Annotated in this window: 47 protein-coding genes, 1 tRNA gene and 2 pseudogenes (2 of these 50 running past the window's edge); 29 read left to right on the top strand and 21 right to left on the bottom strand. The window is 53.0% G+C overall.

The genetic code is table 11. From position 1 onward, the window contains the following. Positions 1 to 658, top strand: partial view of a formate transporter FocA gene (gene focA, locus NA197_RS17575; RefSeq protein ID WP_064043287.1) — the 3' portion only. 200 nt of this gene lie to the left of the window's left edge; the window shows 658 of its 858 coding nt (coding positions 201-858); its start codon lies beyond the left edge, outside the window; it ends in the stop codon at positions 656 to 658. Between the two features lie 59 nt (positions 659 to 717). After that, a complete protein-coding gene (gene pflB / locus NA197_RS17570) occupies positions 718 to 3,000 on the top strand; it encodes a formate C-acetyltransferase (protein ID WP_001292799.1) in 2,283 nt (760 codons plus the stop codon). A 75-nt stretch (positions 3,001 to 3,075) separates the two neighbouring features. On the opposite strand, the gene sopD2 is transcribed toward pflB, so the two are convergent. Further along, the gene (sopD2, locus tag NA197_RS17565) at positions 3,076 to 4,035 is read right to left on the bottom strand and encodes a type III secretion system effector SopD2 (protein ID WP_023234489.1); all 960 of its coding nucleotides are present in this window, start codon (positions 4,033 to 4,035) and stop codon (positions 3,076 to 3,078) included. A gap of 130 nt (positions 4,036 to 4,165) precedes the next feature. On the opposite strand from sopD2, the pseudogene NA197_RS17560 reads away from it, so the two are divergent. Further along, positions 4,166 to 4,503 (top strand): annotated as a pseudogene (locus NA197_RS17560) (cytoplasmic protein). Between the two features lie 118 nt (positions 4,504 to 4,621). Then, complete coding sequence (pflA, locus tag NA197_RS17555; protein WP_000067928.1) at positions 4,622 to 5,419, top strand: pyruvate formate lyase 1-activating protein; 798 nt, start codon at positions 4,622 to 4,624, stop codon at positions 5,417 to 5,419. Between the two features lie 291 nt (positions 5,420 to 5,710). Here pflA and NA197_RS17550 read toward each other — a convergent pair whose 3' ends face one another. From NA197_RS17550 to lrp, 10 genes are all read right to left on the bottom strand, one after another. Further along, positions 5,711 to 7,132, bottom strand: a complete 1,422-nt coding sequence (locus NA197_RS17550; protein WP_064043286.1) for an APC family permease — start codon at positions 7,130 to 7,132, stop codon at positions 5,711 to 5,713. A 217-nt stretch (positions 7,133 to 7,349) separates the two neighbouring features. Further along, entirely contained in the window at positions 7,350 to 8,498 is a 1,149-nt protein-coding gene (locus tag NA197_RS17545) for an MFS transporter (protein WP_000109271.1), read from the bottom strand. A 349-nt stretch (positions 8,499 to 8,847) separates the two neighbouring features. After that, positions 8,848 to 9,711: a dimethyl sulfoxide reductase anchor subunit family protein gene (locus tag NA197_RS17540; RefSeq protein WP_079849416.1), complete on the bottom strand. Its 864-nt coding sequence runs from the start codon at positions 9,709 to 9,711 to the stop codon at positions 8,848 to 8,850. A gap of 1 nt (position 9,712) precedes the next feature. Next, positions 9,713 to 10,330 carry a dimethylsulfoxide reductase iron-sulfur subunit DmsB gene (dmsB, locus tag NA197_RS17535; protein ID WP_000213069.1) on the bottom strand — a complete coding sequence of 206 codons (618 nt, stop codon included), beginning with the start codon at positions 10,328 to 10,330 and terminating at the stop codon, positions 9,713 to 9,715. A 10-nt stretch (positions 10,331 to 10,340) separates the two neighbouring features. Beyond that, entirely contained in the window at positions 10,341 to 12,785 is a 2,445-nt protein-coding gene (gene dmsA / locus NA197_RS17530) for a dimethylsulfoxide reductase subunit A (protein ID WP_064043620.1), read from the bottom strand. 237 nt (positions 12,786 to 13,022) lie between these two features. After that, positions 13,023 to 14,315, bottom strand: a complete 1,293-nt coding sequence (gene serS, locus NA197_RS17525; RefSeq protein WP_000886697.1) for a serine--tRNA ligase — start codon at positions 14,313 to 14,315, stop codon at positions 13,023 to 13,025. A gap of 258 nt (positions 14,316 to 14,573) precedes the next feature. Continuing rightward, complete coding sequence (rarA, locus tag NA197_RS17520; protein ID WP_000067785.1) at positions 14,574 to 15,917, bottom strand: replication-associated recombination protein RarA; 1,344 nt, start codon at positions 15,915 to 15,917, stop codon at positions 14,574 to 14,576. A gap of 9 nt (positions 15,918 to 15,926) precedes the next feature. Further along, positions 15,927 to 16,538, bottom strand: coding sequence for an outer membrane lipoprotein chaperone LolA (lolA, locus tag NA197_RS17515; protein WP_001519746.1), 612 nt, complete (start codon positions 16,536 to 16,538; stop codon positions 15,927 to 15,929). A gap of 142 nt (positions 16,539 to 16,680) precedes the next feature. Further along, positions 16,681 to 20,787 carry a DNA translocase FtsK gene (gene ftsK, locus NA197_RS17510; protein WP_219560786.1) on the bottom strand — a complete coding sequence of 1,369 codons (4,107 nt, stop codon included), beginning with the start codon at positions 20,785 to 20,787 and terminating at the stop codon, positions 16,681 to 16,683. A 134-nt stretch (positions 20,788 to 20,921) separates the two neighbouring features. Then, positions 20,922 to 21,416, bottom strand: coding sequence for a leucine-responsive transcriptional regulator Lrp (gene lrp / locus NA197_RS17505; RefSeq protein WP_000228469.1), 495 nt, complete (start codon positions 21,414 to 21,416; stop codon positions 20,922 to 20,924). A gap of 546 nt (positions 21,417 to 21,962) precedes the next feature. Here lrp and trxB point away from each other — a divergent pair. The 5 genes from trxB to infA all read left to right on the top strand — a co-directional run bounded on the left by trxB (position 21,963) and on the right by infA (position 27,812). Beyond that, positions 21,963 to 22,931: a thioredoxin-disulfide reductase gene (gene trxB / locus NA197_RS17500; protein ID WP_000537407.1), complete on the top strand. Its 969-nt coding sequence runs from the start codon at positions 21,963 to 21,965 to the stop codon at positions 22,929 to 22,931. Positions 22,932 to 23,044: 113 nt separating this feature from the next. Further along, on the top strand, positions 23,045 to 24,811 hold the full coding sequence (gene cydD, locus NA197_RS17495) for a heme ABC transporter permease/ATP-binding protein CydD (protein WP_017465599.1): 1,767 nt from the start codon (positions 23,045 to 23,047) through the stop codon (positions 24,809 to 24,811). Continuing rightward, positions 24,812 to 26,533, top strand: a complete 1,722-nt coding sequence (cydC, locus tag NA197_RS17490; RefSeq protein ID WP_064043421.1) for a heme ABC transporter ATP-binding protein/permease CydC — start codon at positions 24,812 to 24,814, stop codon at positions 26,531 to 26,533. A 44-nt stretch (positions 26,534 to 26,577) separates the two neighbouring features. Continuing rightward, positions 26,578 to 27,282, top strand: a complete 705-nt coding sequence (aat, locus tag NA197_RS17485; RefSeq protein ID WP_061382937.1) for a leucyl/phenylalanyl-tRNA--protein transferase — start codon at positions 26,578 to 26,580, stop codon at positions 27,280 to 27,282. Between the two features lie 311 nt (positions 27,283 to 27,593). Continuing rightward, positions 27,594 to 27,812 (top strand): translation initiation factor IF-1, encoded by a 219-nt coding sequence (gene infA / locus NA197_RS17480; protein WP_001040187.1) that lies wholly within the window; start codon positions 27,594 to 27,596, stop codon positions 27,810 to 27,812. A 90-nt stretch (positions 27,813 to 27,902) separates the two neighbouring features. On the opposite strand, the gene NA197_RS17475 is transcribed toward infA, so the two are convergent. After that, positions 27,903 to 28,814: a LysR family transcriptional regulator gene (locus NA197_RS17475; protein WP_000597928.1), complete on the bottom strand. Its 912-nt coding sequence runs from the start codon at positions 28,812 to 28,814 to the stop codon at positions 27,903 to 27,905. Between the two features lie 108 nt (positions 28,815 to 28,922). Here NA197_RS17475 and NA197_RS17470 point away from each other — a divergent pair, with 108 nt between their 5' ends. From NA197_RS17470 to NA197_RS17450, 5 genes and pseudogenes are all read left to right on the top strand, one after another. Next, on the top strand, positions 28,923 to 29,783 hold the full coding sequence (locus tag NA197_RS17470; protein WP_064043420.1) for a pirin family protein: 861 nt from the start codon (positions 28,923 to 28,925) through the stop codon (positions 29,781 to 29,783). Between the two features lie 19 nt (positions 29,784 to 29,802). Continuing rightward, the gene (locus tag NA197_RS17465; protein ID WP_000097893.1) at positions 29,803 to 30,480 is read left to right on the top strand and encodes a hydrolase; all 678 of its coding nucleotides are present in this window, start codon (positions 29,803 to 29,805) and stop codon (positions 30,478 to 30,480) included. 148 nt (positions 30,481 to 30,628) lie between these two features. After that, a tRNA-Ser gene (locus tag NA197_RS17460) sits at positions 30,629 to 30,716 on the top strand. A 640-nt stretch (positions 30,717 to 31,356) separates the two neighbouring features. Continuing rightward, a pseudogene (locus tag NA197_RS17455) lies at positions 31,357 to 31,710 on the top strand (tyrosine-type recombinase/integrase); the annotation flags it as partial. Positions 31,711 to 31,871: 161 nt separating this feature from the next. Then, positions 31,872 to 32,069 (top strand): hypothetical protein, encoded by a 198-nt coding sequence (locus NA197_RS17450; protein WP_001117984.1) that lies wholly within the window; start codon positions 31,872 to 31,874, stop codon positions 32,067 to 32,069. Between the two features lie 210 nt (positions 32,070 to 32,279). Here the strand turns inward: NA197_RS17450 and clpA are convergent, their stop codons facing one another. The 3 genes from clpA to NA197_RS17435 all read right to left on the bottom strand — a co-directional run bounded on the left by clpA (position 32,280) and on the right by NA197_RS17435 (position 35,080). After that, entirely contained in the window at positions 32,280 to 34,556 is a 2,277-nt protein-coding gene (gene clpA / locus NA197_RS17445; RefSeq protein ID WP_000934064.1) for an ATP-dependent Clp protease ATP-binding subunit ClpA, read from the bottom strand. A gap of 30 nt (positions 34,557 to 34,586) precedes the next feature. After that, positions 34,587 to 34,907, bottom strand: coding sequence for an ATP-dependent Clp protease adapter ClpS (clpS, locus tag NA197_RS17440; protein ID WP_000520789.1), 321 nt, complete (start codon positions 34,905 to 34,907; stop codon positions 34,587 to 34,589). 95 nt (positions 34,908 to 35,002) lie between these two features. Then, positions 35,003 to 35,080, bottom strand: a complete 78-nt coding sequence (locus NA197_RS17435; protein WP_212742690.1) for a hypothetical protein — start codon at positions 35,078 to 35,080, stop codon at positions 35,003 to 35,005. Between the two features lie 150 nt (positions 35,081 to 35,230). Between NA197_RS17435 and cspD the strand changes: the two genes are divergently transcribed. Then, positions 35,231 to 35,452: a cold shock-like protein CspD gene (cspD, locus tag NA197_RS17430; protein WP_000447499.1), complete on the top strand. Its 222-nt coding sequence runs from the start codon at positions 35,231 to 35,233 to the stop codon at positions 35,450 to 35,452. Positions 35,453 to 35,581: 129 nt separating this feature from the next. Here cspD and macB read toward each other — a convergent pair whose 3' ends face one another. After that, a complete protein-coding gene (gene macB / locus NA197_RS17425) occupies positions 35,582 to 37,528 on the bottom strand; it encodes a macrolide ABC transporter ATP-binding protein/permease MacB (RefSeq protein WP_000125877.1) in 1,947 nt (648 codons plus the stop codon). Continuing rightward, positions 37,525 to 38,643 (bottom strand): macrolide transporter subunit MacA, encoded by a 1,119-nt coding sequence (macA, locus tag NA197_RS17420; RefSeq protein ID WP_023227176.1) that lies wholly within the window; start codon positions 38,641 to 38,643, stop codon positions 37,525 to 37,527. Before macA ends, macB begins: the two co-directional genes overlap by 4 nt. A gap of 145 nt (positions 38,644 to 38,788) precedes the next feature. Between macA and NA197_RS17415 the strand changes: the two genes are divergently transcribed. Continuing rightward, on the top strand, positions 38,789 to 39,739 hold the full coding sequence (locus tag NA197_RS17415; protein ID WP_064043298.1) for a VirK/YbjX family protein: 951 nt from the start codon (positions 38,789 to 38,791) through the stop codon (positions 39,737 to 39,739). On the opposite strand, the gene NA197_RS17410 is transcribed toward NA197_RS17415, so the two are convergent. Further along, positions 39,736 to 41,394, bottom strand: a complete 1,659-nt coding sequence (locus tag NA197_RS17410; RefSeq protein WP_000599770.1) for an ATP-dependent endonuclease — start codon at positions 41,392 to 41,394, stop codon at positions 39,736 to 39,738. The genes NA197_RS17415 and NA197_RS17410 overlap by 4 nt on opposite strands. Before the next feature lie 200 nt (positions 41,395 to 41,594). Here NA197_RS17410 and NA197_RS17405 point away from each other — a divergent pair, with 200 nt between their 5' ends. The 7 genes from NA197_RS17405 to NA197_RS17375 all read left to right on the top strand — a co-directional run bounded on the left by NA197_RS17405 (position 41,595) and on the right by NA197_RS17375 (position 50,739). Then, entirely contained in the window at positions 41,595 to 42,494 is a 900-nt protein-coding gene (locus NA197_RS17405; protein WP_000491117.1) for a lysine exporter LysO family protein, read from the top strand. 143 nt (positions 42,495 to 42,637) lie between these two features. Next, positions 42,638 to 44,290 (top strand): hydroxylamine reductase, encoded by a 1,653-nt coding sequence (hcp, locus tag NA197_RS17400; RefSeq protein ID WP_000458785.1) that lies wholly within the window; start codon positions 42,638 to 42,640, stop codon positions 44,288 to 44,290. Positions 44,291 to 44,301: 11 nt separating this feature from the next. Continuing rightward, entirely contained in the window at positions 44,302 to 45,270 is a 969-nt protein-coding gene (gene hcr, locus NA197_RS17395; protein WP_001667939.1) for an NADH oxidoreductase, read from the top strand. A gap of 157 nt (positions 45,271 to 45,427) precedes the next feature. Further along, on the top strand, positions 45,428 to 47,146 hold the full coding sequence (gene poxB / locus NA197_RS17390) for a ubiquinone-dependent pyruvate dehydrogenase (protein ID WP_000815309.1): 1,719 nt from the start codon (positions 45,428 to 45,430) through the stop codon (positions 47,144 to 47,146). Between the two features lie 38 nt (positions 47,147 to 47,184). Then, entirely contained in the window at positions 47,185 to 48,186 is a 1,002-nt protein-coding gene (gene ltaE / locus NA197_RS17385; protein ID WP_000566347.1) for a low-specificity L-threonine aldolase, read from the top strand. Positions 48,187 to 48,196: 10 nt separating this feature from the next. Beyond that, complete coding sequence (locus NA197_RS17380; RefSeq protein ID WP_000079017.1) at positions 48,197 to 49,630, top strand: SDR family oxidoreductase; 1,434 nt, start codon at positions 48,197 to 48,199, stop codon at positions 49,628 to 49,630. Between the two features lie 95 nt (positions 49,631 to 49,725). Then, positions 49,726 to 50,739: an NAD-dependent epimerase/dehydratase family protein gene (locus tag NA197_RS17375; RefSeq protein WP_000866905.1), complete on the top strand. Its 1,014-nt coding sequence runs from the start codon at positions 49,726 to 49,728 to the stop codon at positions 50,737 to 50,739. Here NA197_RS17375 and NA197_RS17370 read toward each other — a convergent pair. Next, positions 50,736 to 51,566: an N-acetylmuramoyl-L-alanine amidase gene (locus tag NA197_RS17370; protein ID WP_001202283.1), complete on the bottom strand. Its 831-nt coding sequence runs from the start codon at positions 51,564 to 51,566 to the stop codon at positions 50,736 to 50,738. The two genes, NA197_RS17375 and NA197_RS17370, sit on opposite strands and share 4 nt — an antisense overlap. Beyond that, positions 51,563 to 51,886, bottom strand: a complete 324-nt coding sequence (locus NA197_RS17365) for a heavy metal-binding domain-containing protein (protein WP_001160725.1) — start codon at positions 51,884 to 51,886, stop codon at positions 51,563 to 51,565. Before NA197_RS17365 ends, NA197_RS17370 begins: the two co-directional genes overlap by 4 nt. A gap of 127 nt (positions 51,887 to 52,013) precedes the next feature. On the opposite strand from NA197_RS17365, the gene NA197_RS17360 reads away from it, so the two are divergent. From NA197_RS17360 to artJ, 6 genes are all read left to right on the top strand, one after another. Continuing rightward, positions 52,014 to 52,529, top strand: coding sequence for a lipoprotein (locus NA197_RS17360; RefSeq protein ID WP_001270724.1), 516 nt, complete (start codon positions 52,014 to 52,016; stop codon positions 52,527 to 52,529). A gap of 228 nt (positions 52,530 to 52,757) precedes the next feature. After that, positions 52,758 to 53,486, top strand: a complete 729-nt coding sequence (artP, locus tag NA197_RS17355) for an arginine ABC transporter ATP-binding protein ArtP (RefSeq protein WP_000027186.1) — start codon at positions 52,758 to 52,760, stop codon at positions 53,484 to 53,486. Between the two features lie 17 nt (positions 53,487 to 53,503). After that, positions 53,504 to 54,235, top strand: coding sequence for an arginine ABC transporter substrate-binding protein ArtI (gene artI, locus NA197_RS17350; RefSeq protein WP_000756587.1), 732 nt, complete (start codon positions 53,504 to 53,506; stop codon positions 54,233 to 54,235). 6 nt (positions 54,236 to 54,241) lie between these two features. Next, positions 54,242 to 54,958, top strand: coding sequence for an arginine ABC transporter permease ArtQ (artQ, locus tag NA197_RS17345; RefSeq protein WP_001001677.1), 717 nt, complete (start codon positions 54,242 to 54,244; stop codon positions 54,956 to 54,958). Continuing rightward, positions 54,958 to 55,626 (top strand): arginine ABC transporter permease ArtM, encoded by a 669-nt coding sequence (gene artM / locus NA197_RS17340; RefSeq protein WP_000895396.1) that lies wholly within the window; start codon positions 54,958 to 54,960, stop codon positions 55,624 to 55,626. Before artQ ends, artM begins: the two co-directional genes overlap by 1 nt. Positions 55,627 to 55,862: 236 nt before the next feature. Continuing rightward, positions 55,863 to 56,594 carry an arginine ABC transporter substrate-binding protein ArtJ gene (gene artJ / locus NA197_RS17335; RefSeq protein WP_000737538.1) on the top strand — a complete coding sequence of 244 codons (732 nt, stop codon included), beginning with the start codon at positions 55,863 to 55,865 and terminating at the stop codon, positions 56,592 to 56,594. Between the two features lie 218 nt (positions 56,595 to 56,812). On the opposite strand, the gene NA197_RS17330 is transcribed toward artJ, so the two are convergent. Beyond that, on the bottom strand, positions 56,813 to 57,671 hold the 3' portion of the coding sequence (locus NA197_RS17330; protein ID WP_064043258.1) for a sulfatase. It continues 629 nt past the right edge of the window; only the last 859 of its 1,488 coding nucleotides appear in the window; its start codon lies beyond the right edge, outside the window; the stop codon is at positions 56,813 to 56,815.

The following is a 57,671-nucleotide window of genomic DNA, read 5'->3' as shown; positions in this document are numbered from 1 at the left end:
GAAACTTATCGGGGGTATCTGTTTCTCTTTGGGACTGATTCTCTGTGTTATTTGCGGCGCTGATCTCTTCACCTCTACTGTTCTGATCGTTGTAGCTAAAGCTAGCGGTCGCATCACCTGGGGGCAACTGGCTAAAAACTGGTTAAACGTCTATTTTGGTAACCTGATTGGCGCTCTGCTTTTCGTGTTACTGATGTGGCTTTCCGGCGAGTATATGACTGCCAACGGTCAATGGGGACTTAACGTCCTGCAAACCGCCGACCACAAAATGCACCACACTTTTATTGAAGCTGTCTGCCTCGGTATTCTGGCGAACCTGATGGTTTGTCTGGCCGTGTGGATGAGCTACTCAGGTCGTAGCCTGATGGACAAAGCGTTCATCATGGTACTGCCCGTCGCCATGTTTGTCGCCAGCGGTTTTGAGCACAGTATCGCAAACATGTTTATGATTCCTATGGGTATTGTAATACGCGATTTCGCTACACCGGAGTTTTGGACCGCGGTTGGTTCGTCTCCGGAAAGTTTTTCTCGCCTGACCGTGATGAGCTTCATCACTGATAACCTGATTCCGGTCACGATCGGTAATATTATCGGCGGCGGTTTGTTGGTCGGGTTGACATACTGGGTCATTTACCTGCGTGGTAACGAGCATCATTAATCTGTTGATGCCCATTACACGCAGTAAATAAAAAATCCACTTAAGAAGGTAGGTGTTACATGTCCGAGCTTAATGAAAAGTTAGCCACAGCCTGGGAAGGTTTTACCAAAGGTGACTGGCAGAATGAAGTAAACGTCCGTGACTTCATTCAGAAAAACTACACTCCGTATGAGGGTGACGAGTCCTTCCTGGCTGGCGCTACTGACGCGACCACCAAGCTGTGGGACAGCGTAATGGAAGGCGTTAAACAGGAAAACCGCACTCACGCGCCTGTTGACTTTGACACCTCCGTTGCTTCCACCATCACTTCTCACGACGCTGGCTACATCAACAAAGCGCTTGAGAAAATTGTTGGTCTGCAGACTGAAGCTCCGCTGAAGCGTGCGATTATCCCGTTCGGCGGCATCAAAATGGTTGAAGGTTCCTGCAAAGCGTACAATCGCGAGCTGGACCCAATGATCAAAAAAATCTTCACCGAATACCGTAAGACCCACAACCAGGGCGTGTTCGACGTTTATACTCCGGACATCCTGCGTTGCCGTAAATCCGGCGTTCTGACCGGTCTGCCGGATGCGTATGGCCGTGGCCGTATCATCGGTGACTACCGTCGCGTAGCGCTGTACGGTATCGACTACCTGATGAAAGACAAATTCGCACAGTTTACGTCTCTGCAATCCGATCTGGAAAACGGCGTAAATCTGGAAGCGACTATCCGTCTGCGTGAAGAAATCGCTGAACAGCACCGCGCTCTGGGTCAGATCAAAGAAATGGCAGCTAAATACGGCTGCGATATCTCTGGTCCGGCGACTAACGCTCAGGAAGCAATCCAGTGGACTTACTTCGGTTACCTGGCTGCGGTTAAATCTCAGAACGGCGCAGCAATGTCCTTCGGTCGTGTATCCACCTTCCTGGATGCGTACATCGAACGTGACCTGAAAGCAGGCAAAATCACCGAGCAAGACGCACAGGAAATGATTGACCACCTGGTCATGAAACTGCGTATGGTTCGCTTCCTGCGTACTCCTGAATATGATGAACTGTTCTCCGGCGACCCGATTTGGGCAACCGAATCTATCGGCGGTATGGGCGTTGATGGCCGTACTCTGGTCACCAAAAACAGCTTCCGTTTCCTGAACACCCTGTACACCATGGGGCCGTCTCCGGAGCCGAACATCACCGTTCTGTGGTCTGAAAAACTGCCGCTGAACTTCAAGAAATTCGCCGCTAAAGTCTCCATCGACACTTCTTCTCTGCAGTACGAGAACGATGACCTGATGCGTCCGGACTTCAACAACGATGACTACGCTATCGCATGCTGCGTAAGCCCGATGATCGTTGGTAAACAAATGCAGTTCTTCGGCGCGCGTGCAAACCTGGCGAAAACCATGCTGTACGCTATCAACGGCGGCGTTGATGAAAAACTGAAAATGCAGGTTGGTCCGAAATCCGAACCGATCAAAGGCGATGTTCTGAACTTCGACGAAGTGATGGACCGCATGGATCACTTCATGGACTGGCTGGCTAAACAGTATGTCACCGCGCTGAACGTTATCCACTACATGCACGACAAGTACAGCTACGAAGCCTCTCTGATGGCGCTGCACGACCGTGACGTTATCCGCACCATGGCGTGTGGTATCGCAGGTCTCTCCGTTGCGGCTGACTCCCTGTCTGCCATCAAATATGCGAAAGTTAAACCGATTCGTGACGAAGATGGTCTGGCTATCGACTTCGAAATCGAAGGCGAATACCCGCAGTTTGGTAACAACGACGCTCGTGTAGATGACATGGCGGTTGACCTGGTAGAACGTTTCATGAAGAAAATTCAGAAACTGACCACCTACCGTGGCGCTATCCCGACGCAGTCTGTTCTGACCATCACTTCTAACGTTGTGTATGGTAAGAAAACCGGTAACACCCCGGATGGTCGTCGCGCTGGCGCGCCGTTCGGACCAGGTGCTAACCCGATGCACGGTCGTGACCAGAAAGGCGCTGTCGCTTCTCTGACCTCCGTTGCTAAACTGCCGTTTGCTTACGCGAAAGATGGTATTTCTTATACCTTCTCTATCGTTCCGAACGCACTGGGTAAAGACGACGAAGTTCGTAAAACTAACCTGGCAGGTCTGATGGATGGTTACTTCCACCACGAAGCGTCCATCGAAGGCGGTCAGCACCTGAACGTCAACGTCATGAACCGTGAAATGCTGCTGGACGCGATGGAACATCCGGAAAAATATCCGCAGTTGACCATCCGTGTATCTGGTTACGCAGTACGTTTTAACTCCCTGACGAAAGAACAGCAGCAGGACGTTATTACTCGTACCTTCACGCAGACCATGTAATGGGTTTGACTGAAATTACGCCATAAAAAGCGTACAAAAAAGGCTCCATATCAGTGGGGCCTTTTTAATGACTTTTTATATAAGCATATTGCGACAACTCGACTTTTCACTTATAAATAAAGTGTTATTATGTGATCTATATATTCTTCTCAGAATAGAATCAATTTCTCTTTTATTATTTTGATAATCATCATAATCCTTATTTAATACATCAGAAAACAGCATGGTATTAGTTTCTATTAAATCAGATGACAATGACGGTTTATATGCTTGTAGCAGATAGCTAAGTGTTGGATGAACCATATCAAACAGGACTTCCCCCTCTAATTCCCAGTAACCTATTTTAAAAAATTGGGTAGTAATATTAAAAGACCCCATTTGAAGACAGCGTAGTTTATTCTTCTCCTCTTCAGTAAGCGTACCATTCCATTCAACACATTCCCTTTTTCGATCTTCTCCAGATCGCATAAGCTTATAAACTTCATCCTTAACGTCATCATCCCCATTAACTGCATCTTTAAGTTGATTAGCAAAGCCTTCTAATAATTCTGGATAGCGAGCAATTTTTTCTCCATACTTAATACATACTTTAAAAAACAACTCTACTTCATCTTCTTCCATCACTTTAAAAATACAGTTTTCTGAAACGTTGAGGAGACGATGCAAATTACATTTATCAATAATCTGGCCATCAATCTCAAATACAACTTGTGTCTGACTCATATCAAAACGCATAACAAAGCGGTCTTGTTGGGATGGATCAGCATATTGTTTTAATTGTGTAAAGGCATGTATCTTCTCCATGCCGGTTATATTAACATTAAGTTCAGCTTGATTTTCACGTTCACACCCATGGATGAGTGTATATAATACCTCCAGCACCTCTTGTTTTTTGTGTGCTCTGAAGTAGTCCTTAAATCTATCCCATGGCCCCATATATAGCGCTTCTTCTTTATCAGGATTCATCAAACGGACTAGCCGCGAACGATTAATGTCATAGTGATGATGATTACCAAAACTTAACGTAACTGGCATAATAACTCCCTTGATTATTTACCGCGAAAGCAAAATCCAATCCGTTGCTCTCATTTTTTGATTAAAACCACACTCTATTTAAGAGATTGAATCAGTCCGGGTTTAGAAATAACATCAGATTTACACCTGATTGCACGTTGAATGCGACGCCAGGCGCTGGACAGCGCATAACGTTCTTTGGACACATCTGAATTATGTTGAGAATTATTTTCGTTCTGACCACAACAAAACGGCGCCAATCATTTGAAAAAAGAGGCGGATCATAAACAGCAAAACCAAGGCGCTATGGATGATACACTTGCAGTATGTATTGCGGTTTGAGCGTTAAACAGAGGTACCGGACTGATGAATGAGCCAGAATTTCTGGCGGTGCGAGTTATGGAGCATAGATTTGCCGTATATTTTATACTGAATAGAGGTAAAATAGCTCCATTGCAGCACATTCTGGAACAGCCACACATTCTGTAGTCCAAAATTTACGCTCGCAGTACCGCTTTTTTACAGGATGCAACCCCCTTACCAGGGTGCTCAACATGCCCGGAATGTGTCCATAAACCCCATGTTATTTAGAGCTAGCCGAAGCGATATGAGTAACTTAACCGATTGTATTACAAATGAAAGTGTTGCAGTAACTGCTGATAAAAAGCCGGTTATTGGTCGCATTCACTCCTTTGAATCCTGTGGCACCGTTGATGGCCCAGGCATCCGCTTTATTACCTTTTTCCAGGGCTGCCTGATGCGCTGCCTGTATTGCCATAACCGCGACACATGGGATACGCATGGCGGTAAAGAAATCACCGTTGAAGACTTAATGAAAGAGGTGGTGACCTATCGGCATTTTATGAATGCTTCTGGCGGCGGCGTGACGGCATCCGGCGGCGAGGCCATTTTGCAGGCAGAATTTGTACGCGACTGGTTTCGCGCCTGTAAAAAAGAAGGTATCCACACCTGTCTCGACACCAACGGCTTTGTGCGCCGTTATGACCCGGTGATTGATGAACTGCTGGACGTTACCGATCTGGTGATGCTCGATCTCAAGCAGATGAATGATGAGATCCACCAGAATCTGGTCGGTGTATCCAATCACCGGACGCTGGAATTCGCGCAGTATTTATCAAAGAAAAATGTGAAGGTCTGGATCCGTTACGTTGTCGTTCCCGGCTGGTCTGACGACGATGATTCCGCGCATCGCCTGGGTGAGTTTACCCGCGATATGGGTAATGTCGAAAAAATCGAACTGCTGCCCTATCATGAGCTGGGCAAACATAAATGGGTGGCAATGGGCGAAGAATATAAACTGGATGGCGTGAAACCGCCTAAAAAAGAGACCATGGAACGTGTAAAGGGTATTCTTGAGCAGTATGGTCATAAAGTGATGTATTAATCGCCTGCTATCTTACCCGCTTTTAAACGGCTACTCATGACGGTAGCCGTTTTGCTGTCTGGATAACGCTCTTACCGCTAAAATACCCGACCCTGCCGTCAGACAGGCCTGGTTAACAATATTGCGCTTACCAGGAATTAAATACAGGAGTCGCTTATCTGCTGCTGAGTTGAAGGTCTGACAACTATTGCTGCCCCGGCGCCTGTTAATACCGTTGTCTCGCCTGGAACCCAGGCACCTGTGACCTTAAAAGGCGCTCGCCTGGCAGGAGCGCCGTGGAAAAGAGCGTCGTTATGTGTTTCTACGCGCCAGCAGTGGGAAAATTAATCCCAACCCGACCAGGACAAAAGGCGTCACGATGTTCAACGTCAGCTGGAATGTCCACTCCGGCGTGAACGCCTCCATTTTGGGGAAAATACCGGTAAGGCAGGCAAACGCGGTGAAGGCAAAACACCATATTCCCACAGTTAACGCCAACGCCCTGTTGCGAATAAACACATATTCGGGTTTGTACTTTTGCGTCAGTCGAATGACGGCAATAAAGGCGACGAATACCCACAGATAGCGCAGCGGCATGACGACTGAGTTGAGATTAAGCAGCCATTTGTACAGGTTGTTCATATCGCCGATGCCAAGCGTTGGCAACATAATCAAGATAGCGACCAACACTAATGTCAGCAAATAACCATTAACTGGCGTACCTGAAGCGTTAGTACGACATAAGCGCTGCGGGATATATTTACTGTCTGCATCACCCAGTAATACTTTCAGTGGCGCATCAATAGAAAACACCAGCGCGGCGATTTGCCCCAGAGTATTGGCAATGGCATAAATCACCATCAATGAATTACCCATATGGTAATACTCACCCAATTTCTGGAATGCATAATATTGCCCATTGGTCATTAAATCGTCAGGTATATGCCGGGAATCAAACATCATTCCCATCGCCAACGAACCGAGGATAGCGCAGACCGCAACCATGACGGCTAAAAAGAGCATCCCCTTCGGAAATTCTTTTCCTGGATTCCGCGTCTGGTTGACATAAGGCGAGATCTTCTCTGCCCCACCAACCGCAAAGACCAACATAGAGATGGTGGTGATATAGGTAAAATCGATATGAGGAATAAATGACTGCCAGGTGATGTTAGTGGTCGCAATTTCAACGTTTGTAATTGCTGGCGCGGTCACTGCCATCACAACATATAAAATTGACATGATAAACATGGCAATTCCGGCCACAGACCCAACAACCTTTAGCGATTTCATCCCCCGGGAAGCAACCCACATAAAGAAAACAAACAATGCCAGCGTCAGCCCCTGCAAGGCAACGACGGTATATTCTTTTATCAACGAGCCGTCGCCTTTTAAAGCCCATCCCAATGCAATGAGTATCGCCTGCGGCTTTTGCGCCAGGTAGGGAATATGCACGACCCAATAAGTCCATGCCGCAAGGTAAGCCAACCCCGGCCCCATCGTATGCTTAATCCAGGTACTGACGCCCCCTTTTCCCTCTTTGAAGGTTGAGCCCAGTTGCCCCACGATTAAGGCATAAGGAATAAAATAGAGCGCAAAAATAAACACCCAGGAGAAGACAACCACTAACCCCTGGTTAGCATAGTTATTGACAACATTGCCGAATCCCCAAACGGTAATAAACGACATCAGGGCGATGTTGTACCATCGCAACTGTTTTTCCTGCACATTCGGCATAACGCGATCCTTCGTGAACACAATGCTATTACTATAAATGAAGCGGGGGATTATGCGCGGTAAAGACGAAGAGAGAAAATAGAGGAGCGCAAAATTATAACCTTCGGCACATTTTATTTTTCAGTAAAGCAAGAAAATTATGCAGGTCAATTATTTTACGTAAAACATAAACAAAGAGTATGCAAGACTCACGTCCTGCATACGATTCAGAGAACAGTCAGATGTGGGCGACAGGATTAGGCGTCTGGCCGGCGTTACGTAACAGCATCAGCAGATAAATAAACGATACGCTGGCGATCATAATAAACAGCAGATTATCTGAATAATTCTGCATTAACATCGCAGCAAAAGACGGCCCCAACAGGCTCCCTACCGTATAACTTAACAACAGCGCCTGGTTCATTGCCACAAGCTGGTGGTGTTCGACTTTTTCACAGGCCCAGGCCATTGCAACGGGATAAAGCGTAAAACCCGCCGCCCCCAGAATAAACAGAGCTGGCGCCATCGCCGCCTGGGTTAACATGGCAATACTGCCGAGTATGACAACGAATACCTGTACGCGTAACACCAGCAAGCGACCAAATTTGTCCGCCAGACGTCCCATTGGCCATTGCCCCAAAATACCGGCACTCACCAGCACCGCCATCCAGAAACCGATGCTGGCGTTAGCCATCCCCTGATGCTTCAGATATAACGGCATCAGACCATATAATGAACCAAGAACAATGCCGGAAATAATACAACCATTCACGCCAAGACGCGCCTGGCGTAGCTTCAGCATGGCGCTAATAGAAGAGGAATGACGTGCCTGCGTTTGCTGATTTACAATTCGGGTAAAGAGTAGCGGCAGAATTCCCGCCAGAATCATTCCGGTCACCCAGGGAAGGACGTGCAGCAATTCACCAGATACTTTACTGACCAATAATTGTCCAAGGAAGGTCCCCATGTAATAGACCATCATATAGGCAGCCAGCAGGCGTCCGCGATTATGCGAGGTTCCGCTGCACATCAACGCGCTTTCGACAACCACCCAAATCATGGCGCAGCCGATACCGGCAATAAAACGCCAGCTCATCCAGCTCCAGAACCCCACCATCACCCCCAACCCGACACAACCCGCGGCGAAGATCAGCGAGGCAAGATAATAGCTACGGTTAAACCCAATGCGTTTAATTAAATACCCGGTAAATAACGTCCCGACCAGATTGCCGGTAAAATAAGACGAGCTGACCATCCCCACCTGCCAGGTCGGAAGGTTTGCCTGAGCAAGCCACAGCGGCACAAGCGTATTCAGTACCGCAATGGCCAGGGTCAACAAAAGTAGCCCGCACAGCAAAAGCATGACGGGACGGGTATAGGTGGACATGAATAAAAACCGTGAGGAAGTTCAAATTTCATGCGCATCATGCCATCGCCAAAAACATTGTCAATCGGCTCCGCATGGGCGATCCGCAAGTTTTGAGACTATCGATTTGATTTACTTATTCTGCACGTGAATATATTGAAAGGCTAAAAATTCATCCCCTTGTTTTTATTGATCTAACCCGCAAAATAGGCGTTTTGTTCAGTCGAAAAATTTCATGGTTCCTTTAGCTTCGTTTTCTTCTCTATGGATTTATATGCGCCTTCTCCGCCCCGGTTATATTCCTTAGATTGATGGCGGCTAAAGGCGTAGTCGGCCTGCACGTTCTGCAGGCCGAATGCGCGTCAACGCGTTAGCTGGCTACCGCCATGCCAACGGTCATATGCAGCCCATAGAATACGCCGCGGCCAATCAATTCCCCCGCCAGCATCAGAATGAAGGCGGCAGAGAGCAACGGTACCGCAGGTTGATACCCTTTTAACTGTGGCACAATCCAGCAGCACAACGCCGCCGCAAGCAGCACCATACGCCAGGCCATCAGCGAGCCATAATCCGGCACCAGAGCAGACGCCTGCTGAATGGAACTGTGAATCGTCGCCAGTTCCGCGCCCTGCATGGCCACCATAATGGCAATAACCACCAGCGCCAGCACCGACACCGCAGGCAACAAACGCATCGCCCAACCGTTCACGCCTGCGATGCGCAGCAGCAGATAACCCAGTAGCGGCCCCCCCATAAAGAGCGTCAGGAAGAAGCCCAGCGGCGTCCAGACGCTATACCAGGTCGGTACTGTATCGATGCTGTTATAGACGCGTACCATCATCCAGACGAAGACGACGCCCAGTACCATCGTGATAATCAGCCAGAGTGTGCGCAGTGCCGGCGGCAGCTTTTTCAGCACCGCCAGCAGCCAGCCAATCCCGCCGACCGCAAAAAACACCGAGCCGCTGGCAATTTCATTGCTCAGTGCGGAAGCACCTACGCGGTTAAGCGAGTTAAACGCGCGCATCGGCGAGCCCAGATGCAGCATCGAGGCGATAAAGCCAATCCCCATCAGCACCCACAGACCAAACATACAGGCGATCACCCGCTGCTGCGTTTCCGCGCGCAGGTCGCCCTTCATCAGCGCCAGAGCCAGAACAATAAAACCACCGGCCACGCACTGACCAAAGACCGTGAAGATCATCAACGGCCATTCATGCCATCCACTTCCCATCTTATACCTCCTTCGGATTGGCCAGATAACCGGTAGTGTCCCCGGTCGGGCGGCTGTTGGCGTTGGGTTTAATCACAATATTCGGCTTCGTGAAATGCGCGCGCGGCAACGGCGCGACGGCAGCCAGCTCTCCGTGTTTTTTACGCAGTTCGTCTATCGGGCCAAAATCCAGCGCCCGCAGCGGGCAGGATTCGACGCAGATCGGTTTCTTGCCTTCCGCCACCCGGTCATAACAGCCGTCGCACTTAGTCATATGACCTTTGGCCGCGTTGTATTGCGGCGCGCCGTACGGGCAGGCCATGTGGCAGTAGCGGCAGCCGATACAGACCTCTTCGTTCACCACCACAAAACCGTCATCGCGCTTGTGCATCGCGCCGCTCGGGCAGACTTTGGTACAGGCCGGGTCTTCGCAGTGGTTACACGAAATGGAGAGGTAATAGGCAAAGACGTTCTGGTGCCAGACGCCGTTATCTTCCTGCCAGTCACCGCCTGCATACTCATAAATGCGGCGGAAGCTGACATCCGGGGTCAAATCTTTGTAGTCCTTGCAGGCCAGTTCGCAGGTTTTGCAACCGGTGCAACGGCTGGAATCAATAAAAAATCCATACTGGGTTGTCATCGGTTACTCCTTACGCCTTTTCAACCTGAACGAGGTTCGTATGTGACGGGTTCCCCTTCGCCAGCGGAGAAGAACGTTGGGTCGTCAGTACGTTAATACATCCGCCCTGATCCACGCGTTTTGCATCCGGGTCATACCATGCGCCTTCTCCCAGGGCGACCACGCCCGGCATCATGCGCGGCGTCACTTTAGCCTCGATGTGTACTTCGCCGCGATCGTTGAAGATGCGGACTTTATCACCATTGTTGATACCGCGTTTCTGCGCATCCATTGGGTTAATCCACATTTCCTGGCGACAGGCGGCTTTCAGTACGTCTACGTTGCCATAAGTGGAATGCACACGCGCTTTATAGTGGAAACCCGTCAACTGCAGCGGGAATTTATCCGTTAGCGGATCGTTATAGTTTTCAAAACCTGGCGTGTAGATCGGTAATGGATCGATCACGTCGCCTTCCGGCAGCTCCCAGGTGGCGGCGATATCCGCCAACGCCTGTGAATAGATTTCAATCTTGCCCGATGGCGTTGTAAGTGGATTCGCTTGCGGATCTTCGCGGAAGTCTTTATAGGCGACATGGTGGCCTTCGGGGTCACGCTGTTTGAAGATGCCTTGCTTACGGAACTCCTCAAAGGTGGGCAGGTTCGGAATGGATTTACGCGACTGTTCGTACAGATGACGCATCCACTCTTCTTGCGTCCGTCCTTCGGTAAACTGTTGTTCCACGCCAAGACGTTTCGCCAGTTCGCTGGTCATCTCATAAATCGTCTTACACTCGAAGCGCGGTTTAATCGCCTGGTCAGTGAAGATAACGTAAGACATGTTCCCGCAGGAGGCATCCAGCGCAAAGTCCATCTGCTCAGAAGCAGTGCAATCAGGCAACAGAATATCGGCGTATTTTGCCGACGAGGTCATATGACAGTCGATAACGACGATCATTTCGCATTTCTTATCATCCTGCAGGATTTCGTGGGTGCGGTTAATCTCAGAGTGCTGGTTAATCAAACAGTTGCCAGCATAGTTCCAGATCATTTTGATCGGCACGTCCAGCTTATCTTTCCCCCGCACGCCATCACGCAACGCTGTCATTTCCGGGCCGCGTTCAATGGCATCGGTCCACATAAACATGGAGATGCTGGTTTCAACCGGATTTTCCAACGTGGGCATACGTTCAAATGGCAGGGCATAAGACCCTTCGCGCGCGCCGCTGTTACCGCCGTTAATCCCAACATTACCCGTCAGGATCGCCAGCATTGAGATGGCGCGCGTGGCGATTTCTCCATTAGCATGACGTTGTGGTCCCCACCCCTGGCAAATATAGGCGGGTTTAGCGCTGCCGATTTCTCGCGCCAGTTTAATAATGCGATCTGCCGGAATACCGGTAATTTGCGCCGCCCACTCCGGCGTCTTTGCGATACCGTCTTTACCCTGGCCCAGAATATAGGCTTTGTAGTGACCGTTTTCCGGCGCGCTGGCAGGCAAGGTTTTTTCGTCATAACCGACGCAATATTTATCCAGGAACGGCTGATCGACCATGTTCTCGGTGATTAAGACATATGCCAGACCATTGACCAGCGCCGCATCGGTACCTGGACGAATCGGAATCCACTCATCTTCGCGACCGGCGCCGGTGTCGGTGTAACGAGGATCGATAATGATCATCCGCGCGTTTGATTTCTGCCGCGCCTGTTCAAGGTAATAGGTTACACCGCCCCCGCTCATGCGGGTTTCGCCAGGGTTATTACCAAACAACACCACCAGCTTACTGTTTTCAATGTCGGATGGACTATTGCCATCCGCCCAGCCGCCATAGGTGTAGTTCAGACCCGCTGCGATTTGCGCGGAAGAGTAATCACCGTAGTGGTTAAGATAACCGCCGCAGCAGTTCATCAGACGAGCGACCAGCGTTTTTCCTGGCGGCCATGAACGTGTCAAAGTGCCGCCCAGCGTACCCGTGCCATAGTTCAGATAAATGGACTCGTTGCCATACTCTTTGATAAGACGCTGCATATTGGTGGCAATGATATCGTAGGCTTCGTCCCAGCTAATACGCTCAAATTTACCTTCGCCGCGCGCGCCGACGCGCTTCATCGGATACTTGAGCCGATCCGGGTTATAGACGCGACGACGCATAGAACGACCGCGCAGGCAGGCGCGAACCTGATGCAAGCCATCGTAATCATCGTTTCCGGTATTATCCGTTTCTACATATTTGATTTCGCCATCCACAACATGCATACGTAGCGGACAACGGCTGCCACAGTTTACCGTACAGGCGCTCCAGACGACTTTCTCGTCGGTTTTCGTCGGGCTTATCGCCTCTGCGGCGTTAGCGATGCGGGTAAATGGCAGGGTAAATGCGCTACTGGCCATCGCCAGGCCGCCTATCGCGGTGGTTTTGACTAAACCACGACGGCTCACCTCGGCTGCCAGCACGGCATCAGGGATCTTAGTTTTCATAAGGGCTCACTCTGCTGCTCACAATAAAAAAAACAATAAAACGATGTATAGAATTTTATATAGCGATAGCATCGCTATAAAGTCTGATATATATCGAAAAAGTAGAAAAATAGTGTTAAAAACTGACCTTCATTCGAAATCAGTATTACCCCTAATAGGGTAGGGATTATTGTCCGGTATCAAACTGGCATAAAAAAAGCGCCCGAAGGCGCTTTTTAGAAGAGGAGAAAGCGAGGATTAGCCGATATATTCCAGTCCGTTCATGTACGGACGTAATACTTCCGGCACTTCAATGCGGCCATCAGCCTGCTGATAGTTTTCCATCACGGCCACCAGGGTACGACCTACCGCCAGACCAGAACCATTCAGGGTATGGACCAGACGGGTCTTTTTGTCGGACTTGCTGCGACAGCGTGCCTGCATACGACGCGCCTGGAAGTCCCAGACGTTAGAGCAGGAAGAGATCTCGCGGTAGGTATTCTGCGCCGGAACCCAGACTTCGAGGTCATAGGTTTTGCAGGCGCCGAAGCCCATATCGCCAGTGCACAGAATGATTTTACGGTACGGCAGTCCCAGTAGCTGGAGCACTTTTTCCGCGTGGCCGGTCATCTCTTCCAACGCAGCCATAGAATCTTCCGGGCGAACGATCTGCACCATCTCAACTTTGTCAAACTGATGCATACGAATCAGGCCACGGGTATCACGACCATAAGAACCTGCTTCAGAACGGAAACAAGGCGTATGCGCCGTCATTTTAATCGGCAGCTGATCTTCGTCGATGATTTCATCGCGTACCAGATTGGTCAGCGGAACCTCCGCCGTCGGGATCAAAGCATAGTTGCTGCTGTCTGCTTCTTCTTCCAGCGGACGGGTATGGAATAAGTCGCCTGCGAATTTCGGCAGTTGACCGGTGCCATACAGCGTGTCGTGGTTAACCAGATACGGCACGTAGTTTTCGCTATAGCCGTGCTGTTCCGTATGCAGATCCAACATGAACTGCGACAATGCGCGATGCATACGCGCAATCTGTCCTTTCATCACCACAAAACGGGAGCCGGTCAGCTTAACCGCGGCGGCAAAGTCGAGGCCGGAGTGCATTTCCCCTAAGGTGACGTGATCGCGGATTTCAAAATCAAATTCACGCGGGGTACCCCAGCGGCTGACTTCAACGTTGTCGTTTTCATCTTTACCTACCGGCACTTCATCCGCAGGCAGGTTTGGGATGGTCAGCGCGATATCGCGGATCTCCGCCAGCAAGGTATCCAGCTCGGCTTTCGCCGCATCCAGCTCTTCGCCCAGTTTATTCACTTCCAGGCGTAAAGGCTCGATATCTTCCCCGCGCGCTTTCGCCTGGCCGATGGATTTCGATCGAGAATTACGCTCCGCCTGCAGGTTTTCCGTGTTGACCTGCAAAACTTTACGACGCTCTTCAAGAGCGCGCAGCTTATCTACATCCAGCTTAAAGCCCCGGCGTGCCAGTTTTTCAGCGACTGCGTCTGGCTCATTACGCAGCAGATTGGGATCGAGCATGCTTATCCTGTGCTTATCGAATAATAAAAGGAAACGCGATCAATTGATGATCGCCTCTGATTGTATTGATGAACGTAAACCGCGTTTACGTAATAGCGACGTTTTCGCCTTACCTGACCGACGACAGCAACAACGCATCCATTGCGCTATACCCGCGGATCTCATAAGCAACGTGCTATCAGGCATAACGAGGTTCATCATCAACGCCATGATACCTGGAGCATCATATTTAGAGATAACCTTACCGCAACGTTTACACTAGCGGTAGCGTTTTGTGGGGCTATTTTGATCCTGTTCAGCCAGCCAGGCGAGCTTTTCGCCAATCTTACCTTCCAGACCACGATTTGTCGGATGATAATAGCGCGTTTGCGCGATTTCCGGCGGGAAGTACACTTCACCCGCAGCATAGGCATTGGGCTCATCGTGGGCATAGCGGTATTCCTGGCCATAGCCCATCTCTTTCATCAGTTTGGTTGGCGCATTACGCAGATGGACAGGAACGTCATAATCAGGACGTTCGCGCGCGTCGGCCAGCGCAGCCTTAAAGGCGGTATAGACGGCGTTGCTCTTCGGCGCGCAGGCGAGATAAACGATAGCCTGCGCGATCGCCCTTTCGCCTTCAGCCGGGCCGACGCGGGTGAAACAATCCCACGCGGCAATGGCGACCTGCATCGCGCGCGGATCGGCATTACCCACATCTTCCGAGGCAATCGCCAGGCAGCGACGCGCCACGTACAGCGGATCGCCTCCCGCGGTAATGATACGGGCATACCAATAGAGGGCGGCATCCGGCGCGCTGCCGCGCACTGATTTATGTAAGGCGGAAATAAGATCGTAGAAGCGATCGCCTTTGTTATCAAAACGCGCGCTGCGCTCGCCGGCGATCTCGGTCAACAAGGCGGGCAATAAAACGCGTTTGCCGCTGTCATCCGCCTCCGCCATATCAGCCATCATTTCCAGCGTATTTAAGGCGCGCCGCGCGTCGCCATTGACCAACTCAGCAATCGCTCGCCGTGTCTCATCCGGTAACACGATATCCTGATCGCCGTAACCACGCGTTTTGTCCTGCATCGCCTGGTCCAGTACTTGCTCAATATCGTCAGTGGTCAACGATTTCAGCAGATAGACCCGCGCTCGCGACAATAGCGCCGAGTTCAGCTCAAAAGAGGGATTTTCCGTGGTCGCGCCGATAAAGGTGATAGTGCCATCTTCGATATGCGGTAAAAAGGCGTCCTGCTGGCTTTTGTTAAAGCGATGCACTTCATCGACAAACAGGATGGTACGGCGACCGGCATTACGATTCTGGCGGGCGCGCTCGATAGCTTCGCGAATCTCTTTTACCCCAGAAGTGACGGCGGAAATACGCTCGACATCGGCGCTGGCGTAGCGGGCGATCACTTCAGCGAGCGTGGTTTTCCCAGTCCCTGGCGGCCCCCATAAAATCATGGAGTGCAGATGCCCGGCCTCAATAGCGCGAGGCAACGGCTTACCTGCGGCCAGCAAATGCTGCTGGCCGATATACTGCGCTAAATTTTCCGGCCGCATTCGCGCGGCCAGCGGTTGAAACGTATTATCAGAAAAATCGAGCGACAGATTGCTCACTCATCGCCTCTACTTACGTTGGTCGTCTATCGTTACCCCTTGCGGTGGAGTAAACGTAAATTTTGACGGATCAACAGCGCCGTTTTGCTGGGATTTTAGCTGATAGGCGCTACGCTGATCGTCTTGTTCTACGGCGCTAAACTGGTGGATAGTCCCGTCGCGCCCCACATTGATGGTGAACTGTTTCAGATTGCCGTTGCTGGCTTTCGGCGTCAGCACAAAATTATCGCCATCCTGCTTAATATTATATTGCTGCCAGTCGCTGGCCTGGTTGCGGGCAATCAGCATAAACGGTGTATTTCCGGTGGCATCTTTCAACCACGTGGCGGTAGCCTGTTCTACAAACGGGTTATAGAACCATAACGTTTTGCCGTCAGAAACCAGAATACTCTCGTCAGGTTGCGTCATATGCCAGTTGAATAGATTTGGCCGCTTAACCCATAAATCACCCTGTCCCTCCTGCACCGCAGCACCGCTGCCATCGGTGACTTTTTGAGTAAAGGTGGCATGAAAGCTGCTCACTTTATCCAGACGGCTTTTCAGAGAGCTGGCGGCGTCAGCCCATACGCTGCTGGCTACAACGCTTGAAAGTAATGCACAGGCGATTGCCATTTTTTTCATCATTATTCCTCAGGTTTCGACACTCCCGACCAGGAGCTCCTTTTGCTTTCTATTCCAGGCCAAAAATCAGCATGAGGAAAGAAGAAAATACTGAATTTTGTTGCCGGATGGCAGCCTGCACAGCGCCATCCGGCTTACAGGTTTACTCAAAAGGCGGCGGAGCCAGCACTTCACGATTACCGTTATGCCCCTGAGCGCTGACAATACCCTGCGCTTCCATCTGTTCGATAATACGCGCCGCACGGTTATAGCCGATGCGGAACTGACGCTGAACGCCGGAAATGGACGCTTTACGCTTCTGGGTGACGAAATTAACGGCCTGATCAAATAGCGCATCTAATTCTTCGCCGCCGTCAAAACCGCCACCGCCACCTTCGCTTTCGCTGTCGGAGGTAATGCCATCCACATATTGCGGACGACCGCGCGCTTTCCAGTCCTGCACCACCGCATGGACTTCCTGGTCACGCACAAACGCCCCATGGACACGTACCGGCATGGTGGAGTTTGGTCCGGAATAGAGCATGTCCCCCATTCCCAATAGCGACTCAGCGCCACCCTGATCAAGAATGGTGCGGGAGTCGATCTTACTGGATACGGTAAAAGCGATACGGGTTGGTATGTTGGCTTTAATTAAACCAGTAATCACATCGACCGACGGACGCTGCGTCGCCAGTACCAGGTGAATCCCCGCGGCGCGCGCTTTCTGCGCCAGACGCGCGATCAGCTCTTCAACTTTTTTACCGACGGTCATCATCAGGTCGGCAAATTCATCAACCAGTACCACGATATACGGCAGTTTTTCCAGAACCGGATGCTGAACATCCATACTGTCGCCCGGCTTCCAGTACGGGTCCGGAATCGGACGCCCCATGCGGGCCGCTTCGGCGATTTTCTCGTTATACCCAGCCAGATTACGCACGCCGAGCGCGGACATCAGCTTATAGCGACGCTCCATCTCATTGACGCTCCAGCGTAACGCGTTAGCCGCGTCTTTCATGTCGGTAACAACTTCTGTCAGCAGATGCGGTATACCTTCATAGACCGAGAGTTCTAACATTTTCGGGTCGATCATGATAAAGCGAACGTCTTCCGGCTGCGCTTTATACAGCATACTGAGGATCATGGCGTTAACCCCGACCGACTTACCGGAACCTGTCGTACCGGCCACCAGCAGGTGAGGCATTTTCGCCAGATCCGCCACTACCGGATCGCCCGCGATATCCTTACCTAACACCACGGTAAGCGGCGACGGATTCTCGCGGAATTTGGCGTTATCCAACACTTCGCGCAGATAAACGGTTTGCCGTTTCTTGTTCGGCAATTCCAACCCTACGTAAGGTTTGCCTGGAATGACTTCCACAACGCGTACGGCTACCGTTGACAATGAGCGCGCCAGATCCCGGGAAAGGTTGGAGATACGCGCTGCTTTAACGCCCGGGGCCAGATTCAGTTCAAAACGAGTAATGACCGGGCCTGGCGAATAGTTCACCACATCAGCTTTAATGCGGAAATCCGCCAGACGCGCTTCAACCAGACGCGCCATTTGTTCCAGCGCAAAGGTATCTACCGGTTCAACTTCGCTCGGCGGCGGCGTCAGAAGATCTAACGAAGGCAGCGGCGTCGTCGGACGCTGTAATGGACGACTGTCGCCGTTACGCATCAACAGCGGGTGGATCAGGCTGTCTTGCGGCGCTGTCGGCTGTTGCGGCTGCTGATACTGCGGCTGTGGCGCTACCGGCTGTTGCGGCTGCTGATACTGTGGCTGCGGCGCTACCGGCTGTTGCGGCTGCTGATACTGCCGCTGAGGCGCTACCGGCTGTTGCGGCTGCTGATACTGCGGCTGAGGCGCTACCGGCTGCTGCGGCTGCTGATACTGCGGCTGCGGTGCTACCGGCTGTTGCGGCTGCTGATACTGCGGCTGCGGTGCTACCGGCTGCTGCGGCTGCTGATACTGCGGCTGCGGTGCTACCGGCTGCTGATACTGCGGTTGCGGCGCTACCGGCTGTTGCGGCTGCTGGTACTGCGGCTGCGGCGCTACCGGCTGCTGGACAGGCGTTGACTCGGGCATGACACCCGGCGTGAACAGCGGTTCGTGCGGGCCTTCATCAACCAATACTTTCATTGGCGAGAAATCCAGATCGTCCAGTGAGAACGGCTGCGCGCCAGCGGGTTGCTCGCCGGAATAGCGCTGCTGTTGCGAAGCGGCAAACTGGCGGGCTAATTCAGCTTCCGCAGCGGTATCGTCATCTTCTGCCTGTTGAGTATCGTGCTGATACGCCTCACCATAACGATGCTGCTGCGACTGCGCAAACTGACGGGCTAACTCGTCCTGATGCATTGCATCTATTTCTTCATCGGTTAGCTGCGCGCCCGTCTCGTACTGATTGCGCTCCGCCTCGCGGGCTTTTTCTTCTGCAATCCTCTGTGACGGCAGCTTAATACCGTACGATGCCAGTTCCCGTCGGGTCGGCACGCGAACGCGGTTCGGACGCGGCAGTTGCGGACCAATCCCCTCTTTCACCTGCGGACGCGGCGCGCCGCCAGTAGCCAGACTAAAGGCAGGCGCAGCGGCCGCGGCGCCTGCTGCCAGGGCGCCACTCTTAATACCTGCGTCAAGCGACGCGGCGGCGGCTACCGCTTCCACTGGCGGTATCGACGGCGCGACAGATACCGTAGGTTTGACCGGCACGTTCTCTTTTACCGGCTCCGGAATCGGTTGATACCATGCCGCCAGTTGTTCGCGCTCACGGGCGCGTTTCTCTTCCACCTCTTCAAAATAGTAAAGCGGAGGACGGGCAGGTCTGGTCTCTTCTGTGTCAGGTTCAGGCTCGGTGGCAACCGGCTGTTCGATAACCGGCGGCGGCATGTGAGAAGGTTCAGCCGCTATCGGCTCCGGCTGATAAACCGGCGTCGGCTGATGAGTCGGCTCCGGCTGCCAGTGTTGTTCGGCATCCGGCGCCTGCCATTGCGGCTGTGTTTCCTGCGGCGCAAGAGAGTCATATTCTGCTGTGGTCGCTGGCGTCGCGGCGTATTGCGGCGCGGAAGCGACAGGCACAGGTTGCTGCCACGACGCACTTTGCGCCTCCTGCGGTTGAGCATATTGCGGATGAGGCTGATACCCCTCCGGCGCAGGCGCGATAACCGGTTCGCCGGTTTGCGGCCCCGGTACGGGCTGCCACTCCACGGTCGGTTGCGCGACAACCGGCTCAGCCCCCGGCATGGGCGGCGTTTGCATTATGGGATCGGCGGACGCTGCCCACGTCTGGGTGACGGCAGTTGCGGCCGCAGCGGCGGCGACCGGTTCGGTGACAGAATGGCCGTTTAACAGCGGATCATATTCATCATATTCCGGCTGCGTCGCACGGTTGCCCGAAAACAGAACGTCGTCGGGATCGGCAGCGACGCCGCGCGCGCTATACTGAATGTCCTCGTCATCATCCATCCGTTTGCCGGAAAAGAGCGCGGCATCGGTCTGACGGCCCCGTGGATTGCTGAATTTTTCAGCCAGTCGCTTACGACGCGCCAACGCGCCGCGCAAAATACGCGCCCGGCGAGATTCACGCTGCACGCCGTCGGTTTCTTCATCGTATTCGTCATCATACTCTTCGTCGTCAACCCACGTATCATCACGCCGGGTACGGTTGCTGGCGAAGGTCAGTATATTAAGCAGCCAGCCGCCTAATTTTTCGGCGATACTAACCCAGGACCAGCCGGTAAAGAGCGTCAGCCCGGCAGCCCAAATACAGAGAAGCATTATCGTTCCGCCGCTACTATGCAACAACGGCTGCAGCGTGGTGCTTAACAGGCTGCCAATTACGCCGCCGGAGGCGAAATACCAGATATCGTCGGCATTAATGGCCGCCAGACCGCAGGAAGTGAGAATCAGCGCCAGCACGCCGATAAGGCGTAGCGACACAGCAAAATAGTCGATGTAATCATCCGTAGACTGATGACGCCACGCAAACCAACACCCGCCGACAATAATGACAGGGATGGTGTAGGCCATTACGCCAAAAATAAAGAACAGTGTATCGGCCAGCCACGCGCCCGGCGCGCCGCCTAAATTATGGATGGGTTCATGCCAGGCGGTTTGCGACCAACTGGGGTCCGAAGGGTTAAAGCTCAACAAGGCCGCCATCAACCAGACGGCAAAAAGGGCAATAAGTATCAACAACGCTTCCAGAAGTCGGCGCCCGCTGCTTAACTTCGTCAATGTGACGTCTTTGTCTTCAGTATATTCCTGGCTCAAAAAAGGCTCTCCAGGTTCCAGGCTTTTCCCGCCCGATGCTAAAACGGACAACAGCACCGGGTTGCCCCGGCACTGTTGCTGTATGGATTAACAGGAGTGTAATCAAACTACAGCGATTTTGCACCTGTTCCGTGTTAGCGTGTCTTAATAACCAGACGATTACTCTGTTTTACCTCTTCCATCACTACGTAAGTTCGGGTGTCGTTCACACCTGGCAAGCGCAGTAACGTCTCTCCCAATAGTTTTCGATACGCTGACATATCCGGTACACGGGTTTTCAACAGGTAGTCGAAATCGCCGGAAACCAAATGACACTCCTGAATCTCTTCAAGCTTTTGCACGGCGGCATTAAACTGTTCAAACACATCCGGCGCGCCGCGATTTAAGGTAATCTCAACGAATACCAGAAGTGACGCATCCAGATAATGCGGGTTCAACAGCGCCGTATAGCCCTGGATAAACCCCTGTCGCTCCAGCCGACGCACACGCTCAAGGCAAGGTGTCGGCGAAAGTCCTACTCGTTTAGAAAGCTCGACGTTGGAAATACGCCCATCCTTTTGCAGTTCATTAAGAATGTTACGATCGATACGGTCGAGATCTTTGCCAGGGCGCTTCTTGCTATCTACCATTATTATTGTCTCTCTGTATTCCTTCCCTACTCCTGCCTGACTCTACTCACATCACTGTTCAGAGTCGCTGCCCATCACAATAGACCGAAACCCAGAGGGATTAACGGCGCGCAATGCCTGGTCTATGGTGAGAAGTCCGTTGCCTCACGGCAGCTATCGACATCACGAATGGCGTCTGTCCACGCCATGCGTAGATTTCACTAGCCCGGTAAACATGGTATTTACATGCATGATTATGCAGCACATACATAACACAGTTTTTTTCTTCCTCGAATGTTTTCGCAAAACAGCAGGTGATTGTCAAAGCAAAACATCGATTTTTAGTACAACATGCCAGTTATTCATTAGAGAGGGCGGTAAACTGTCATTTCGTCACCTTATAAGTTACCGATTTTAATTAAAGTTTGTGATGATAACGTCGCTGCCGCGGTCGTTCATCGGTTCATGCTATTACACATATTGTTAACAAAATCGTTATGCTCTTTTTTTACGTCTGTAAATTCCCTACAATTCTGCTCATTGTCTGCCAACAACTATGGGGATCTCATGGGCACGACCAAACACAGTAAGCTGCTTATTCTGGGCTCAGGACCGGCGGGATATACCGCAGCGGTGTATGCCGCGCGCGCAAATTTACAGCCCGTACTTATTACCGGTATGGAAAAAGGCGGTCAACTGACTACCACGACGGAAGTGGAAAACTGGCCCGGCGATCCAAACGATTTGACCGGCCCGCTGCTGATGGAACGCATGCATGAGCATGCGGCAAAATTTGAAACTGAGATAATCTTTGATCACATCAACAACGTGGATCTGCAAAATCGTCCGTTCCGTCTGACAGGTGACAGCGCAGAGTACACTTGTGATGCGTTGATCATTGCGACCGGCGCTTCCGCGCGCTATCTGGGGCTGCCATCGGAAGAAGCCTTTAAAGGGCGCGGCGTTTCCGCCTGCGCAACCTGCGACGGTTTCTTCTACCGCAATCAGAAAGTGGCGGTGATCGGCGGCGGCAACACCGCGGTTGAAGAAGCGCTTTATCTGTCCAACATCGCTTCGGAAGTGCACCTTATCCATCGCCGTGACGGTTTCCGCGCTGAAAAAATCCTCATTAAGCGCCTGATGGATAAAGTTGAAAATGGCAATATCATTCTGCACACCAACCGGACGCTGGAAGAAGTGACCGGCGATCAGATGGGCGTCACCGGTCTGCGCCTTCGCGACACGCAGCAGAGCGATAATATCGAGACGCTGGACATCGCCGGACTTTTCGTAGCCATCGGTCATAGCCCAAACACGGCGCTCTTCGAAGGCCAGCTTGAGCTGGAAAATGGTTATATCAAAGTTCAGTCCGGCACCCATGGCAACGCCACACAAACCAGCATCCCTGGCGTATTCGCGGCGGGTGACGTCATGGATCATATTTACCGTCAGGCGATCACCTCTGCAGGCACGGGTTGTATGGCGGCGCTGGATGCTGAACGCTATCTCGATGGTCTGGCCGACGCGAGTAAATAGTTTTTACAAATCAGTAACAAAAGTAAAAAAGGCGACTATAAGTCGCCTTTATTTTTGCGTCGTTGTAACATTGCCCTGCCTGAAATTCCAATAACTCACCTGCTAAGCGTGCAATGAATAAAACCCGTCAAAAAGAGCTGACCCGCTGGTTAAAACAGCAAAGCGTAATCTCCCAACGGTGGTTGAATATTTCCCGCCTGTTGGGGTTCATGAGTGGCGTATTAATTGTCGCTCAGGCCTGGATCATGGCGCGTATCCTGCAACATATGATCATGGAGAACATTCCACGGGAAGCGCTGTTGCTCCCTTTTATCCTGCTGATACTGATCTTTGTCCTCCGCGCCTGGGTGGTGTGGTTGCGCGAGCGCGTCGGTTTTCATGCCGGACAACATATTCGCTTTGAGATCCGCCGTCAGGTGTTGGATCGTCTGCAGCAAGCCGGCCCAGCCTGGATTCAGGGCAAGCCCGCCGGTAGCTGGGCGACGCTGGTGTTAGAACAGATTGACGATATGCATGACTATTATGCGCGCTATCTGCCGCAAATGGCGCTTGCCGTTTGCGTACCGCTCTTAATCGTGGCGGCGATTTTCCCGTCAAACTGGGCGGCGGCGCTGATTCTGCTGGGCACCGCCCCGCTCATTCCCCTATTTATGGCGATGGTGGGGATGGGCGCGGCTGACGCCAACCGCCGCAATTTCCTGGCGCTTGCCCGGCTAAGCGGCCATTTTCTTGACCGTCTGCGCGGGATGGAAACGCTGCGAATTTTCGGTCGTGGAGAAGCGGAAACCGAGAGCATTCGCGCAGCATCGCAGGATTTTCGTCAGCGCACGATGGAAGTGCTGCGCCTCGCCTTTTTATCTTCCGGCGTGCTGGAGTTTTTCACCTCGCTTTCTATTGCGCTGGTCGCCGTTTATTTTGGCTTCTCTTACCTGGGCGAGCTGAACTTTGGTCATTACGGTACCGGTGTGACGCTCGCCGCTGGGTTCCTCGCCTTGATCCTCGCGCCGGAGTTTTTCCAGCCATTACGCGACCTCGGCACGTTTTACCATGCTAAGGCGCAGGCGGTTGGCGCGGCGGATAGTCTGAAGACGTTTCTGGAAACACCCCTCGCCCACCCGGCGCGCGGCGAAGTTGAGCTGGCGGAAAACGAACCTGTAACCATTGACGCAGTCAATCTTATTATCACCTCGCCAGAAGGCAAAACGCTTGCCGGGCCGCTGAATTTCTCATTAGCGGCAGGAGAACGCGCCGTCCTGGTAGGACGCAGCGGTTCCGGTAAAAGCTCTCTGTTGAATGTATTATCCGGTTTTCTCTCCTATCAGGGCTCTTTGCGTATTAACGGTGTCGAGCTTCGCGATCTCTCGCCGGAATCCTGGCGCCAGCATCTCTCCTGGGTCGGACAAAACCCGCAATTACCTGCAGCGACGCTACGCGAAAATGTATTACTGGCGCGCCCGGACGCCAGCGAGCAGGAACTTTATGCCGCGCTTGACGCCGCATGGGTAAGCGAGTTTTTACCGCTGCTGCCGCAGGGAGTAGACACCCCGCTCGGCAATCATGCCAGCAGACTTTCCGTCGGCCAGGCACAGCGTGTAGCGGTCGCCCGCGCGCTACTTAATCCCTGTCAACTGCTACTGCTGGATGAACCGGCGGCAAGCCTGGACGCTCACAGCGAGCAACGCGTCATGCAGGCGTTAAAAGCGGCGTCAAAACGCCAGACCACATTAATGGTGACGCATCAGTTGGAAGATCTCGCCGACTGGGACGCTATCTGGGTTATGCAAGATGGCGCGATTGTCGAACAAGGCAGTTATGCCGAACTTAGCGCCGCCAACGGCGCTTTTGCGACGTTATTGGCTCACCGTCAGGAGGATATTTAAATGCGCGCGCTACTCCCTTATCTGACGCTTTATAAACGCCATAAATGGATGCTAACGCTGGGAATTGCGCTGGCAATCCTGACACTGCTTGCCAGTATCGGGCTGCTGACGCTTTCCGGCTGGTTCCTGTCCGCGTCCGCTATCGCAGGCTTCGCGGGAATTTACAGTTTTAACTATATGCTCCCGGCAGCCGGCGTGCGCGGCGCGGCCATTACCCGTACCGCTGGTCGTTATTTTGAACGTCTGGTAAGTCATGACGCCACGTTCCGCGTACTGCAACATCTGCGTATTTATACCTTTAGCAAACTTCTACCACTCTCCCCCGCGGGTCTGGCGCGTTATCAGCAAGGTGAACTGCTGAACCGCATCGTTGCCGACGTCGACACGCTGGACCATCTCTATTTGCGCGTCATCTCCCCGCTGGTCGGCGCTTTTGTAGTGATTATGATTGTCACCCTGGGGCTTAGCGTTCTCGACGTGACGCTGGCGATCACGCTGGGCGGCATTATGCTGTTGACGCTGTTTATTATGCCGCCGGTGTTTTATCGCGCCGGCAAAAATACCGGCCAAAATCTGACGCATCTACGAGGTCAGTATCGCCAGCAGCTCACGTCATGGTTACAGGGCCAGGCGGAACTCACCATTTTTGGCGCCAGCAAACGCTATCGGGCGCAAATGGAAGCCACCGAATTACAATGGCATGAGGCCCAACGCCGACAGTCTGAACTGACCGCCTTATCGCAGGCGTTAATGCTGCTGATTGGCGCGCTGGCGGTGATGTTAATGTTGTGGATGGCCTCCGGCGGCGTTGGCGGCAATACGCAGCCCGGCGCGCTCATCGCGCTGTTTGTCTTTTGCGCGCTGGCGGCTTTCGAGGCGCTTGCGCCCGTTACCGGCGCATTCCAGCATCTGGGGCAGGTTATCGCCTCTGCGCTTCGTATCACTGAATTAACGGAGCAAAAACCGGAGGTGACCTTTCCGCAGGCAGAAACTCCCGCGCCGGAAAAGGTCACACTCACCCTGCGGGACGTTTCGTTTCGTTATCCCGACCAGCCGATTAATGCGCTCAATGCCCTCTCATTACAGGCTAATCCTGGCGAGCATGTCGCTATTCTGGGGCGTACCGGCTGCGGAAAATCAACGCTGTTGCAGCTACTCACCCGCGCCTGGGACCCGCAACAAGGCGAAATTCTGCTCAACGATCTTCCGCTATCCTCGCTGAGCGAGTCCGCCTTACGCCGGACTATCAGCGTGGTGCCCCAGCGTGTCCACCTGTTCAGCGCCACGCTGCGTGATAATTTATTACTGGCGGCGCCCAATGCCAGCGACGAAGCCCTTTCCGACATGCTGCGTCGCGTCGGCCTCGAAAATCTGCTCGAAGATAGTGGGCTTAATAGCTGGCTCGGCGAAGGCGGTCGCCTGCTATCCGGCGGTGAACTTCGTCGTCTGGCCATCGCCCGCGCGCTGTTGCACAATGCCCCGTTAATGCTGTTGGATGAGCCTACTGAGGGGCTGGATGCGACCACCGAGAGCGAAATGCTGGAATTACTTGCCGATGTGATGCGCGAAAAAACCGTCCTGATGGTGACGCACCGTTTGCGCGGTCTGGCCCGTTTTGATCAAATCATCGTAATGGACGACGGGCGCATCATTGAGCGAGGCACTCATGCAGAATTGTTAGCCGGACAAGGGCGCTATTATCAGTTTAAACAACGTCTGTAAGCTATTATTGAACGATCCGACTTGCGTACTGGAGTTTCGCCGTCATGCGTCTGGTTCAGCTTTCCCGACATTCTATCGCCTTCCCTTCGCCGGAAGGCGCTTTACGCGAGCCTAACGGTTTACTGGCGCTGGGCGGCGATCTCAGCCCTGCCCGGTTGTTAATGGCCTACCAGCACGGGATTTTCCCGTGGTTTTCGCCGGGCGACCCGATTCTGTGGTGGTCGCCCGATCCGCGCGCCGTGCTGTGGCCTGAAAAGTTTCACCTCAGTCGCAGCATGAGGCGCTTTCACAACGCATCCCCTTACCGCGTGACGCTCAATTACGCTTTCGATCGGGTCATTGATGGATGCGCCAATCACCGTGACGAAGGCACCTGGATAACGCGTGGTATTGAGGAAGCCTATCGCCGATTACATGAATTGGGCCACGCGCACTCCATTGAAGTGTGGCGCGATCAGGAACTGGTCGGCGGGATGTATGGCGTCTCGCAGGGGGCGCTATTTTGCGGCGAATCGATGTTTAGCCGCCAGGAGAATGCCTCTAAAACCGCACTGCTGGTTTTTTGCGCTGAATTTATCCGTCACGGCGGTAAACTTATTGATTGTCAGGTACTTAATAGTCATACCGCCTCGCTCGGCGCAATTGAAATTCCACGTCGTGACTACCTCGATCACCTCGCGGCCTTACGCCAACAGCCGCTGGCCTCCCGTTTTTGGGTGCCGCGGACATTATTTTTGCCCCGGAAGTGAATGTTTTCGGCACATTTTTTATTGGGGTGTTATAATTGCTGCCGCAGAATTGGTTTAGCTCATTATCCCGCAGCCCGTTGTCAGGTAACGCCCATCGTTTATTTCACCGTTCCCTTATATGTTGCGCTTATGTCGATACATCAGGCGGTAGTATCAGGGAAAAGGTGTATAACGCGGCGTTGTCGTGTGTCGCGGAATCATGTGCTAAACCTGGTTTGCTGTGTTTTAAACGCACAAATCTTTACTTATCAAAAGAAGTTCGGCATTATCTTGCCGGTTCAAATTATGGTAGTGATACCCCAGAGGATTAGATGGCCAAAGAAGACAATATTGAAATGCAAGGTACCGTTCTCGAAACGTTACCTAATACCATGTTCCGCGTAGAGTTAGAAAACGGTCACGTGGTTACTGCACACATCTCCGGTAAAATGCGTAAGAACTACATCCGCATCCTGACGGGCGACAAAGTGACCGTTGAGCTGACCCCGTACGACCTGAGCAAAGGCCGCATTGTCTTCCGTAGTCGCTAATTGTCTCCTCACGCCCTGATGGGCGGCTGGATAAAAGGTCGGTTTAACCGGCCTTTTTTGCGCCCATTAAGTCGATGAATGACGAGCAGGTTACTCTTCCACCATGCGCGCATACTCTTCCGTCAAAAAATCGACCAACGCGCGTACGGAAGGTAATAATCCTCGCCGGGATGGGAACACAGCATGAATAACCTCCCGCCGGGGCTCCCACTCTTCCAGCACCGCGACCAGTTCACCGGCGGCCAGTTGTTCTTTCACCATTAAGACAGGTAACTGCACAAGCCCCACGCCCGCCATCGCCGCCTCGCGTAGCGCCAACATGTCGGTGGTAATCATACGCGGGGTAAAATGGACTTCCGCACGCGCGCCCTGCGGGCCGTAAAGTTCCCAGCGGTGGATATGCTTGCCGGATGCAAGACTTAGCCCTGGCCAATGGCTCAACTCCGCCGGCGCGGAAGGGATTCCCATCCGTGCGATAAGATCCGGGCTGGCAAACAGGCGATGCCCTCTGTCAGCCAGGACGCGCATCACCAGGTCGCTATCTTCAAACGGGCGCGGCCTGACGCGAATCGCCACATCCACCCCCTCCCCTACGACGTCCACCCGACGATTGGTCGCTTCAAGCTGTAGCGAAACATCAGGATAACGCGCCATAAACTTCGCCAGCATTGGGCCGATGTGTACATGCAGCAGCGTCACCGGGCAGGTTAGCTTCACGATACCGCGAGGCTCTACCTGCAATGCGGCAATGGCATCCTGCGCCGCCTGAGCTTCCACCAGCATCGCTTTACAGTGCTCATAGAATGTTTGCCCCACTTCGGTAACGTTAAACTGCCGGGTGGTTCGCTGAATCAATCGCACGCCCAGCCGTTCCTCCAGTTGCGCAATACGCCGGCTCAGTTTTGATTTTGGTTCATCAAGCGCACGCCCCGCCGCGGCAAACCCACCCTCTTCGACCACATGCACAAACCACGCAAAATCATTGAGATCCGTTTTTATCATTACATTGTCCTATTAATGGAACGGTATGAGCTATTTTAGCCACTACCGAACATTTTGTCATGAATATAAGCTTATTCACATCAAGACAACGCCACTGAGGAGAACACCATGAAACAGATTACAGGCGTCTATACCGCACCTCGCCCGCACTGGGTTGGCGATGGATTTCCGGTTCGTTCACTCTTTTCTTATCAGTCACATGCGCAGCAGTTGAGTCCCTTCCTGCTGCTGGATTATGCCGGGCCGCACACCTTTACGCCGGGTAATGAAAAACGCGGCGTTGGAGAGCATCCACACCGCGGTTTCGAGACCGTGACGATTGTTTATAGTGGCGAAGTCGAGCATCGGGACTCTACCGGTCGCGGCGGCGTTATCGGCCCGGGCGACGTTCAGTGGATGACCGCAGGCGCAGGCATTTTGCATGAAGAGTTCCATTCCGACGCGTTTACCCGTCGGGGCGGCGAACTGGAAATGGTGCAGTTGTGGGTTAACCTTCCAATGAAGGACAAAATGACCACCCCGGGTTATCAAAGCATTACCCACGATGTTATCCCGACCGTTACGTTGCCGGATAACGCCGGAGTCGTGCGGGTCATCGCAGGGCGTTATGAAGAGACAAAAGGCCCGGCGCACACTTTCTCGCCGCTCAATGTCTGGGATATGCGCCTGCAACGCAATCGCCAGCTTACATTGGCACAGCCGGAAGGATGGAGCGCCGCGCTGGTGGTACTGAAAGGCAATATCACGGTGAACGGCACGACGCCGGTCAACGAAGCGCAACTGGTGGTATTGAGCCAGCAAGGGAAAACGCTGCACCTTGAGGCCAGCAGCGACGCCAGCGTATTGCTGTTATCAGGCGAGCCGCTGAATGAACCGATTGTGGGTTACGGCCCATTTGTTATGAACACGAAACAAGAGATCGCAGAAGCAGTCCGCGATTTCAACTCCGGCCGTTTTGGCCAAATCTGAAAACATGAAGGAGAACACGATGTCAAGTCCTGCTAATTTTAATGGTTTGCGCCCGGTAATTGATGTTAACGATTCCGTGATGCTTTTAATCGATCATCAAAGCGGTCTTTTCCAGACCGTAGGCGATATGCCAATGCCGGAATTACGCGCTCGCGCCGCGGCGTTGGCGAAGATGGCGACGTTAGCGAAAATGCCGGTCATTACCACGGCATCCGTACCGCAAGGTCCGAACGGCCCGCTGATCCCGGAGATCCACGCTAATGCGCCACATGCGCAGTACATTGCGCGCAAAGGTGAAATTAACGCCTGGGATAACGAAGATTTCGTTAAGGCGGTAAAAGCGACGGGTCGTAAGACGCTGATCATTGCCGGGACGATTACCAGCGTGTGCATGGCATTCCCGGCCATTAGCGCGGTAGCGGAAGGCTATAAGGTATTTGCCGTGATCGACGCATCCGGCACCTACAGTAAGATGGCGCAGGAAATCACTCTGGCGCGTATCGTACAGGCTGGCGTCGTACCGATGGATACTGCCGCAGTCGCCTCTGAGCTGCAAGGCACCTGGAACCGTGAAGACGCAGCCGCGTGGGCCGACGTTTATACTCAGGTATTCCCGGCCTATCAACTGCTGATAGAAAGCTACAGCAAAGCGCAGGATGTGGTGAAAAACAACGAAATGTTGGATTCACAGCGCTAATTTGCCTCCCCGCGCCAGTTTGGGCGGGGATTATGTCTATTGCATGAGCAAACGACAGTGAATATGTAAATTCTGCTTGACCGTTTTAGCGCAACTCCCTATAGTAGCGCCCCGTTGCCCCCCAAGCGGTCAGGCAGCAATACAATATGGTGAGGTGTCCGAGTGGCTGAAGGAGCACGCCTGGAAAGTGTGTATACGGCAACGTATCGGGGGTTCGAATCCCCCCCTCACCGCCATCTTCAAGTTGAGAGCCTGTACAGAAGTACGGGCTTTTTGCTTATATGTATCCCCCAAACCAAGGGGGGATGAGAACCACCGACCGGGGTTCGACAACTGGCGCAGCCAGTTGGACAGACCGGGCGCGCAGCGAACGGGCTGCCCCGAAGGGGCGAGCAAAGCGAGTCAATCCCCCCCTCACCGCCATATTCAAGTTGAGAGCCTGTACAGAAGTACGGGCTTTTTGCTTATATGTATCCCCCAAACCAAGGGGGGATGAGAACCACCGACCGGGGTTCGACACAAAAACGCCGGGAGCGTTTTTGAACAGAGCTTGCTCTGGCCCCGAAGGGGCGAGGCCCAGGGATGGGCTGAGTAGCGGCGCAGCCAGTTGGACAGACCGGGCGCGCAGCGAACGGGCTGCCCGAAGGGCGAGCAAAGCGAGTCAATCCCCCCCTCACCGCCATATTCAAGAAAGAGCTCGTACGAAAGTACTGGCTTTTGTATCTAAACCTATTGTTTTTACTGTGATTTTCCTGATGAAGGTTCGTTTTTTGACCTTTGGTTGCTACACTAAACTTACTATAGATTGTGTAAAACAGCCCCACTCCCCTACCTGAAACGCTTTAGAAAAGTTTGCATAAGTATCTCTCGGTAGTAAAAAAGCACCGAGTTCCTCTGTCTGATGCTGCCGTTGCTTTATTAGAAGGCTTACCGCGTTTGAAAAATAACAATCATGTATTCCCTGCCCCTCGCGCTGAAACACTTTCTGATATGTCGTTATTGGCTGTATTGAAGCGAATGGAATATACCAACTTAACGCAGCATGGCTTCCGTTCTACTTTCCGTGAGTGGGCTGGTGAAACGACCAACTACCCACGTGAGGTTATTGAACATGCGTTGGCGCACCAGTTGGCAGATAAGGCTGAAGCAGCGTATCAGCGTGGGACGTTATGGCCTAAACGGGTGGCGCTGATGGATGATTGGACGGGGTATAGCACTGCCAACAGCTAAGCTACCTGTACGAAAGCATTATCGTTGATAACAACGTAGAAAGTGTGATGCTAATAGCATTCGCTTTCGAAAATGTGATAAGCAATAATTTCATAATTAACTATTTCTTATGCAATTATTATCATGGTTTGCAAATTACATAAACCACTCAAGGAGAGGTTATGCCCGGACTGATAGGCTACTGGAAGCAACTTCCAACCAAAGATGAATATATTAAAAAACACAATATGAGTAAAATATCCTGCTACAGTTGTGGTCACGAGAAATTCAGCGATGTTGGTTTGATACAGGTATGGGATAATCACAGAAGAATTCTTTGTGCTAAGTGTAAGACTACTCTTTTCAGAGAAGAGGATTAGTTTTTTGGCATTGGTAACAGCGGCTTCAGCATCCCTTTTCACACAGCGGGGCGGGCTTTTTTTCGCATTTGACCCGTCGATTACCGGATGATGACGCAATTTACAAGCGCCTTATCCGCCTACCGCGAGCACAACGCCATCAGGCTAACTATTAGCCGGCATAAAAAAACCGGGCGCTAAGGCCCGGTTTGTACGGCAGTGAAACGAAGATTAATGCGCGGCTTCCGGCTTGTGCTTTTGCGCACTCTGGAAGCCATACGTCAACGCATTTTTCTCTTTATCCAGCGCGACGGTGACCTGTCCGCCGTCAACCAGCGATCCAAACAGCAACTCATTGGCCAGCGGTTTTTTCAGGTTATCCTGAATCACACGTGCCATTGGTCGTGCGCCCATTGCCCGGTCATAGCCCTTTTCCGCCAGCCAGTCGCGCGCTTCCTGACTGACTTCCAGGGAGACGCCTTTCTGATCCAACTGAGCCTGCAACTCGACGATAAACTTATCGACAACCTGATGAATCACCTCGCCAGACAGATGATCGAACCAAATAATGTTGTCGAGACGGTTACGGAACTCCGGCGTAAACACTTTCTTGATCTCGCCCATCGCATCGGTACTGTTGTCCTGATGAATAAGACCAATAGATTTACGTTCGGTTTCTCGCACGCCGGCGTTGGTGGTCATCACCAGCACCACATTGCGGAAATCCGCCTTACGGCCGTTGTTATCGGTCAGCGTACCGTTATCCATCACCTGCAGCAGCAGGTTAAAGACATCCGGGTGCGCTTTTTCGATCTCATCCAGCAACAGCACCGCATGAGGATGCTTAATCACCGCATCCGTCAGCAGCCCGCCCTGGTCGAAACCGACGTATCCCGGAGGTGCGCCGATCAAACGGCTCACCGTATGACGCTCCATATATTCAGACATATCGAAGCGCAACAGCTCAATACCCAGCGCTTTTGAAAGCTGTACCGTAACTTCAGTTTTCCCTACGCCAGTTGGCCCGGCGAACAAGAATGAGCCGACAGGTTTATGCTCATGGCCCAGACCGGCACGACTCATCTTAATAGCTTCGGTCAGCGCCTCAATCGCGTTATCCTGGCCGAAGACCAGCATTTTCAGACGATCGCCCAGGTTCTTCAGCGTATCGCGATCGCTCTGCGAGACGCTCTTTTCAGGAATTCGCGCAATTCGCGCCACTACGGACTCAATATCCGCCACGTTGACCGTTTTCTTACGTTTGCTCACCGGCATCAGACGCGCCCGAGCGCCCGCTTCGTCAATCACGTCAATGGCTTTATCCGGCAGATGGCGGTCATTGATATATTTTACCGCCAGCTCGACCGCCGCACGCACCGCTTTCGCGGTATAACGCACGTCGTGGTGCGCTTCGTACTTAGGTTTCAAGCCGTTGATAATTTGCACCGTCTCTTCCACCGAAGGCTCGGTAATATCAATTTTCTGGAAACGGCGTGCTAATGCGCGGTCTTTCTCAAAAATATTGCTGAATTCCTGATAGGTCGTTGAGCCGATCACCCGGATCTTACCGCTGGAAAGCAGCGGTTTAATCAGATTTGCCGCATCCACCTGTCCGCCCGACGCCGCGCCAGCGCCGATAATGGTATGGATTTCATCGATAAACAGGATGCTGTTGGTATCCTGCTCAAGCTGTTTCAGCAACGCCTTAAACCGTTTTTCAAAATCGCCGCGGTATTTGGTGCCCGCCAGCAGCGAACCGATATCCAGCGAGTAAATGGTGCAATCGGCCATCACTTCCGGCACATCGCCCTGCACGATACGCCAGGCCAGCCCTTCGGCAATCGCCGTTTTGCCGACGCCGGATTCCCCTACCAGCAACGGGTTATTTTTACGGCGACGACACAAGACCTGGATCGCGCGTTCCAGTTCTTTTTCACGACCAATCAGCGGATCGATGCCGCCCACGCGAGCAAGTTGGTTAAGATTCGTCGTGAAGTTTTCCATACGTTCCTCCCCGCCAGCTTGTTCGTCGCCAGTTGGCTGATTGCCGAGATCGGAAGATTGGCTCGGTTCGTCTTTTCGCGTCCCGTGAGAAATAAAGTTCACGATATCCAGACGGCTCACTTCATGCTTGCGCAGCAGATAAGCCGCCTGTGATTCCTGTTCGCTAAAGATAGCCACCAGCACATTCGCGCCAGTCACTTCACTACGCCCGGAAGACTGAACGTGGAAGACGGCACGTTGCAGGACACGCTGGAAACTTAACGTCGGCTGCGTATCACGCTCTTCTTCACTGGCAGGCAGTACGGGTGTGGTTTGTTCAATGAAGGCTTCGAGTTCCTGACGGAGCGCCACCAGATCCACGGAGCATGCTTCCAGCGCTTCGCGAGCCGATGGGTTGCTGAGCAGCGCCAGCAACAGATGCTCGACGGTCATAAACTCATGACGGTGCTCGCGCGCTCTGGCGAAAGCCATGTTTAAACTGAGTTCCAGTTCTTGATTGAGCATAGGCACCTCCCCCAATTTTTATACCTGCATTCAGGCTTTTTCCAGCGTACACAGCAACGGATGCTCGTTCTCCCTTGCATACTTGTTCACCATCGCCACTTTGGTTTCCGCCACCTCGGCGGTAAACACGCCGCAGATAGCTTTGCCTTGATAGTGAACTGCAAGCATCAATTGCGTTGCACGTTCTACATCATAAGAAAAGAATTTTTGTAACACGTCAATAACAAACTCCATCGGAGTGTAGTCATCATTGACTAATATCACTTTATACATAGATGGCGGTTTTAGCGCGTCGCGCACGCTATCCTCCACCAACTGGTCAAAATCCAGCCAATCGTTCGTCTTACCCATTGTCAGTCGTCATTATCGGTTACGGTTGTCGGCAGGAAAATCTGCCGCTGACCAGAGTCTATGCACACAATCAATCTACCTCAATTGATAGATAACTAACATCTATCAGTACCATCCGCGACATCTGTCACATTCCCGGCAATAGCGTTAACTGCTTCAAATTTTTGATTCATTTTTACCCGATCCCCCCTGCCTGATGCTTGACGCCTCGCCTGATTTCTCTAAATTGTAATGTCGAGAGTTGGTGAGGTTTTGAACAGCCCCCACTCCGTCACCGGTTCATTCCATCTTACTTATATAAGATTTACGAAGGATGTCGAAGCATGGAAACGGGTACTGTAAAGTGGTTCAACAATGCCAAAGGGTTTGGTTTCATCTGCCCTGAAGGCGGCGGCGAGGATATTTTCGCCCATTATTCCACCATTCAAATGGATGGTTACAGAACGCTTAAAGCCGGACAGTCTGTCCGGTTTGATGTCCACCAGGGGCCAAAAGGCAATCACGCCAGCGTCATCGTGCCCATCGAAGCAGAGGCCGTTGCATAGCTCCTCTGTCTCATTGTGTACATCCAGGAGGCAAAATGCCAGCCCGATCGGCTGGCATTTTTATTTAACGCCAGTGCCTGATAGCGACACTGTTGCATCTTATCAGGCCGACAAATGACGTCAGCGAGATTACTCCCTTGCCAGCGCATCCACCGGGTCCAGTCGCGCCGCGTTTCTCGCCGGTAGCCAGCCAAACAGTATCCCGGTAAATGTCGAACATAAAAACGCGCTCGCCAGCGCAGTCAGTGAAAAACCGATCTCCCAGCCGGGCAGGAAAAGCTGTAGCATAAATGCGATGAACATCGACAAGCTAATCCCCAGCGCTCCACCAACCAGGCAAACCAGCACCGCTTCAATAAGAAACTGCTGTAGCACATCGCTGGCGCGCGCGCCTACCGCCATACGGATGCCGATTTCACGCGTTCGCTCGGTGACGGAAACCAGCATAATATTCATAACGCCGATGCCGCCGACAACCAGCGAAATGACGGCCACCAGCGTCAGAAATAACTGAAGAGTATAGGTGGTTTTTTCAGCCGTTTTCAGGACGCTGTCCATATTCCAGGTGAAGAAGTCTTTTTTACCGTGGCGTAAGGTGAGCAGGCGGGTAAGCTGCTGTTCAGCCTGATCGCTATCAACGCCATCTTTCACACGAACGGTGATCGAGTTAAGCCATGACTGACCCATTATGCGATCTGACATCGTGCTATAGGGCAACCAAACTTGCAACAGATTGCTATTGCCGTACATGGACGGTTTCTCTTCCGCCACGCCAATAACAATAACCGGCATATTACCCGCCAGCACCACTTCCCCTACGACATTCGCTTTATTTGGAAATAGCTGGCGTCGCGTGTTGGCATCCAGCACCACCACCTGCGCGCGATCCTGTTGCTGTACAGCATTGAAGGTGTTCCCCTCCCTAAAGGACATGCCGTAAACGTTAAAATAATCGCCACTGACGCCATTAGCATTTACGGCAATATCAATATTGCCATAGCGAAGACGTAAGCTCTTTGAAACGCTGGGCGTCGCAGAGTTAACCCACGGCTGTTTCTGAATAGCGACCAGATCGTCATATTTCAGCGCCTGTCGATACTGCGGGTTGTCGTCGCCGAAATCTTTGCCTGGATGAATATCAATCGTATTAGTGCCCATAGCGCGGATATCCGCCAGTACCATCTGTTTTGCGGCGTCGCCGACCACCACAATCGACACCACCGACGCAATACCGATAATAATTCCCAGCATGGTCAGTAAAGTACGCATTTTGTTAGCGGCCATCGCTAACCACGCCATTGACAGCGCTTCGCGAAAGCTGCTGGCAAATTGCCGCCAGCCGGGAGCCGTATTAACTACGGCAGCGTCAACGCCCTGTTCGCGTTTCTTTTCCTGCGCGGGCGGATTATGGACAATCTTGCCATCGTGAATTTCAATAATCCGCTCCGCCTGGGCGGCAATCAGCGGATCGTGCGTCACAATGATCACCGTATGTCCGCGATCGCGCAGTTGGCGCAAAATCGCCATCACCTCTTCGCCGGAATGGCTATCCAGCGCGCCGGTCGGCTCATCCGCCAGAATCACCTGTCCGCCGTTCATCAGCGCGCGGGCAATACTGACACGCTGCTGCTGTCCGCCAGAAAGCTGTGAAGGTGGGTAATCGACGCGATCGCTTAATCCCAGCCGCAAAAGCAACTCTCTGGCGCGCGCCTGGCGTTTTTTGCGTTCAATGCCGGCGTAGACGGCGGGGATTTCAACATTTTGCGCTGCCGTTAAATGCGACAACAGATGGTAGCGCTGAAAGATAAAGCCAAAATGCTCACGCCGCAGCTGCGCCAGCGCGTCCGGGTCCAGCGTCGAGACGTCCCGCCCCGCCACCCGATAAGTGCCGCTGGTCGGTTTATCCAGGCACCCGAGGATATTCATCAGCGTTGATTTTCCAGAACCGGAAACGCCGACGATCGCCACCATCTCCCCGGCGTGGATTTGCAGGGAGATATCTTTCAACACCGCCACCTGCTCTTCTCCGGAGGGGTAGCTGCGACTCACATTGCACAGTTCAAGCAATGCCGTCATGGCGTCGCTCCTGGCCTGCTCTCGCCGATGATCACCTCATCGCCCGCTTCCAGACCTTTAACCACTTCCACGTCTGTATCGTTACGCTCGCCAATGATCACTTCGCGCTCACGTTTTTCGCCGTTACGCAACAGCGCCACTTTATAACGATTGCCGCCCACCGGTTCGCCAAGTGCGGCGAGAGGAATAATCAGTACATTTTTGACATCCATGAGTTGAATATAAACCTGTGCGGTCATATCAAGACGCAAGATTCTTTTGGGATTCGGCACTTCAAACCGGGCGTAATAAAAAATAGCGTCGTTGATCTTTTCCGGCGTCGGCAGAATATCTTTTAAAACGCCTTCATAGCGCGTTTGCGGATCGCCTGCAATGGTGAACCATGCTTTCTGCCCCGCCCGAAGATGGATCACGTCCGCTTCCGAGACCTGCGCTTTTACCAGCATGGTGCTCATATCCGCCAGCGTCAGAATATTGGGCGCCTGCTGAGCTGCAATCACCGTTTGTCCTTGCAGGGTAGTGATTTGCGTCACTTCCCCCGCCATGGGGGCAACAATACGGGTATATTCCAGGTTGGTTTTCGCGGTGTCCAACGAGGCCCGATTACGTTTGATCTGGGCATCTATGGTGCCAATACGCGCCTGTTTAACCGCCAACTCCGTCGCCGCAGTATCCAGATCCTGTTGCGATACCGCCTGAGTCTTAGCTAACTGCTGCTGGCGCGCCAGCGTAACCCGCGCCAGCTTTAACTCAGCAGCTGCCTGCTGACGCTCCGCGTTCAGCTCCATCAGGGTGGCCTCGACCTCTTTTATCTGGTTCTCCGCCTGATCTGGGTCAATCACGCCGAGTAGCTGATCTTTTTTAACGTTATCGCCAATGGAGACCAGCAGCGTTTTCAACTGGCCGCTCACCTGCGCGCCGACATCCACTTTACGCAACGCGTCCAGTTTTCCAGTCGCCAGTACACTCTGTTCAAGATCGCCTGGCCGCACGATTAATGTCTGATAAGTTGGCAGCGGCGCATTTATCATTCGCCAGCTAACCATCCCCCCCACTAAAAGAATTAAAATAATGACCAGATAACGCTTTTTAAATTTCTTTCCCTTAGCACGCATAGAAACCCTGACGGCAAAATTTTAACCAGAAAGTAAACCGTATCTAAACAAACCTGACGCAATAAAGATAGCGCCGGCTGTATTGACGATTGGTTAATGTTTCCTGTGGTTCAATCTCGACAATCTTATGTCGCGGATTACGATCATGACACAGCTTACAGATAATACCTGGTACACTTCAGATTACATCTCTCCTTTACAATTATTTATTCGTCTGACGCGCGGGCAATTACAGCCAGGAAAATTCTGGCGTAAAGCCAGCTTTCGTCGCAAGTTTTTAATCCGCTCATTAGTCATGCCGCGTGCAACCAGCCAATTACTGACCAATCTCACCCAATGGCCGGAGTTAAATACGTTACTTGCTCGTCAGCCGCGTTTGCCTATTCGGCTACATCGTCCTTATATGGCTGTAAATATTAAACGCGATTTCGCCTTAGACGCTCTGTGTTTTCATTATCAACAGATGCGCCAACTTTTATCGCGGGAACAACAAGTTAGCTATTTAAGTCAGTATGGCCTGAATCTTGCTAAATTTGAAACTAAAACCGGTGAGTTGTTTCAACTTGATTTAGTTAGTCTGGTCTCACTGGATAAAGAAGGTGAAAGCACTATTGTTGTTCGCGACGCACAGTTACGTATTCTGGCAGAGATCACATTTACCCTGTGTCGCTTTAACCAACAACGCACACTATTTATCGGCGGATTACAGGGCGCGGCAAACGACGTCCCTCACGAAATTATCCAGCAGGCGACCAAAGCCTGCCATGGTCTTTTTCCCAAACGCATCGTGATGGAGGCTCTCTGTCAGTTTGCGCAAGTCTTTCAGGCAGAAAAGATTATAGCCGTGAGTAACGATGCGCACGTTTATCGTAGCTGGCGATACATGGATAAAAAGACGCAAATGCATGCCAACTATGACGCGTTTTGGGAATCGTTAGGCGGTGAAAGAATTAAAGGGAATTACTATACGCTGCCGCTGGCGATCGCCCGAAAAAGCGAAGCGGAGATCGCCAGTAAAAAACGGGCCGAGTATCGCCGCCGCTATGCATTACTCGATAGCGTCGTCGAACAGGTTCCGGCCACATTCAAACGCTAATCCGCCCGGCCCCGCGCCAGCCAAACCACGCGCGAGAACATCTTTCTGAACAGCGGCGGCACGGCGTCAATTCCCCGCCGCCCGGCTTCCATCGCGACTTCAATCGCCAAATCCGGCTTTGACGAGCGGTGGATAGCTTTAGTGATAATTTTCCGGGTATTCATCGGCACATTAGGCGGAAGCTGCGCAACCCGGTGAAAAACATCGGCAAAGCCCTGACGATACATAAAATGTTCCATATCCAGCGCAGGCAGCGCCGTGAGATGTTCGCGTTCTTCTTCCCGATCGTTATTAAGCAGACTGCGGACCGTCGCGGCATATTTTTTCCCCGCTTCGTCGCCATCCACCAGGACATGCCACTCGATTCCCATACGGCGGGCGAACTTCACCAGCGGTTTCAGGCCAGACTGAGCAAACTCAATGACTTTAATGCCCTCCGCATCAAAATGATGTCCACACTGACGCGCCAGCTCATTAATAACCCAGGTTTCCGTCTCGCCTTCCACCAGTAGCCAACAACGCGCAAACAGCGACGATGCGCGATTAAAGCGGATATGAAAGGCGATGCGCCGTCCATCTTCCGCGCTTAACCCGCCCGGGCCCAGACGCCAGGCGGCGACGCGGGAAGATTCGCGCACCAGCCGTACGACATGCTCCACCGGCGTTAGCGAAAGCAGTTCGCCTGAGTTGGTTGTCGCTATCCGCTGTAGCGGTAACAGATTGAGCAATTGCCAGGCGACTGAAAGCATAATGGGATGTAAACGGGTTTCCGGATCTTCCACCAGCAGTAATGGTCGCGCGTCTTTATGTAACCGCAGCGTCCCTTTCGCCTGTAACAGCGTGGAGAAAAGCCCCAGCAGGATCACCCGATGCGACCGGCTGCCCGGTTTGTCGATCATCCGATTAATAATATCCAGATAGCGCCAGCTACGCTGCTCATTTTGCGAACGCCGGCGCATGAGTCGGTGACGCGCCTGTCCTGCGCCCTGCTCTGAGAAATAGTGTTCAAGCAGTTGCACCATCGCGGACAGTCCCTGACGAATCTGCCCGTCGGTTAAATTTTGCGGCCGGGTCGCCAGCTCACGCGCCAGAAAATCCAGTTGCCGGGCCGTGACTTCAACATCCGGCACATTGGGCACCGTGCCGTTGCGAATACGTCGCATAAAGCGCGCATCGCGCAAACGTAGCACTGGCATCAGACGAACCAGGTGGCGCACCTGATCGTTAATATTTTCCACCGGCAATGGCTGCCCATCGCTATTGAGAAAACTGCGCAACGTCATCACGCTGCCATCGGCGCCGCATTCGCCCTCTAGCCGATAAAAAATGCGGTGAAAATCATCCTCGCAAGGCGACCAGCATGCTTCCAGCGCTCTATAACGACGTACCCGATGCCGCCCTGGCTGCGTTTCGCGAAAAGTCAGAATAATATGCAGGTGATGCTCGCGTCCTTTTATGTCGCCAGGCGGAAACCAGAAATCCTCACGGACAAAATGGTAGAGATCGAGTTCCGGCGACAATAACAGAGTCAGCGCATCCAGCAGGCTGGATTTGCCCCAGGCGTTTTCCCCAATCAGCACGTTGTTTTGCTCCAGCATCAACGACAGTCGGTTGATACCGCGAAATCCTACTATTTCAACGCGTTCGAGAATCATGCTTCCTCCAGAAAAACGTCACCACTCCATTAAACTCACCGCAGTATAACGGCAAATGCTTCCGCCTGGCGTGATATTCCCCCCTTTGCCTGGGGCAACTGTCTGATAAATGTACGGCTGACGGTGTCGCTTTACTGATAGTCTGGAATTCGGTAGTGTCATGTACGCTATTCAAACAATAAAAAAGGGCCCGGCTGTTCATGTTTTCAGGACTTTTAATCATTCTGGTTCCACTGATTGTGGGCTATCTCATTCCACTGCGACATAAAGCCGCATTACAACTTATTAACCGGCTACTGAGCTGGATCGTGTACCTTATTCTCTTTTTTATGGGAATAAGCCTGGCGTTTTTGGATAACCTCGCCAGTAATCTGGTGGCGATTTTTCATTATTCCGCCGTCAGTATTACGATTATTTTATTGTGTAATATCGCCGCCTTATTGTGGCTGGAACGTATCCTCCCGTGGCGTCACCATCATCAGCAGGAAAAACTGCCTTCGCGTATTGCCATGGCGCTGGAGTCGCTGCAACTGTGCGGCGTAGTGGTATTGGGGTTTGTTATCGGCCTGAGCGGACTCTCTGTTTTACAGCACGCCACCGAAGCCAGTGAATATACGCTGATCTTTTTATTGTTCCTGGTGGGGATTCAGCTACGAAATAGCGGCATGACCTTAAAGCAAATTGTGCTTAACCGCCGGGGAATGATGGTCGCGGTCGTTGTCGTGGCAAGCTCATTACTGGGCGGCGTGATTAATGCGTTTATCCTGGACTTACCGTTAAAAACCGCCCTGGCGATGGCGTCAGGTTTCGGCTGGTACTCTCTTTCCGGTATTTTGCTGACGGAGGCGTTTGGACCGGTTATCGGCAGCGCGGCATTTTTTAACGATCTGGCCCGCGAACTTTTGGCCATTATGCTTATTCCCGGTCTGGTTCGCCGCAGCCGTTCAACGGCGTTGGGCCTGTGCGGAGCGACCTCAATGGACTTTACGTTGCCGGTATTACAGCGCTCCGGCGGCGTGGAGATTGTTCCGGCGGCTATCGTACATGGCTTTATCCTCAGCCTGCTGGTCCCCCTCTTAATGGCGTTCTTCTCGGCCTGATACCTCTTTGGCGGTAGGCATCTGCCGCCAAAATTGCGCTAAATCAATCTCCTTGCACATTATGGCAGAAATCCCTTTTATCCCTTTGTTCACAGGCATAACCTTAAACATGTATATTAAATATAACTTTAAAAGGTGTGACCATGTTTTGTGTGCAATGTGAACAAACCATCCGTACACCAGCCGGAAACGGCTGCTCCTACGCGCAGGGAATGTGCGGTAAAACAGCTGAAACGTCCGATCTGCAGGATCTGCTGATTGCGGCTTTGCAAGGTTTGTCTGCCTGGGCGGTGAAGGCCCGTGAATATGGCATCATTAATCACGACGTTGATAACTTTGCGCCGCGCGCGTTTTTCTCCACGCTGACCAACGTTAACTTCGACTCTCCGCGTATCGTCGGCTACGCCCGTGAAGCGATTGCCTTGCGTGAAGCGTTGAAAGCGCAGTGCCTGAGCGTGGATGCTAATGCGCATTGCGACAATCCAATGGCCGATCTGCAACTGGTCAGCGACGATCTGGGCGAACTGCAACGTCAGGCGGCGGAATTTACCCCGAATAAAGACAAAGCCGCCATTGGCGAGAATATCCTCGGCCTGCGTCTGCTGTGCCTGTACGGTCTGAAAGGCGCGGCGGCGTATATGGAGCACGCGCACGTTCTCGGTCAATACGACAACGACATTTACGCGCAGTACCACAAAATCATGGCCTGGCTGGGCACCTGGCCTGCTGACATGAACGCGCTGCTGGAGTGCGCAATGGAAATCGGCCAGATGAACTTCAAAGTGATGAGCATTCTGGACGCCGGTGAAACCACCAAATACGGTCACCCTACGCCGACTCAGGTCAACGTCAAAGCGACTGAAGGCAAGTGCATTCTGATCTCCGGTCACGATCTGAAAGATCTCTACAACCTGCTGGAACAGACCGAAGGCACCGGCGTTAACGTCTACACTCACGGTGAAATGCTGCCCGCACATGGCTATCCGGAACTGCGTAAATTCAAGCATCTGGTCGGTAACTACGGCAGCGGCTGGCAGAATCAGCAGGTCGAGTTCGCCCGCTTCCCTGGCCCAATCGTGATGACTTCTAACTGCATTATCGACCCGACCGTGGGCAGCTATGACGACCGTATCTGGACCCGTAGCATCGTCGGCTGGCCGGGCGTTAGCCATCTTGAAGGCGATGACTTCGGGCCGGTCATTGCCCAGGCGCAGCAAATGGCGGGCTTCCCGTATAGCGAAATTCCGCATCTCATCACCGTCGGTTTTGGTCGTCAGACCCTGCTCGGCGCTGCCGATACGCTCATCGATCTGGTCAGCCGTGAAAAACTGCGCCACATCTTCCTGGTCGGCGGCTGTGACGGCGCGCGCGGCGAGCGTAACTACTTTACCGATTTCGCCACCAGCGTGCCGGATGACTGCCTGATCCTGACCCTGGCGTGCGGTAAATACCGTTTCAACAAACTGGAGTTCGGCGACATCGAAGGGCTGCCGCGTCTGGTCGATGCCGGTCAGTGTAACGATGCTTACTCCGCGATTATCCTGGCGGTGACGCTGGCGGAAAAACTGGGCTGCGGCGTCAACGATCTGCCGCTATCGCTGGTGCTCTCCTGGTTTGAGCAGAAAGCGATCGTTATTCTGCTGACGCTGCTGTCATTAGGCGTGAAAAATATTGTCACCGGGCCGACCGCGCCGGGCTTCTTCACGCCGGATCTGCTGGCTATCCTCAACGAGAAGTTCGGTCTGCGTTCCGTGACCACCGTTGAAGAAGACATGAAGCAATTACTGAGCGCGTAAGGAGGTCAATGATGACGATGCCAACCTCACAGTGTCCCTGGCGAATGCAGGTGCATCACATCCGTCAGGAGACGCCGGATGTATGGACAATTGCGCTATTATGCCATGATTACTACCCTTACCGCGCCGGGCAGTATGCGCTGGTGAGCGTGCGTAATTCAGCGGAAACGCTGCGCGCCTACACCCTTTCGTCTACGCCGGGCGTCAGTGAATATATCACGCTGACCGTTCGTCGGATTGAAGATGGCACGGGTTCACAGTGGTTAACCCATGACATCAAGCGCGGCGATTACATCTGGCTGTCTGATGCAATGGGCGATTTTACCTGTGACGATAAAACAGAAGATAAGTTTCTGCTGCTCGCCGCCGGTTGTGGCGTAACGCCAATCATGTCGATGCGTCGCTGGCTGGCGAAATACCGCCCGCAGGCCGATGTGCAGGTCATCTTTAACGTCCGTTCGCCGGATGATGTGATTTTTGCCGACGAGTGGCGACAGTATCCGGTCACGCTAGTGGCGGAAAATCATGCCACGGAAGGTTTTGTCGCGGGCCGTCTGACCACGGAATTGTTACAGAGCGTACCGGATTTGGCATCGCGCACCATCATGACCTGCGGCCCGGCGCCCTATATGGATTTCGTCGAACAGGGAGTGAAAGCGCTTGGCGTAACGCGCTTCTTTAAAGAGAAGTTCTTCACGCCGGTGGCGGAAACGGCAACCAGCGGCCTGAAATTCACCAAGCTACAGCCAGCGCAGGAATTTTATGCCCCGATCGGTACGACGCTGCTGGAGGCGCTGGAGAGTAATAAAGTACCGGTTGCCGCTGCCTGTCGGGCAGGTGTTTGCGGCTGCTGTAAAACCAAAGTCGTTTCCGGCGACTATACGGTGAGCAGCACCATGACGCTGAGCGAGGCGGAGATTGCCGAAGGTTACGTACTGGCCTGCTCCTGCCATCCGCAGGGCGATCTTGTTCTCGCATAATCGGTAAACGTTCCATCATAGGCCCGGTAAGCGTCAGCGCTACCGGGCGATTTGCCGCTCGCTTCATCCTTTCGCCCCTCTCTTCGCCAAAGAAAAACGTCATCGTCATCTTCAACTAAACTTGTAACCGTTATCACATTTAAGGAGATGGAGAACCATGAAACAAACCGTTGCCGCTTTTATTGCCAAAACGCTGGAACAGGCTGGCGTAAAACAAATCTGGGGCGTCACTGGCGACTCCCTGAACGGCCTGAGCGATAGTCTTAATCGTATGGGAACCATTGAATGGATGCCAACCCGCCACGAAGAGGTCGCCGCTTTCGCCGCCGGCGCACAAGCGCAGCTTACCGGCGAGCTGGCAGTGTGCGCCGGTTCATGTGGACCGGGCAACCTGCACCTGATCAATGGCCTGTTTGATTGCCACCGTAACCACGTCCCTGTTCTGGCGATCGCCGCCCATATTCCGTCCAGTGAAATCGGCAGCGGTTATTTCCAGGAGACCCACCCGCAGGAGTTGTTCCGTGAATGCAGCCACTATTGCGAGTTGGTTTCCAGCCCGGAGCAGATCCCGCAGGTACTCGCCATCGCCATGCGCAAAGCGGTGCTAAACCGCGGCGTCTCCGTGGTCGTACTTCCGGGTGACGTGGCGCTGAAACCTGCGCCTGAAAACGCCGTCACTCATTGGTACCATGCCCCGCACCCCGTCGTCACGCCGGCGGAGGAAGAGCTGAAAAAACTGGCGCAACTGCTGCGCTACTCCAGCAATATCGCATTGATGTGCGGTAGCGGCTGCGCGGGCGCGCATGAGGAGTTGGTCGCGTTGGCGGCAAAACTAAAAGCGCCAATCGTTCATGCCCTGCGCGGCAAAGAGCACGTTGAGTACGATAACCCTTATGATGTGGGAATGACCGGCCTGATTGGCTTTTCTTCTGGCTTCCACACCATGATGAACGCCGATACGCTGATCCTGCTCGGCACCCAGTTCCCCTACCGCGCCTTTTATCCGAGCGATGCCAAAATCATTCAGATTGACATCAACCCGGGCAGTATTGGCGCGCACAGCAAAGTCGACATGGCGCTGGTGGGCGATATTAAAGCCACGCTTCGCGCCCTGCTGCCGCTGGTGGAAGAAAAAAGCAATCGTAAATTCCTCGATAAAGCTCTGGAGCACTATCGGGACGCCCGTAAAGGGCTTGATGACTTAGCCAAACTCAGCGATAAAGCCATCCATCCACAATATCTGGCGCAACAAATTAGCCATTTCGCCGCTGACGACGCTATTTTTACCTGCGATGTCGGCACGCCGACCGTCTGGGCGGCCCGCTATCTAAAAATGAACGGCAAGCGCCGCCTGCTGGGCTCGTTTAACCACGGGTCAATGGCCAACGCCATGCCACAGGCGCTCGGCGCTCAGGCCACCGCGCCGGGTCGGCAGGTTATCGCAATGTGCGGTGATGGCGGCTTCAGTATGCTGATGGGCGATTTTCTCTCGGTGGTACAGATGAAGCTGCCGATAAAAATCGTCGTCTTTAATAACAGCGTGCTGGGCTTTGTGGCGATGGAAATGAAAGCCGGCGGCTACCTTACCGACGGTACCGAACTGCACGACACCAATTTCGCGCGTATCGCCGAAGCCTGCGGCATTACCGGTATTCGCGTGGAAAAAGCCGCAGACGTGGACGGTGCGCTACAGCGCGCATTTTCCATCGACGGCCCGGTACTGGTTGACGTGGTCGTGGCAAAAGAAGAGCTGGCGATCCCGCCGCAGATCAAACTGGAACAAGCGAAAGGCTTTAGCCTGTACATGCTGCGCGCCATTATTAGCGGCCGCGGCGATGAAGTGATCGAACTGGCGAAAACGAACTGGCTAAGGTAAAACAGTGCACATCACCTTTTAAAATCCAGGGATGTGCCATGATTGATTTACGCAGTGATACCGTTACCCGACCGGGCCGTGCCATGCTCGAGGCGATGATGACCGCCCCGGTCGGGGACGACGTATACGGTGATGACCCTACTGTTAACGCCCTTCAGCGCTACGCCGCCGACCTTTCCGGTAAAGAAGCGGCGCTTTTTTTACCCACCGGCACCCAGGCCAATCTGGTCGCGCTGCTTAGCCATTGTGAACGCGGCGAAGAGTATATCGTCGGTCAGGGCGCGCATAATTATCTTTATGAAGCTGGCGGCGCGGCGGTGCTCGGCAGCATTCAGCCGCAGCCCATCGACGCCGCCGCGGACGGTACGCTGCCGCTGGAGAACGTGGCGGCGAAGATTAAAGCGGATGACATCCACTTCGCGCGTACGCGCTTGCTCAGTCTGGAAAATACGCATAACGGGAAAGTGCTGCCGCGCGCGTATCTGAAAGACGCCTGGACGTTTACCCGCGAACGTGGGCTGGCGCTGCACGTTGACGGCGCCCGAATTTTTAACGCGGTGGTTGCCTACGGCTGTGAGTTAAAAGAGATTACGCAGTATTGCGACTCTTTTACCATCTGCCTGTCAAAAGGTCTCGGAACGCCGGTCGGTTCGCTGCTGGTCGGTAACCGCGACTACATTAAACGCGCGACGCGCTGGCGTAAAATGGTCGGCGGCGGAATGCGTCAGGCCGGGATTCTGGCAGCGGCCGGACTGTATGCGCTGAAGCATAACGTGGCGCGTCTGCAAGAGGATCATGATAACGCCGCCTGGCTGGCGCAGCAGCTTCGGGAAGCGGGCGCGGAGGTCATGCGCCACGAAACGAATATGCTGTTTGTTCGCGTTGGCGAAGCACAGGCCGCCGCGCTTGGCGACTATTTGCGGGAACGGAATATCCTGATTAACGCCGCGCCGATTGTGCGTCTGGTGACGCATCTGGATGTCTCTCGCGAACAGCTTACCGACGTCGTCGCCCACTGGCGCGCCTTTTTAGCCCGCTAAGGAGAGCAACGTGGCGCAACGCATTCTGGTTCTCGGCGCCAGCGGCTATATCGGCCAGCACCTGGTCTTTGCGCTAAGTCAGCAAGGGCATCAGGTGCGGGCGGCGGCGCGGCGCGTGGAACGTCTGGAAAAACAGCGCCTCGCCAACGTCAGTTGTCATAAGGTCGATCTGCACTGGCCGGAAAATTTACCCGCGCTGCTTCGCGACATTGATACCGTTTACTATCTGGTACACGGCATGGGCGAAGGCGGCGATTTTATCGCCCATGAGCGTCAGGCGGCGCTCAACGTGCGCGACGCGCTGCGCCAGACGCCGGTTAAACAACTTATTTTCCTCAGTTCATTGCAGGCGCCAACGCATGAGCAATCCGATCACCTGCGCGCCCGCCAGCTTACGGCTGACACGCTGCGCGACGCAGGCGTGCCGGTGACGGAATTACGCGCCGGGATCATCGTCGGCGCAGGCTCCGCCGCCTTCGAAGTCATGCGTGACATGGTTTACAACCTGCCAATACTCACGCCGCCGCGCTGGGTGCGTTCGCGCACCACGCCCATCGCTCTGGAAAATTTACTCTACTACCTGGTCGGCTTACTGGACCACCCTGCTCGCGAGCATCGTATTCTGGAAGCCGCCGGGCCGCAGGTATTAAGTTATCAGCAGCAGTTTGAACGTTTTATGGCCGTCAGCGGTAAACGGCGTCCGCTGATCCCGGTGCCTTTTCCGACCCGCTGGATTTCGGTCTGGTTTTTAAACGTCATTACCTCCGTGCCGCCAACTACCGCAAAAGCGTTAATCCAGGGATTAAGGCACGATTTGCTGGCCGATGACGCCGCGTTAAAAAAGTTGATCCCCCAAACGCTTATCACCTTTGATGACGCCGTTCGCCGCACGCTGAAAGAAGAAGAAAAACTGGTGAACTCCAGCGACTGGGGCTACGACGCGCTGGCCTTCGCCCGCTGGCGTCCCGAATACGGCTATTTTCCAAAGCAGGCGGGCTTTACCGCGCAGACCCCGGCCAGCCTATCGGCGCTATGGCAGGTCGTAAATCGGCTGGGTGGCAAAGAGGGCTATTTTTTCGGCAATATTTTGTGGCAGACGCGCGCCGCGATGGACCGTCTGGTGGGGCATAAACTGGCGAAAGGCCGCCCGTCGCATACCTTGCTCAAGCCTGGCGATACGGTAGATAGCTGGAAAGTGATCATTGTCGAACCAGAAAAACAGCTCACGCTCTTGTTTGGCATGAAAGCGCCGGGTCTGGGGCGGCTTAGCTTCACGCTGCACGATAAAGGCCGCTACCGCGAAATTGACGTGCGCGCCTGGTGGCATCCACACGGAATGCCGGGCCTGATTTACTGGCTACTGATGATCCCGGCGCACCTGTTTATTTTCCGGGGAATGGCAAGGCGTATTGCCCGACTTGCAGAACAAATCACAGAAAAATGAGAAAAAGTTGCTGTATTCTTTCGTGTTTCCCATTGCATACCGACGTAATTCACGGAAGAATGCGCACGACGGTTTATTAAACACAGTGGATTGATATGAAGGTACTGGTTACCGGCGCCACCAGCGGCTTAGGTCGAAACGCGGTTGAATTTTTGCGCAATAAAGGCATCAGCGTCAGAGCGACGGGTCGCAATGAAGCGATGGGCAAGCTGCTTGAAAAAATGGGCGCGGAATTCGTCCATGCGGATTTAACCGAACTGGTCTCCTCGCAGGCTAAAGTGATGCTCGCCGGGATCGACACGTTGTGGCACTGCTCCAGCTTTACCTCGCCCTGGGGAACCCAACAGGCTTTCGATCTGGCGAATGTTCGCGCCACCCGCCGTCTGGGAGAATGGGCGGTCGCCTGGGGCGTGCGCAATTTTATTCATATCTCCTCTCCCTCGCTCTATTTTGATTACCACCATCACCGTGATATCAAAGAAGATTTCCGCCCGCATCGGTTTGCCAATGAGTTCGCCCGCAGTAAAGCCGCCGGCGAAGAGGTGATTAATCTGTTGGCGCAGGCCAATCCGCAAACACGTTTTACGGTGTTGCGTCCGCAAAGCCTGTTTGGCCCGCACGATAAAGTATTTATCCCACGTCTGGCGCATATGATGCACCATTACGGTAGCGTCTTATTACCGCACGGGGGCAGCGCGCTGGTCGATATGACCTACTATGAAAATGCGATCCACGCCATGTGGCTGGCCAGCCAGCCGGGCTGCGATCATCTGCCTTCTGGCCGCGCTTATAACATCACTAACGGCGAAAACCGTACCTTACGCAGCATCGTACAAAAGTTAATTGATGAACTGACTATCGATTGCCGCATTCGCTCTGTGCCTTACCCGATGCTGGATATGATCGCCCGCAGTATGGAGCGCTTCGGCAAAAAATCCGCCAAAGAGCCCCCGCTAACGCATTACGGCGTGTCAAAACTGAATTTTGATTTTACGCTCGATACGACTCGCGCGCAGGAAGAGCTGGGCTACCAGCCCATCATCACGCTGGACGAAGGCATTGAGCGCACCGCCGCCTGGCTGCGCGATCACGGAAATTTACCGCGTTAATCCTGGCCGTACTTCTCCAGTAATGCTTCGGCAATCGCCTGCGTTTCGGCATCTGCGATACCGTTCCATTGCGCCGGACGGAAGTGCATCTGGAACGCCATAATCACCCGCTGCTGCTCGCGCGCCGTCATATCGGCTTTGACTTCATAGCCATAGCGCGAGAGTAACGCAAGCACCGTTGCGGTATCGACTGGCGTATACGGCGCGCGTCCAGCCAGATAAAACGCCACACGCTGGGCGTCAGGCCAGGCGCCAATCCCCTGCGCCGCCAGCTCGCGCCACGGGAAGCGCGGGCCGGGATCGTCTTTACGCTGCGGCGCGATATCCGCATGGGCCACCACATTCTGCGGTTTGATGTCATAGCGCGCGATAATGTCCTTCGCTAACGGAATCAATGCCTGAATTTGCGCGGATTCAAACGGCGCGAAAGATTTCACCCCGCCGGACATTCGCCAGCCGCGATTTTCCAGCTCAATGCCAATAGACGTATCATTGAGACGCGTGGCGCCTCGCCAGAAACTGACGCCCGCATGCCAGGCCTGATCCTGTTCCGGCACCAGTTGCCAGATGCGCGGTTTACCGCCATATAATGGCGGGGTTGCGGGAATCAGGTAATGCGAACTGACGTTGCGGCCCGTTAACGTCGCCAGCGAAACGTCAAAGTTTTCCGCCGTATAGTGAATCACCAGGACTTTAATGCGCGGATAGGCCGCCTGCGCCCGATGTCGGGTATCAAGCTGATATCCCTCTTCATCGATAATTCCTTTTTCGCTCGCGCAGCCTGTTAACAGCAACGCAAGACCCACCAGCCACAGTAGCGCTCTCATCGGCGCGTTTTCACCGCCGTTCCGCTGACGCTGACCATCAGCATACTGCCATCCTTGCCGACAGTTTCGTAATCAATATCGATGCCTACCACCGCATCGGCGCCCAACGCTTTAGCCTGCTCGCCAAGTTCCTGAAAAGCGATTTCACGCGCTTTACGCAGCTCTTTCTCATACGCGCCGGAACGTCCGCCGACGATATCCCGAATGCCGGCGAAAAAATCGCGGAAAATATTGGCGCCTAAAATGGCTTCGCCCGTTACCACACCGCAATACTCCACGATGCTTTGTCCTTCCAGCGTTGGGGTTGTTGAAAACTGCATAGTGAATCTCCCGGGTTAGCTAAGCACACGATCTCAAACGCATTATCAAGCTGATACGCTATCATTGAAAGGATATAATTGATTATCGTAGATCGGTTTTTGCTCGATCGCCTATAAGGAAATCATCATGCGCTATTCTAAACTCTCTTTGCTCATCCCGTGCGCGCTTCTGCTTAGCGCCTGTACGACCGTCACTCCCGCCTACAAAGATAATGGCCCGCGTATCGGCGCGTGTGTGGAAGGCGGCCCGGACAGCGTGGCTCAACAATTTTACGACTACCGTATTCAACACCACAGCAATGATATCGCCGCGCTTCGCCCCTACTTGAGTGATAACCTGGCGAAATTGTTGACCGACGCCAGCCGCGATACGGAGCACCGCCAGTTGATGAGCGGCGATCTGTTCTCCAGCCGCGCTACGCTGCCGGATAGCGCCAACGTCGCCAGCGCATCAACCATTCCGAACCGAGATGCGCGCAACATTCCTCTGCGGGTGGCGTTAAAACAGGGCGATCAAAGCTGGCAGGATGAAGTGCTTATGATTCACGAAGGCTCATGCTGGGTGATTGACGACGTTCGCTATCTGGGCGGAGATGTCCATGCCCCTGCCGGTACGCTGCGCCAGTCGATAGAAAACCGTTAACAGTCAGTATTCCCCGCTTTTGCACCCATAACCCCGTAAATTGTCTGGCATTCTGCCCGGGATGCCGACAATTCTTCTTACCTACTATTCCTCCTGCTATTTTGTGCTATGTTTAGGGAAGAATGTGGGATATATTTAACTTTTAACGCATAAATATTGCATAACTATTCTGCGAAAGGTACTATCTGCGGCTTCAATAGCTATCAGACTGCCTGTATACGAGTGTCAATGAGTATTCAATTAAACGGCATTAATTGCTTTTACGGCGCGCATCAGGCGCTGTTCGATATCACGCTGGATTGCCCCGAAGGCGAAACGCTGGTGTTGCTTGGCCCAAGCGGGGCGGGTAAAAGTTCGCTGCTGCGTGTACTCAATCTGCTTGAGATGCCGCGCTCCGGCACTTTGACTATCGCCGGGAACCATTTTGACTTTACGAAAACGCCGTCCGATAAGGCGATTCGTGAGCTACGTCAAAATGTCGGAATGGTCTTTCAGCAATATAATCTTTGGCCGCATCTCACCGTTGTGCAGAATCTGATTGAAGCGCCCTGCCGCGTACTGGGTCTGACAAAAGATCAGGCGCTGGCGCGCGCAGAAAAGCTGCTGGAGCGTCTACGTCTGAAGCCCTATAGCGATCGTTATCCGTTGCATCTTTCCGGCGGTCAGCAGCAGCGCGTCGCGATTGCCCGCGCGCTGATGATGGAGCCGCAGGTGCTGCTGTTTGATGAACCGACCGCCGCGCTGGACCCGGAAATTACCGCTCAAATCGTCAGCATTATTCATGAGCTGGCGGAAACGAACATTACTCAGGTGATCGTTACGCATGAAGTCGAAGTGGCGCGTAAGACCGCCAGTCGTGTGATTTATATGGAAAATGGTCACATCGTCGAGCACGGTGATGCGGGTTGCTTTGCCCACCCTCAGACCGAAGCGTTCAAAAACTATCTCTCTCACTAAGATTCGGGACAATGACAATGAAAAAAGTTCTGATTGCCGCGCTAATTGCAGGCTTTAGCCTTTCCGCTACAGCAGCCCAGACCATTCGTTTTGCGACCGAAGCGTCCTATCCGCCGTTCGAATCGATGGATGCTAATAACAAGATTGTCGGCTTTGACGTCGACCTGGCCAACGCGCTATGTAAAGAGATCGACGCCTCCTGTACCTTTACCAATCAGGCGTTCGACAGCCTGATCCCCAGCCTGAAATTCCGCCGCTTCGACGCTGTAATGGCGGGAATGGATATCACGCCGGAACGTGAAAAGCAGGTGCTGTTTACCACGCCATATTACGACAACTCCGCGCTGTTCGTGGGTCAGCAGGGCAAATACACCAGCGTCGATCAACTGAAAGGCAAGAAAGTCGGCGTACAGAACGGTACGACGCACCAGAAATTCATCATGGATAAGCATCCGGAAATCACCACCGTACCGTATGACAGCTATCAGAACGCGAAGCTGGATCTACAAAATGGCCGTATCGACGCTGTTTTCGGCGACACGGCGGTCGTGACCGAATGGCTGAAAGCCAATCCTAAGCTGGTGCCGGTCGGCGATAAAGTCACCGATAAAGATTATTTCGGCACCGGCCTGGGTATCGCGGTACGCCAGGGCAACACTGAGCTGCAGCAGAAATTCAATACTGCGCTGGAAAAAGTGAAGAAAGATGGGACTTACGAGACCATCTATAACAAATGGTTCCAGAAGTAATCTTTGATGAACGAATTTTTTCCTTTAGCAAGCGCCGCCGGGATGACCGTCGGCCTTGCCGTCTGCGCGCTGATCATTGGCCTCGCGTTAGCCATGTTCTTTGCCGTCTGGGAGTCCGTAAAATGGCGCCCGATTGCCTGGATAGGCTCCGCGCTGGTCACTATTTTGCGCGGCCTGCCGGAAATTCTGGTGGTGCTGTTTATCTATTTCGGCTCCTCGCAACTCCTGCTTACGCTGTCTGACGGGTTTACCCTCCATCTCGGCTTTACGCAGATCCCGGTGCAAATGGAGATTGAGAACTTTGACGTCAGTCCGTTCCTGTGCGGCGTGATTGCGTTGTCCCTGCTGTATGCGGCCTATGCGTCGCAGACGCTACGCGGCGCGCTGAAAGCCGTTCCGTCTGGTCAGTGGGAGTCGGGTCAGGCACTGGGATTATCAAAGACGGCGATTTTTTTCCGTCTGGTGATGCCGCAGATGTGGCGTCACGCTCTGCCAGGGCTGGGTAATCAGTGGCTGGTGTTGCTAAAAGATACGGCTCTGGTCAGCCTTATCAGCGTTAACGATCTGATGTTGCAGACCAAAAGTATTGCCACACGCACCCAGGAACCGTTTAACTGGTACATTATTGCGGCGGCTATTTACCTGGTCATTACGCTGATCAGTCAGTACATTCTCAAACGCATAGACCTGCGCGCGACACGTTTTGAGCGGAGGCCAGACTAATGCTTGAGTACTTACCTGAACTGCTAAAAGGGCTACACACCAGCCTGACGCTGACCGTGGCTTCTATTGCCGTCGCTTTGGTGCTGGCGTTAGTTTTTACCATCATCCTGACGCTAAAAACACCGTTCGTGGTGTGGCTGGTGCGCGGCTATATCACGTTGTTTACCGGTACGCCGTTGTTGGTGCAAATTTTCCTGATCTACTACGGACCCGGTCAATTCCCGACGCTGCAAGAGTATCCGCTACTCTGGCATCTACTGTCTGAACCGTGGCTGTGCGCACTGATCGCGTTGTCGCTAAACAGCGCCGCTTATACCACGCAGCTATTTTATGGCGCGATTCGCGCGATTCCGGAAGGTCAGTGGCAGTCCTGTGGCGCGCTGGGGATGAGTAAGAAAGATACGCTGGCGATTTTGTTGCCCTATGCGTTTAAACGCGCCCTCTCCTCCTATTCTAATGAGGTGGTACTGGTCTTCAAAAGTACCTCGCTGGCCTATACCATCACCTTGATGGAAGTCATGGGGTACAGTCAGTTGCTCTATGGTCGTACCTACGATGTGGTGGTATTTGGCGCGGCAGGCGTAATTTACCTGGTCGTCAACGGTCTATTGACGCTGATGATGCGTTTGATTGAGCGTAAAGCTCTGGCGTTTGAGCGGCGCAATTAACCAGGCAGGATAAGGCATTCTCGCCGCCGTTCGACAATGGTCAGATGGCGCTGCGCTTATCAAGCCTACGATGCATAATTTTGAATAAATTCGACGGACAAGTGGTTAACCTGTCCGTCTTTTTTTATCCATTCTAAAATATTTACTCATTTTTATTGCATACAAATTCAATTAATGGCATTGTAAATCTATGCCGCAGACACGGCGCATAATCATAAGATTACGGGAGTGACATCATGAAAAAGTTAGTTCTGGCTGCATTACTCGCCTCTTTCGCCACTGGCAGCATCGCCGCTGAAAAAATCAATTTCGGGGTTTCCGCCACCTATCCCCCGTTTGAATCCCTGGATGCGAGTAATAAAATTGTGGGCTTCGATATCGATCTGGCAACCGCATTATGCAAGCAAATGCAGGCAGAATGTACTTTTACCAATCATGCTTTCGATAGTCTTATCCCGGCGCTGAAATTCAGAAAATATGATGCCGTCATTTCCGGAATGGACATTACCCCGGAGCGCAGTAAGCAGGTCGCCTTTAGCAATCCCTATTATGCGAACTCCGCGCTGGTGATTGCCAAAAAAGACACCTATAAAACCTTTACCGATCTAAAAGGTAAGCGTATCGGTATGGAAAATGGCACCACGCATCAAAAATATCTCCAGGATAAACATCCGGAGGTCAAAACCGTGGCCTACGACAGCTACCAGAATGCGATTATCGACCTGAAAAATGGCCGTATTGACGGCGTCTTTGGCGATACCGCAGTGGTCAATGAGTGGCTGAAAACGAATCCGCAACTGGGTCCGGCAACAGAGAAAGTGACCGATCCGCAATACTTCGGTACCGGACTTGGCATCGCGGTGCGCCCGGACAATAAGGCGTTGCTGGAAAAACTGAATAATGCGCTGGCCGCCATTAAAGCGGACGGCACTTATCAGAAAATCAGCGATCAGTGGTTCCCGCAGTAAAACGTATGTGATTAGCCCACCGTGTTGCGAAATGGCAGTATAAATACCTTATTCAGCCCACGGGCCGCTATCGGAAACTATCCTGGCCTGATAAGCGCAGCGCCATTGGGCATTCTACAGTTTGTCATCAGTCTCAAACGCCTGCATCAACAGGCGATTCGGACTAATACTTGCCGGGTGACGCTAACGCGCACCCGGCTTACAACATTGTTACGTTTTTAGACAACATCCAGACCCAGACGGCGATACTGCTCCGCCGGAGCATCATTTTCTTTCATCAAACGGATAAGTAAGTTGATCATCCTTGCTTCGATGGCCTCATCATGAATAGGATGCAGCTGCTGCGGATCGTCTCTGAGATCAAACAAGAGATGACCAAAGCTATTCACACCTTTATATTTTTCCCTGGCCGGAATACGTAATACCTGAAGCCCTTTAGTAAAGTTAAACGGAGGTGCCAGAGATAATTTTCCCAGTTCATCCACGTCATAACGCGCATTCATCTTGATCGGCATTAACGTGTAGTTCGCAATGTCATGCTCACGCCCCGGCTGCGCGGCCCGCATATAAACATAGCGTCCGTCGGTAACATTAACATGTCCGCTAAACACGCCAAACAGCGCGCCTTCCCTGACGGGTTCATCACTGGCAATGACTTTCGCCAGCGGTTGGCCCTGCATATCTGCGGGAATAGGTTGCTGAAAATAATCCAGTAGCGTTGGTGCCCAGTCAATCATCTGCACCAGCGACTGCCGTCGCGCTCCGCATACCGCGCTGCGCGGGTCCCAGATAAACAGCGGGTTATTCGCCACCTCGTTATAATAGGGCATTTGATTTTTAGCCCACCAACCGTGCTCCCCCAGCAAGAAGCCGTGATCGGTACCGACAATCAGCATCGTATCGCGCCAGAGATCGTGTTCATCCATCAGATCAAGGATACGTCCAAGATTACGGTCGCACATGGAAACCAGGGCCCGATAACGACAGCGAATATGCGCTATCGCCTCCTCGCTTTCACTGACTTTGCCGCGCGGCCAGTCATAATGCGGGCCTTGCCACTCATCGTCATAGAGCGAT

Origin of the sequence: Salmonella sp. NW884 (assembly GCF_051700745.1) — a bacterium.
Classification (GTDB): Bacteria; Pseudomonadota; Gammaproteobacteria; order Enterobacterales; family Enterobacteriaceae; genus Salmonella; species Salmonella enterica.
Note: the sequence above shows the minus strand (reverse complement) of the source record. Positions and strands in the feature narration are given on the sequence as shown.

Coding starts and splice junctions, on each gene's coding strand:
- pflB (WP_001292799.1), top strand. CDS start 718: ATGTCCGAGCTTAATGAAAAGTTAGCCACAGCCTGGGAAGGTTTTACC.
- sopD2 (WP_023234489.1), bottom strand. CDS start 4,035: ATGCCAGTTACGTTAAGTTTTGGTAATCATCATCACTATGACATTAAT.
- pflA (WP_000067928.1), top strand. CDS start 4,622: ATGAGTAACTTAACCGATTGTATTACAAATGAAAGTGTTGCAGTAACT.
- NA197_RS17550 (WP_064043286.1), bottom strand. CDS start 7,132: ATGCCGAATGTGCAGGAAAAACAGTTGCGATGGTACAACATCGCCCTG.
- NA197_RS17545 (WP_000109271.1), bottom strand. CDS start 8,498: ATGTCCACCTATACCCGTCCCGTCATGCTTTTGCTGTGCGGGCTACTT.
- NA197_RS17540 (WP_079849416.1), bottom strand. CDS start 9,711: ATGGGAAGTGGATGGCATGAATGGCCGTTGATGATCTTCACGGTCTTT.
- dmsB (WP_000213069.1), bottom strand. CDS start 10,330: ATGACAACCCAGTATGGATTTTTTATTGATTCCAGCCGTTGCACCGGT.
- dmsA (WP_064043620.1), bottom strand. CDS start 12,785: ATGAAAACTAAGATCCCTGATGCCGTGCTGGCAGCCGAGGTGAGCCGT.
- serS (WP_000886697.1), bottom strand. CDS start 14,315: ATGCTCGATCCCAATCTGCTGCGTAATGAGCCAGACGCAGTCGCTGAA.
- lolA (WP_001519746.1), bottom strand. CDS start 16,538: ATGAAAAAAATGGCAATCGCCTGTGCATTACTTTCAAGCGTTGTAGCC.
- lrp (WP_000228469.1), bottom strand. CDS start 21,416: ATGGTAGATAGCAAGAAGCGCCCTGGCAAAGATCTCGACCGTATCGAT.
- trxB (WP_000537407.1), top strand. CDS start 21,963: ATGGGCACGACCAAACACAGTAAGCTGCTTATTCTGGGCTCAGGACCG.
- cydD (WP_017465599.1), top strand. CDS start 23,045: ATGAATAAAACCCGTCAAAAAGAGCTGACCCGCTGGTTAAAACAGCAA.
- cydC (WP_064043421.1), top strand. CDS start 24,812: ATGCGCGCGCTACTCCCTTATCTGACGCTTTATAAACGCCATAAATGG.
- aat (WP_061382937.1), top strand. CDS start 26,578: ATGCGTCTGGTTCAGCTTTCCCGACATTCTATCGCCTTCCCTTCGCCG.
- infA (WP_001040187.1), top strand. CDS start 27,594: ATGGCCAAAGAAGACAATATTGAAATGCAAGGTACCGTTCTCGAAACG.
- NA197_RS17475 (WP_000597928.1), bottom strand. CDS start 28,814: ATGATAAAAACGGATCTCAATGATTTTGCGTGGTTTGTGCATGTGGTC.
- NA197_RS17470 (WP_064043420.1), top strand. CDS start 28,923: ATGAAACAGATTACAGGCGTCTATACCGCACCTCGCCCGCACTGGGTT.
- NA197_RS17465 (WP_000097893.1), top strand. CDS start 29,803: ATGTCAAGTCCTGCTAATTTTAATGGTTTGCGCCCGGTAATTGATGTT.
- NA197_RS17450 (WP_001117984.1), top strand. CDS start 31,872: ATGCCCGGACTGATAGGCTACTGGAAGCAACTTCCAACCAAAGATGAA.
- clpA (WP_000934064.1), bottom strand. CDS start 34,556: ATGCTCAATCAAGAACTGGAACTCAGTTTAAACATGGCTTTCGCCAGA.
- clpS (WP_000520789.1), bottom strand. CDS start 34,907: ATGGGTAAGACGAACGATTGGCTGGATTTTGACCAGTTGGTGGAGGAT.
- NA197_RS17435 (WP_212742690.1), bottom strand. CDS start 35,080: ATGAATCAAAAATTTGAAGCAGTTAACGCTATTGCCGGGAATGTGACA.
- cspD (WP_000447499.1), top strand. CDS start 35,231: ATGGAAACGGGTACTGTAAAGTGGTTCAACAATGCCAAAGGGTTTGGT.
- macB (WP_000125877.1), bottom strand. CDS start 37,528: ATGACGGCATTGCTTGAACTGTGCAATGTGAGTCGCAGCTACCCCTCC.
- macA (WP_023227176.1), bottom strand. CDS start 38,643: ATGCGTGCTAAGGGAAAGAAATTTAAAAAGCGTTATCTGGTCATTATT.
- NA197_RS17415 (WP_064043298.1), top strand. CDS start 38,789: ATGACACAGCTTACAGATAATACCTGGTACACTTCAGATTACATCTCT.
- NA197_RS17410 (WP_000599770.1), bottom strand. CDS start 41,394: ATGATTCTCGAACGCGTTGAAATAGTAGGATTTCGCGGTATCAACCGA.
- NA197_RS17405 (WP_000491117.1), top strand. CDS start 41,595: ATGTTTTCAGGACTTTTAATCATTCTGGTTCCACTGATTGTGGGCTAT.
- hcp (WP_000458785.1), top strand. CDS start 42,638: ATGTTTTGTGTGCAATGTGAACAAACCATCCGTACACCAGCCGGAAAC.
- hcr (WP_001667939.1), top strand. CDS start 44,302: ATGACGATGCCAACCTCACAGTGTCCCTGGCGAATGCAGGTGCATCAC.
- poxB (WP_000815309.1), top strand. CDS start 45,428: ATGAAACAAACCGTTGCCGCTTTTATTGCCAAAACGCTGGAACAGGCT.
- ltaE (WP_000566347.1), top strand. CDS start 47,185: ATGATTGATTTACGCAGTGATACCGTTACCCGACCGGGCCGTGCCATG.
- NA197_RS17375 (WP_000866905.1), top strand. CDS start 49,726: ATGAAGGTACTGGTTACCGGCGCCACCAGCGGCTTAGGTCGAAACGCG.
- NA197_RS17370 (WP_001202283.1), bottom strand. CDS start 51,566: ATGAGAGCGCTACTGTGGCTGGTGGGTCTTGCGTTGCTGTTAACAGGC.
- NA197_RS17365 (WP_001160725.1), bottom strand. CDS start 51,886: ATGCAGTTTTCAACAACCCCAACGCTGGAAGGACAAAGCATCGTGGAG.
- NA197_RS17360 (WP_001270724.1), top strand. CDS start 52,014: ATGCGCTATTCTAAACTCTCTTTGCTCATCCCGTGCGCGCTTCTGCTT.
- artP (WP_000027186.1), top strand. CDS start 52,758: ATGAGTATTCAATTAAACGGCATTAATTGCTTTTACGGCGCGCATCAG.
- artI (WP_000756587.1), top strand. CDS start 53,504: ATGAAAAAAGTTCTGATTGCCGCGCTAATTGCAGGCTTTAGCCTTTCC.
- artQ (WP_001001677.1), top strand. CDS start 54,242: ATGAACGAATTTTTTCCTTTAGCAAGCGCCGCCGGGATGACCGTCGGC.
- artM (WP_000895396.1), top strand. CDS start 54,958: ATGCTTGAGTACTTACCTGAACTGCTAAAAGGGCTACACACCAGCCTG.
- artJ (WP_000737538.1), top strand. CDS start 55,863: ATGAAAAAGTTAGTTCTGGCTGCATTACTCGCCTCTTTCGCCACTGGC.